Source organism: Kribbella sp. NPDC050241 (assembly GCF_044459685.1).
Taxonomy (GTDB): Bacteria; Actinomycetota; Actinomycetes; order Propionibacteriales; family Kribbellaceae; genus Kribbella.
In genome coordinates this window covers 171,355-227,829 of the sequence record NZ_JBITJE010000001.1, presented here as the reverse complement: position 1 = coordinate 227,829, position 56,475 = coordinate 171,355, and the positions used below count along the sequence as shown (strand labels likewise).

Here is a 56,475-nt window from a genome sequence, read left to right as displayed (position 1 = left end):
GCTGGGTCACCGAACTGCAGGAGCCGATCGAGTAGTCAGGCTCTGGCCGGCTCGGGTTCCAGAGCGACCGGGGGCGGCGCCCCTTCGGTGCCTGGAACGGTAGTGCCGTTGAGCGGGCAGCGGGTGGTTTCGGGGACCTTGACGAGGGCTATGGCGCCGATGATGCAGGCGGCCATCATGTAGTACGCCGGCACCAGGGCGTTGCCGGTCTTCGCGGTGAGCCAGTCGTTCACGGCGGGCGCCGTACCTCCGAACAAGGAGGTCGACACGTTGTAGGCGATCGCGAAACCCGCGTACCGGACATGGGTCGGGAACATCGCCGGGAAGGTTGCCGAGATCGTCGCGAGCTGCGGGACGTACAGCAGACCGAGCACCGCGAAGCCGACGATCGCGCCGAGCATGTTCGTCCCCATCAGGAGGAACATCGGCGCCCCGAAGATGAACAACCCGGCCAGCGAGACCCACCACAGCGGCTTGCGGCCGACCCGATCCGATAGTCGGCCGGCGAACGGCAGGAAGATCATCATTGTCAACATTCCGATGATCGGCACGATCAGCGACTCGTCCGCGGTGAGCTTGATCTCGCTCTCGAGGTACGTCGGCATATACGTCAGCAGCGTGTAGTTGACGACGTTCAGGGCGACGACCATGCCACCGAGCCGGAGGATCGGCCGCCAGTAGCCGGCCAGCAGATCCCTGAACTGGTGCGTTGTCTGCTCTTCCTTCTGGCCCTTCGCCTCGAGCTCGCGGAAGACGGGCGTGTCCTCGAGACGCGACCGCAGGTAGACACCGACCAGGCCGAGCGGCGCGGCCACCAGGAACGGCAGGCGCCAGCCCCACGCGTGCATCTTCTCGTCGCCGAGCACCAGCGAGAAGAACAGCATCAGCAGGGCACCGGCGGAGAATCCGGCCAGCGTTCCGAACTCGAGGAAGCTGCCCAGGAATCCACGCCTGCGACTCGGGGCGTACTCCGCCATGAAGGTCGCAGCACCGCCGTACTCACCACCAGTCGAGAAACCCTGGATCATCCGGAGCACGACCAGCAGCGTCGGCGCCCACAGTCCGATCGAGTTGTACGACGGGACCAGGCCGGCGAGCAGCGTCGCGCCGGACATCATCAGGATCGTGATCGCCAGCACGTGCTTGCGGCCGAGCCGGTCACCCAACGGCCCCCAGACCAGACCACCCAGCGGCCGGACCAGGAACGAGACCGCGAATGTCAGCAATGCGAGCAGCGTCGCGCTCTCGGTGTCGCCCGGGAAGATCGCTGCCGAAATGTAGGTCACGCCGTAGGCGTAGATGCCGTAGTCGAACCACTCGGTCGCGTTCCCGATCGCCGATGCGGCGATCGCCCGCTTCAGTACGCCGGGCGGCGGCTCGGAATCAACCGAAGTCCGCGAATCACCCGACCGCCCACCTCCACCGGACGCACCGCCACCACCTGACGCACCGCCACCACCTGACGGACCGCCACCTGACGGGCCGCCTCCACCCGATGCACCGCCTCCACCTGACGGACCACCTCCGCCTGGCGATCGGCCCCCGCCCGGACTGTTGACGGGCGGCCGGCTCTCGACGGGTGTGTTCCTGAGCGGCTGGGGCCCGACTGGCGGTTGGGTCTCGGCGTCCACGGTGTCCTCCTGTCTTCACACGGCCTCACCCGGGTGCCCACCTCACGCCTTCGGCACACACTGACGGCCAGGTCGTAGTTTTGTTGACAATCCGAACATTAACCATGTGCATTAGTGAACAGCAAGGAGTCACGCCGCTACGCACGGAGTTCTCACCGCGATCGACCGCGGCGGGGCGCGTGTCCGTGTAGCAGGTGTTCCAGATTAAAACCTGCTCGAAGCGTTGACACGACCCATGGGCAGTCCTACCTTCGTGCGATATACAGCATTTCGCATATCACAGGTCTCTCGAGTTTCACTCCCTGTCTGTTCTAAGGAGCACCTATGAATGCTGGACTCTCCCGACGTCCCCGTCCGCTGGCCAAGGTCACCAAGCTCACCAGGCTGACCAGGGTCACCAAGCTCACCAGGGTCGCGACGACCGTTGCCGCCGCCGTCAGTGTGATCGCCGTCGCGGCCTGTGGCAGCGGCCCCGGCAGCGACGCCGCGGCCGGCGATACCGCCGAGGCGGTGACCATCCAGGCAGCCACTGGCGAGGTCAAGCTGCCCAAGCCCGCTGTCCGCGTCGCCGTGATGCAGTGGCAGTTCCTCGAAGACCTGCTCGCCCTGGGCGTTCAGCCGGTGATGATCGCCGATGAGCAGCAACCAGGCAGCGGGAACCCGATGCCCCCGCAGTTCGAGGGCAAGCTCGGCAAGTACACCTCGCTCGGCAGCCGCATCTCGCCGAACCTCGAGATCCTCTCGGCTGAACCGATCGACCTGATCGTCGCCGACAAGTCCGAGCATCTGAAGGACTACGAGCAGTTCTCGCAGATCGCACCGACGCTGATCCTCGACACCTCCAGCTGGGCCGACTTCTACCCGAACCTGCAGAAGCTCGGCCAGGCCGTCGGCAAGGCGGACAAGGCCGCCGAGACGGAGAAGAGCCTCAAGGACTCCATCGCGGCAGGCAAGAGCAAGCTCACCGCTGAGGCGGGAAAGCGCGCGCTGATCGGCGTCCCGACGCCGGACAAGTTCTTCGCCTTCACGGCCAACTCCCTGCAGGCAGGGGTGCTGTCCGAACTCGGGCTGACCTGCGCCTACAAGGAAGTCGCGGGCAAGCTCAGCGACCAGACCCCACTCGAGTCACTGGCGCAGACCAAGGCGGACGCGATGTTCCTGACGGTCGATCCGGGCTCTCCGGTGGTCACCGACACCTGGAAGGGCAACTCGCTGTGGGACTCGATCCCGGCGGTCCAGACCAACCAGGTGCACACGGTCGACCGCGGCGTCTGGTCGGTGGGTCGCGGAGCGCTGTCAGTGCCGATGATGGTCCAGCAAACGGTCGACACCTTCGCCAAGGGCTGACCCGATGCAGACCACCACCACAACCCCGCCACGCGAAGCGGCCGATCGGATCCGGCCGCTCCGTGTCCCCCTCGCCGCCGGCGTACTCGTCCTGCTGATCGCCTGCGCACTCAGCCTGATGGTGGGCAGCAACGGCACAGCGTCCCCGGGCCAGGTCGTGCAGGCACTCACCGGCCACGCCGATCCGCAACTCACGGCCGCCGTGCAGAGCCTGCGGCTCCCACGGACCGTGCTGGCGTTGCTGATCGGCGCCGGCCTTGCGGTCGCCGGCGCGCTGATCCAGGGCGTCACCCGCAACCCGATCGTGGAGCCGTCGATCATCGGCGTGAATGCCGGCGCCGCACTCGCGGTAGCGCTGGTGACCTACACCCTCGGCGCCACCGCATTCCGCCTCGGCGGGATCAGCCTGATGCCGTTCGTCGCCTTCGCCGGGGCAGCGGCCGCGGCCGGGCTGGTGTTCGTGATCGTCGCCGGCGTCGACATGACACCGGGACGGGTGGCTCTCGCCGGCGTGACTGTGGCGCTCCTCGCGAACGCGCTGGTGATGAGTGTCGTCGTGCTCAACGACAACGCGGTGCAGTTCCTCCTGCGCTACCTGGTCGGTGGGGTCGACGGCGCGAGTTGGGCCGGCGTCCGAACCCTTTTGCCCTACAGCATCATCGGCCTCGGCTGCGCGTTCCTGCTGGCGAAGTCGGTGACCGTGCTCTCGCTCGGTGACGACATCGCCCGCGGTCTCGGCCTGCCGGTCGAGCGGGTTCGGCTGCAGGCACTGGCGCTCGTCGTCGTGCTGGCCGGTGCCGCCGTTGCGGTGGCCGGGCCGATCGCCATGGTCGGGCTGCTCGTTCCGCACATGGCGCGCTGGTCTGTCGGTACGTCGTACTTGCGGGTGTTCGGATTCAGCATCGTGTACGGCGGGGCGCTGCTGGTCACCGCGGATGTCGTCAGCCGAATCGTTGTCCCCAGCACCGAAGTCCCGGTCGGTGTACTGACCGCGGTGCTCGGCACGCCGTACTTCATCTATCTGGCCCGGCGCGGAAGGGGTGTCGTATGACGGTCCTGACCGAAGTGTTGCCGTCGGCAATGATCCTGCGGAGGGTCGGATACCGGCGCCGGCTGATCGTCGTCGGGCTGCTCGCCCTGGTAGTCGTCGCGTCGGTGATCAGCATCGGCATCGGCGCCGTACAGATCGACCTCAGCCGGATCCTCCGGGCGCTGACCGGGACCGGCACGATCGCCGATCACCGGATCGTCATCGGATTCCGGTTGCCGCGGATCCTGGTCGGCCTCTGCGTCGGCGCCGGCCTCGCGGTGTCCGGCGTCATCCTGCAGGCAGTCACCCGCAACCCACTGGCATCCCCCGCGGTGATCGGTGTGAACGGCGGAGCAGGACTCGCCGCACTGCTCGTACTGAGCTTCTCCAGCAGCGCCGCTGCCATCTGGCAGGTGCCGGCTGCCGCGTTCGCCGGTGCTGCAGTGGCCGGCGGTACGACGTACCTCCTGTCACGGCGGGACGGCATCGTCAACCCCGGCCGGCTGGCGCTGATCGGCGTCGCGTTCGGCGGACTGTCGCTGGCGTTGATCCAGTTGATCATCGTCACCACCTCCTTCACCGGTGACGTGCAAGCCGCGCTGCGCTGGCTGACCGGCAGCCTCTGGGGCCGGTCCTGGATCCACGTCGAACAGGTCGCTCCCTGGACCCTGGTGCTCATCCCACTGGCCTGGTTTCTGGCCGACCAACTCAACCTGCTCGGGCTCGGCGACGACGTACCCCGTGCCCTCGGCTCGCGGCTGGAGGCACTCAAGCTCGGGCTGCTGGCCATCGCCGTCGCACTGGCCGGATCCGCGGTTGCGGTCGGCGGCACGATCGCCTTCGTCGGCCTGCTCGCACCCCACCTGTGCCGCCGCCTCGTCGGACCCGGCCACCGCCTCCTGATCCCGGCCTCGGCTTGCATCGGCGCGCTGCTCGTGGTGGTCGCCGACGCTCTCGGCCGCGCGATCCTGCCGCCGGCGGAGATCCCGGTCGGACTGTTCACCGCGGTGCTCGGAGCACCGTACTTCCTGCTCCAGCTCCGGAAGGGACTGCACGCATGACTGATCATCCGCCCGCTCGGCTTCGCACCGAGAACCTGCGGCTCAGCTACGGCCCGTTGGTGGTGATCCCCGACCTGAGCATCGAGATCGAGGGAGGCGCGGTCACCAGCCTGGTCGGCCGCAACGGCTGCGGCAAGAGCACCCTGCTGCGCTGCATCGGCCGCCTGCTCGACGCGCGGTCGGGCCGGGTCCTGCTGGACGGCAAGGAGATCGCCGCGATCTCGTCCCGGGCCCTGGCACAACAGCTCGCGATCCTGCCTCAGGGCCCGACCGCGCCGGAGGGCATGACGGTGATGGATCTCGTCGAGCACGGCCGGTATCCCCATCGGCAGTTCCTCGGTATCAAGTCCGACGAGGACCGTCGCACGGTGGCGTGGGCACTCGAGCAGACCGGGATGTCCGACCTCGCGCACCGCCCGCTGGAACGACTCTCCGGTGGACAGCGACAGCGCGCCTGGATCGCGATGGCGCTCGCCCAGGACACCAGCATCATCCTGCTGGACGAGCCCACCACGTTCCTCGACGTCGCGTACCAGCTGGAGCTGATGGAACTGCTCCGGCGGCTGAACCGGGAGCACGGTACGACGATCCTGATGGTGCTGCACGACCTCAACCAGGCGGCGGCGTACTCGGATCGGATGGTCGCGGTCCGCGACGGCAGCGTCTACGCGAACGGCCGGCCGGACGAGGTACTGACCCGCACGATGGTGAGGGATGTGTTCGGTCTCGAGTCCGATGTGATCCCCGACCCGCGTACGGGCAGTCCACTGTGCATTCCGTACGCCATCGCGCCAAAGCCGGCGGTGGTGGCGTCATGAGGGTGAGTGTCGTCCAGCTCGGTTCCGGCTCGGACCGGGGCGCCAATCTGGACGCGATCGAGAAGGCGCTGCGGACCGCGGCCGAGAACGGCAGCTCACTGGCGGTGTTGCCCGAGGCAAGCATCTACCGCGGCCCGTTCGACTCCCGGTACGTCGAAGCCGAGGACGGACCGGCGATCGGGCGACTGGCCGGTCTCGCCCGTGACCTCGACCTCCGCTTGGTCCTCGGCGGGGTCTGGACAGCGTCGGACGACGCCCAGCGCGCCTACAACAGTTGCCTCGTGTTCGACCGTGACGGCCGGATCGTGGCGCGGTACCGGAAGGTCCATCTGTTCCGGCTGGACCGGCCGGGCGAACCAGCCGACGACGAGGCCGCGTTCACCGTCGCCGGTGACAACACCGTGGTCGTCGGGGCCGACGACGTCACGCTGGGGCTCAGCATCTGCTACGACCTGCGGTTCCCCGCGTTGTATCGAAGCCTGGCGAAGGCCGGTGCGACGGTGTTGACGGTGCCCGCGAACTTCTCCGCGTACACCGGCCCGGCGCACTGGGAGGCCTTGCTCCGGGCGCGTGCGATCGAGAACCTCTGTTACGTGCTGGCGCCCGCCCAGATCGGGGCCGACCTCACCGGGTTCACAGCGTACGGGCACAGCCTGGTGATCGACCCGTGGGGCACGGTGATCGCTCATGCGGACGACTCCCCCGCCGTACTCGTCGTCGACCTCGACCCGACCGTGATCCGGGCCCGGCGCGACGAGCTCAGATCACTCGAGCACGACCGACCGGACGTCTACGCCCAGCCGCCGAGGATCGAGGATCTCCATGGTTGACACGTTGTTGCACCAGGCAAGAATTGCGGCCGGGCCGTGGGCACTGGACGGCACCGCGGAACCGGTGTGGATCGCAGTCGACGGTGGCCGGATCACGGCGATCGGCCGGCCCGGCGAGCCCGCGCCGGCCGCGACCCAGGTCATCGAGTTGGACGGTGCGACGCTGCTCCCCGGCTTCGTCGACAGCCATACTCACCTGGGCTGGAGTGCGGAGGATCGCTGGACCGTGAACTGGTCGGACACGACCAGCCACGACGACGCACTGGAAAGCCTGCGGACGGTGGCTTCGCGAATCACCGCCGGCGACTGGGTGACAGGTGGCGACTGGCTCCCGGCGACACTGCCTGACCGTGACCTCCCAACACTCGACGAACTCGACCGCGCCACCGACGGTCGACCACTGTTCCTCCGGAGCCTCGACCACAGCACGGCATTGCTGAACAGCCTCGCGCTCGAGAGGTCGCGGATCAGTTCGGACACCCCCGATCCCGCCGGCGGCCGGATCGAGCGGTACGACGACGGCCGCCCGACCGGTGTACTCCGGGGTACCGCCGTGTGGAGCCGTCTGGCGGCGGGCGTCGTGCCACCGCCGAATCGAGCGAGACGGCTGGCCGAGATGCGCGATCTGCTCGCCGACCTGTCCAAGCGCGGCATCACCGAGGTGCACGACATCGCGACGTACCCGGTGGAGGATCGCCGGACAGCGATCCACCTCGAACGCTCCTTCACCGACGTCGGCCTGATCGACTCGCTGGCCGGCGAACTGTCAGTGCGCTACAGCTTCAGGCCGTCGATCTGGCGGGTCGACGACTTCACCGCCGTCGAACCGAACTCGCCGCTGATCTCGTTCGGCGGGTTCAAGATGTCGCTCGACAACGGCTGGTACTCACAGCCCGGCGGACCGCGGATCGACTCGTTCCGGTACCCCGGTGCCGATGAGGCCGGTCGGCTCGGGAAGCGTGCGGATGCCCTCGGCGCCGCGCTGTCGATCCACGCGATGGGCGACCTCGGCGTCGCCGAGGCGCTCGACATCCTGGCCGGACTACCGTCCCGCGCCGGTACGTCGTTGCCACCGCACCGGGTGATCCACGCTCGCCGGATCCAGCCTCAGGATCTCGCCCGCGTCGCCGCGCTGGGCGTAGCGATCGAGGCACAGCCCTGGGAGATCGTTGCCCAAGGCCCAATCCTGACCGCCCGCGGCGACGAGGAGTTCGGTCGCGGGATCAGTCCGTACCGGAGTCTGCTGAACGCCGGCGCCGTCGTGACCTTCGGCTCCGACCGGCGGCTCGGGCTGCGGGTGGACCAGCGCGACACCGATCCACTCGTCGCGGTTCAGCTCGCGGTGACCCGGACCGGCGCCGATGGCCGGACCTTCCAGCCGGAGCAGTGCATCACACTCACGGAGGCGATGGCCTGTGCCACCACAGCCGGGGCCGTAGCCGCCGGTGCGGCCGCGGGCCGCGGCCGGATCGCCGTCGGGTACGACGCCGACCTAGTGGCCCTGGGCAACGACCCGTGGACGCTGCCTGCCGACCGGATCGCCGAGGCGCGGCCGGTACTGACGATGAGCGCCGGCCGGATTGTCTTCGGCGGTGGTGCGTGATGACCGTCGTTCGGGTCCCCCGGACCGCGCACGCGTTCGTCTTCGATGCCGCGACGACCCCGGCCGTCCGGGTGAGTCCGGGGACGTCGCTCGTGGTCGAGACCTACGACTGCTTCTCCAACAAGGTCTCCTCCGCCGAGCAGGTGTTCGGCCGCGAGCAGGATCTGATGGACCTGATCGGGCACTACAACCCGGTGACCGGGCCGATCTTCGTCGACGGCGCCGAGCCCGGCGACCGGCTCGCCGTACGGATCGATCGGATCGAGCTCGGCACGCTGGCGCCGTACGCCGCGACGCTTGTCACAGGCGACTCCAAGGGTGTGTGCGGCGGGCACTGGAGTCCACTCGAGAACGGATTGCCGGACACGCGGATCTGCCGGATCGATGGAGACACGGTGGTCTTCCCGACCGGGGTCGGCGATCTGCTGCTGCCAGTCCGCCCGATGGTCGGCTCGATCGCGACCGCGCCCGCCGCCGGATCGGCGAGTTCGCTGGAGTTCGGCCCGGGCCACGGCGGCAATGTCGACTGTCCCAGCGTCACGGTGGGATCGACCGTACTACTGCCCGTCAACGTCCCCGGAGCACTCCTGTCCCTCGGTGACGTGCACGCCTCGATGGGTGACGCCGAGGTCACCGGCACGGCCCTCGAGACCAACGCCGATGTGCACATCACCGTCGACGTTCTCAAAGGCAAGGACGAGCCGGTCACGCCTCGGCTCGATACCGCCGCGACGATCGGATCGATCGGGTGCGAGTTCGGTGCGCCGCTGGAGACGAACCTGCGGCACGCCTTCACGGACCTGATCGAACGGCTGCACACCGGTCACCGGTTGACCAGGGTCGAGGCGTACGAATTGCTCGGCGCCGCCGCACGGGTCCAGGTGAACCAGTGCGTCGCCGGCGGCTGGACAGCGGCGCACGTGAGCATCGCGCGATCCGTCCTGCCGGCGGGCTGGCGGTGACAGATATGCTGCATACCGAGCGTCATCCACTGTGAGGGGCGGACCGAGATGCCGTTGCCAGGCGGCGACAAGATGCCGATGCGGGTCAACGCCCAGGACATCGCGTACGAGCGACTGAAAGACTGGATCGTCAACGGGCCGCTCGAGCCAGGCGAGAACATCCGCGACCTGGAGGTCGCCTCGATGCTCGGGGTCAGCCGGACTCCTGTTCGCGAGGCGCTGATCCGGTTGTCCCAGGAAGGCCTCGTGGACATCGCGCGGGGCCGCAGCACGCGGGTCGCCGATCTGCAGTTCGGCCGCGCCGTACACCTGTACGAGCTCGGCGGCGTACTGGATGCGTACGCCGCCGAGACCGCAGCCGGGAGCCTCGACGACGACGCGCTCGGCCGGATGCGTGCGATGCTCGACGAGATGGCCGGCGCCGACGTCGGCCGGGTGCAGCAACTCGACGAAGAGTTCCACGACGTGTACTACCTCGCCGCCGGCAACCCGGTGCTGATGAGCTTCCTCGAACTGGTCAAGGTCGAGCTGCGCAGGATCGAGCGGGCCGCGTTCCGCGACGAACAGATCCGCAAGGAAGCCTTCGAGGAGCACACCCGGATACTGGCCGCGCTCGAGGCGCGGGATCCGGCCGGCGCCCGCGACGCCGCACTGAAGAACTGGCGCAACTCCTGGGCCCGGATCAAGGCCTGGATCGAACCGCAGACCGGCACGGTCCACCCCGACCACGACCGCATCGCCTGAGCTGTCCTCAGATCAAGCCTTTTCGGCGAGGGCGGCCAGGCCTGCTGTGATGACGGTTATGCCGAACTCGAAGCGTTCGTCGCCGGTGGCGCCGGCGGTGAGGGCGCCGGCTAGGGCGAGGGTGAAGGGAAAGCGGTCAGCCGGGAGGGACTCGAAGTACGTGCGCAGGCCGCCGACGAAACCTTCGATGTCTTCTGGTGTCCAGGCCGAGGCGCCCTGGACGGACTCTTCGAAGGCGATCGCGGTCACATAGAGCGGGATCAGGTCGACCGCCCACGCGGCTGCCTGGTCGGGAAGATTCCCGGCCTTGAGGATGGCCAGGAAGCGTTCGGTGCTGAGCAGGGCCTGCTCTCCCAGCGGCACCTGGCCGATCGCCGCCCGGGCGACGCCGGGGTTCGCGCGCATCACGCGGAGCATCTCGCGCATCGCGTCCTTCAACTGCTCCTGCCAGCGCTCCGGATCCGCTGTCTCCGGGAGCCGCATGTCCGAGGCCGCGCGGTCGACGAGGAGTTGGTCGAGTTCCTTCTTGTTCGCGACGTGGGCGTAGAGCGACGCCGGACCGGTGCCGAGAACCTGGGCGACCTTGCGCATCGAGACGGCGTCGTACCCCTGGTCGACCAGTAGGCGCATGGCCGCGTCGACGATCCGGTCCCGGGTGAGCGGTTCCTTCGGGGTGCGGGTGGGCTTCGCGGGGCTGATCGGCTGCCAGGGCGACTGGGTCATGGGACCACTGTAGCGAACACCGTACTTGACAGGAACAGTGTTCGTGAGTAGAACAGTGTTCGTTAACGAACACCGTTCGCGCCACGTCCTCCAGGAGCCACCGATGAGCACCTCGACCACCACCCCACCGGAGCCACCGGCCACCCAGACCGCCGCCTCCACGGCCACCGGCGAGACCAACGCCACCCAAGCCACCACCAAGACCGCACCCGGCGCCACCGGTCCGACAACCACCTCCAACGGGACGAGCGGTACGCCGTACAAGTGGCGCTGGATCGTGCTCGCGACCGTGCTGATCGCGGAGATCATGGATCTTGTCGACGCGACGATTGTCAACATTGCGGCGCCGTCGATCCGGGCCGAGCTCGGTGGGTCCGAGTCCGCGATGCAGTGGATGCTCGCCGGCTACACGCTCGCCTTCGCGATCGGGCTGATCAGCTTCGGCCGGCTCGGCGATCTGGTCGGTCGCCGGCGGTTGTTCCTCATCGGCGCTGTCGGCTTCACGGTCGCGTCCGCGGTCTGCGGGTTCGCCACCTCACCGGAACTGCTGATCGGCAGCCGGGTCGCACAGGGACTGCTCGGCGCGGTGATGATCCCGCAGGGGTTCGCGATCCTGAAGGCGGTCTTCCCGGCGGAAGAGATCGGCAAAGCGTTCGCGATGTTCGGTCCGGTGATGGGATTGTCTGCAGTCGCCGGCCCGATCATCGCCGGCGTGCTGATCGACGCGAACTGGTTCGACGCCGGCTGGCGGATGATCTTCTTCATCAACGTCCCGATCGGCATCGCCGCCCTGGTCGGCGCGCTCCGGTTCATGCCCGAGGTGAAGACACCCGGCGCGTCCCGGCTCGACACCGCAGGCGTCGTACTGGTCAGCCTCGCGTCCGGGCTGCTGATCTACCCGCTGGTCCAGGGCCGCGAGCTCGGCTGGCCGGCCTGGTCGATCCTGATGATGGTCGGGTCCGTCGGAGTGTTCGCGTTGTTCGGTTGGCGTGAGCGCCGGTCCGGCAACCCGGTCATCGACCCGTCGCTGTTCCGCAGCCGCGGGTACGTCGCCGGCCTCGCCGTCATCACCACGTTCTTCCTGGCGATGTCCGGCTTCATGCTGGTCTTCAACCTCTTCACCCAGCTCGGTCTGCACTACAGCCCGCTGAAGGCCGGCCTTGCGATGGTGCCGTTCTCGCTCGGCATCGCCATCGGCGCACCGCTGTCCGGCGGCCTGCTCGCACCGAAGTTCGGGCGCAAGGCGCTGCAGCTCGGGGTCGCGGTGATGACTGTGGCGATGGGCGGCGTGTGGCTCACCCTGCACACGTACGGCGACGCCACCACGATCTGGAACCTGGTCCCGGCAACCCTCGCGACCGGGATCGGTGCCGGACTGGTGTTCGCCCCGCTGTTCGACATCATCCTGGCGTCGATCGACGACCGGGCGGCGGGTTCGGCGTCCGGCGTACTGACCGCGATGCAGCAGTTCGGCGGTGCGATCGGGGTCGCGGTGATCGGCACGATCTTCTTCCAGCTGCTGCCGGCGCATGCGTTCCTCGGCGCCACCAAGACCGCGGTACTGGTCGCGATCGGCATGTTCCTGGTCAGCCTCGCCGTCACCTGGCTGCTACCGAAGCGCGCCCGCGAGGGCACACCCGCGCACTGAAGGACCCCACGACCCGCAGTTCAGGCAGCGTGGCGCCGGAACTGGTCCGGACACGACGAAGCCCCCGGCACCAACAGGTGCCGGGGGCTTCGAGGAGGCTCAGTTGAACGAGTCGCCGCAGGCGCAGGAGCCGGTGGCGTTCGGGTTGTCGATCGTAAAGCCCTGCTTCTCGATCGTGTCGACGAAGTCGATCGAGGCGCCCTTCAGGTACGGCGCACTCATCCGGTCCGTGACCACGCTCACGCCGCCGAAGTCGGCCACCACGTCACCGTCGAGCTGACGCTCGTCGAAGAACAGCTGGTACCGCAGCCCGGAGCAGCCACCCGGCTGCACGGCGACCCGCAGCGCGAGGTCGTCGCGGCCTTCCTGCTCGAGCAGCGCCTTCACCTTGGCGGCGGCCCCGTCGGTGAGGAGAACACCCGTGGCGACGGTCTGCTCGGTCTGCGCTTCAGTCATTCCTGACTCCAGTCATCTCGTGAGCGCCCGGCTGCTGTGTGGGCAAGCAGCCGCGCGCGGAAAGTCCGCTGTCATTTCGGACCAACAAGCGCCGATCCGGAACCATTCCCATGGTCGCACACCAATTTCCAGGATCAACAACCCCGGTCGCAGGGTGATCAGCGGGCCCAGGTCCGGGCGACACGCTCCGCAACCGCCGCCAGGGAGCCGTGCGGGTCGGCGAAGGCGCGCTCCTCCCCCACCGCGTCGACCAGCGAGTACGCCGACTCGACACCCATCGTGCGCATCTCGCGGGAGCCGATCTGGACCTTGCCGGCCAGGACCACGCACGGGCGCATGGCGTCGTTCGCGACCTTCGCGACGCCGGCGATCACCTTGCCGTCGCGGGACTGGAAGTCGAACGCGCCCTCACCGCTCAGCACCAGGTCGACCCTCGACGCCTTCTCCTTCAGGCCGGTCAGGTCGGCGACCAGGTCGATGCCGGAGATGCGCTCGGCGCCGAGGAGTAACAGCGCGTAGCCGAGACCACCGGCGGCGCCGGCGCCCTTCTGGTCGGCGGTCTTCCGGCCCGCCAGCTCGGCGAACCTGGTCAGCCAGCCGTCGACCGCCGGCTTGTGTTCGTCGGTGATGCCCTTCTGGGAGCCGAAGATGTTGGTCGCGCCGCGCAGACCGAGCATCGGGTTCTCCACGTCACTCGCCGCGACGAACTCGATCCCGGCCATCCGCTCCCGGGCCGGCTCCAGGTCGACGGCGGTCAGCTCCGCGAGCCCGGTGGCACCGGCGTCCAGGCGGCCTCCGGTCGCGGTTGCACCGAGCGCCGCCAGCAGTCCGGCGCCCGCGTCGTTCGTCCCGGAACCGCCGAGTCCGAGGATGATCCGCTTCGCACCGGCCTCCACCGCGGCCGCGATCAGCTGACCCACGCCGTACGTCGTCGCGTCCTCGGGCCGGCGTTGCTTCGGCTCCACCAGGTGCAGGCCGCACGCCTGCGCAGTCTCGACGTACGCCGTTTCGCCCGCGAGCAGCACGGTCGCCGGGGTGTCGTCGCCCAGCGGGCCACGGACGGTGACGGACAGGAGCGTCCCGTCGACGACGGCGGACAGCACGTCGATGAACCCGGGACCGCCGTCGGCCATCGGCGCGACCAGCACCTCGGCCTGCGGATCCCGCCGCCGCCACCCTTCCTCGATCGCCGCGGCCGCCTCGACGGCCGTCAGCGTGCCCGCGAACTTGTCCGGCGCAATCAGCACTCGCATGCCGATATCCTCTCCCACGGGCTGCGTTGACGTGCGCGCGTGCCGTCAGTTGGATCGTCAACATGAAGACAATCCTCTTCGCGTTGCGCGTGAGTGACCTCGAACGTTCGCTCGCCTTCTACCGGACCGTTGGCTACACCGAGCTCACTACGGTCCCGTTCGAGGACGGGTCCAGCCTGGTCTGGCTGAAACTGCCCGACGAGCCGGCGGTGTCGCTCGAGCTGGTGCACCGCCCGGCCGACGGGCCGGTTGTCCTGGGCGGGTTCGCACACTTCGCGATCGAGGTCGAGTCGCTGAGCGCAACCGTCGACCGGCTGAGCGCTGCTGGTCTCGAGCCTGGCGCTGTCGAGTTGCCAGGAGGTCAGGACGGTCCGAAGACGTCGTGGGTGACAGACCCCGACGGCTACCGCATCGAGCTGGTCGAGTGGCCACCCGGCGGCCCACCCACCCCCGAGCAGCCGTGACCAGTCAGCGGCGGAACAGGCGGCGGAGGACCAGAGCCACAACTGCCCCGATCAGGTAGGGCCGGACGCGCCGAGCCAGTACCGGCAGCATGGTCGCAGCCAGGTTGAGCGCCGGCGGCTCAGAAGCCGCGCCGGAAGCGGACGATGTACCGAGGTCCGAGGTAGGTGCTGATGGGTCAGCGGGCTGATCCGCACCGGCAGCCCGCGCTGGGCCTGCGGGCTGGGCTGGGTCCGCGGGCTGGGCTGGGTCCGCGGGCTGGGCTCGGTCCGCGGGCTGGGCTCGGTCCGCGGGTTGGGCTGGGCCGGCGGGCTGGGCGTGGGCAGTGGGTTCGGTGGAGGGAGCGGACGCCGCCGGACTCGCGGAGGTGGTGGAAGAGGCGGACGCCGCCGGAGTCGCGGGGGTGGTGGGGGTTTGGAGGGTTGTGGTCAGGCAGGTGGTGAATTGGTCCAGGAGGCGGTCGGAGACTTCTTGGATGAGGCCTCGGCCGAATTGGGCGGGGCGGCCGGTGATGGTCAGGTCGGTGTCCACGGTGACCTGGGTCGACGTGGCGTCGGCCGCGCTCAGGCGGGCGACTACCCGGACGCTGGCCGTGCCGTTGCCCCGGCGGTCCTTGCCCTTGGCCTCGATCACGGCGTGATGGTCGGACTCGTCGCGCTCGACGAACGTGCCGTTGCCGGAGTACAGGAGTGACACCGGCCCCAGCTTCACCTTGCAGGAGCCGGTGAACTCGTCACCCTCGGCCGACGTCAGGGTGGCGCCGGGAAAACACGGCACCACCCTTCCGAGGTCGTTGAACGCGACCCACGCCTCGTCGACGGGAGCCGGTACGACGAACTTGTGCTCGAGCTTCATCCGGTCCCCGCCGCCGCGAGCACCGCACGCCGCGTCAGCACCGACGCGAGATGCCGCCGATAGTCGGCATCACCATTGAGGTCGGAGACCGGAGACGTCCCGTCGGCCGCCCGGGCCGCGGCCTCGCGCACGGCCTCCGGGGTCGCGGGCCGACCGACCAGCGCGGCCTCGACCGCGCTCGCCCGGATCGGGGTCGAGCCCATGTTGGTGAGCCCGACCCGCGCCTCCGCGATCGAGTCCCCGTCCAGCCGAACCGCGGCCGCCACGGCCACGATCGACCATTGCTGCGCGACCCGGTTGAACTTCTCGTAGTGCGCGCCCCAGCCGGTGTACTTCGGTACCCGCACCTCGACCAGCAGTTCGTCCTCGGCGAGCGTCGTACTGAACACGCCCTGGAAGAAGTCGGCAGCGGCCTCGGTACGTCGGCCGTCCGGGCCGGCGATCACGAACGACGCGTCGAGGGCGACCGCGACAGCGGGCAGGTCACCGGCCGGGTCGGCATGCGCCAGCGAACCGCCGAACGTACCGCGGTGCCGCACCTGCGGATCGGCGATCGTTGCCGTCGCCAACGACACCAGCCGGGCGTGCTCTCCGACCAGCGGATCGGCTTGCACCGTGCTGTGCGGGGTCATCGCACCGATGACCAGCGCGTCGCCGTCGTCGCGGACGCCCTGCAGTTCGGCGATCCGCCCGATGTCGACAATCGTCTCGGGCGCCGCGAGGCGTAGCCGCAGGACCGGCGTCAGGCTCTGGCCACCGGCCAGCACCTTCGCGTCGGGCTGCTCGCGCAGGAGCGCGACCGCTTCGTCGACCGTCGACGGCGTGAAGTACTCGAAAGCTGCCGGGATCATGACCGCGCCCCTTCCTGCAAGGCCTTCCAGACCCGGTACGGCGTACAGGGCATCGGCACGTCCGACACGCCGAGGTGACGGACGGCGTCGACAATCGCATTGACGACAGCAGGCGTCGAGGCGATCGTGCCTGCCTCGCCGACACCCTTCACGCCGAGCTGGTTCGTCGTCGAAGGAGTCTCGGTCCGGGCGGTGGTGAACGACGGCAGGTCGGCCGACGACGGGACCAGGTACTCGACGAGGGACCCGCTCACCAGGGTGCCGGTCTCGTCGTGCACGGCCTCCTCGAAGAGCGCCTGCGCGATGCCCTGCGCCAGACCGCCGTGGACCTGACCCTCGACGATCATCGGATTGACGACAACCCCGACATCGTCGACGCTCACGTACGACCGGATCGTGGTGGCACCGGTCTCGGTGTCGACCTCGACCGCACACAGATGCGTACCGTGCGGGAAGGAGAAGTCCTCCGGATCCAGCGTCGCGTCGGCATCCAGGCAACCTTCCGCGGAGCCGTCGAGCTTGTGCCCCTGGAAGACCGCGAACGCGAGCTCGGCCATCGTCATCCCCGACTCGGTTCCGCGGACGCCGTACCGGCCGCCCGCGAACTCGAGGTCGTCGACATTTGCCTCCAGCAACTGTGCCGCGATCGGCTTGGCCTTCTCGATCACCCGGTCGGCCGCGGCGAGCACCGCCATCCCACCGACCGCCAGCGACCGCGAGCCGTAGGTGTCCAGGCCGCGCGGCGCGACCTGCGTGTCACCGTGCAGTACTTCGATGTCCTCGAAGCCGACGCCGAGCCGGTCGGCCACGATCTGGCTCCACGCGGTCTCGTGTCCCTGCCCGTGCGGACTCGTCCCGGTGATGACCTCGACCTTTCCGGTCGGCAGCATCCGGATCGCCGCGTGCTCCCAGCCACCACCGACGTACCCCATCGAGCCGAGCCAGCGCGACGGCGCCAGCCCGCACATCTCGGTGTACGTCGAGACGCCGATGCCGAGCTGGACCGGGTCGCCGGACTCCCGGCGCTTGCCCTGCTCGGCGCGCAACTCGTCGTACCGGAAGAGCTCGCGGGCCTTCGCGGTCGCGGCCTCGTAGTTGCCGGAGTCGTACTTCAGCCCGGACACCGTCGCGAACGGGAACTCCTCGTGCTTGATCCAGTTCCGCTCCCGGATCGCCAGCGGGTCGGCCCCGACCTTCGCGGCCAACTCGTCCATCAGCCGCTCGACCGCGAACGTCGCCTCCGGCCGGCCCGCGCCGCGATAGGCGTCGGTCCAGGTCTTGTTCGTGAAGACGTTCGTGCACTTCAGGTGGTACGACGGGAACTTGTAGATGCCGTTGTACATGAAGGCCCCGAGCAACGGGATCGCCGACGTGACCAGGCCGAGGTAGGCACCCATGTCGGCCAGCAGTTCGACCTTGAGACCGGTCACGTCGCCGTCGTTGGTCGCGGCCAGCGTCAGCTTCTGCCACTGGTCCCGGCCGTGGTGGGCGGCCATCAGCGACTCGGACCGGGATTCGGTGTATTTACAGGGCTTCCCGGTCCGCCGGGCCGCGATGACGGTGAGCACTTCCTCGGGGGTGAACTGGAGCTTGCCGCCGAACCCGCCGCCGACGTCCGGCGCGATCACCCGGATCTTGCTCTCCGGGATGCCGAGCACGAGCGCGATGAAGATCTTGACGAAGTGCGGTACCTGGGTCGACGACCACACCGTCATCTGTTCGGGCGTCGGATCGACGACAATCGACCGCGGTTCAATGAACGCCGGGATCAGCCGCTGCTGGCGGATCTCCTTCTCGATCACGATTCCGCCGTCGCGGGCGGCCGCGATCGCGGCCTCGACATCGCCACCGGTGCCGGCCGAGGCCGAGTCGAACGACCACACCGCCGACACGTTGGTGCCCAGGTCCGGATGCGCGAGCGACGCGTCGGTCGCGGCCTGGCGCAGGTCGAGGACGGGCGGCAGTTCCTCATAGTCGACGTCGATCAGGTCGGCGGCGTCGTTCGCCTCGGCCGCGTTCCGGGCCACGACCATGGCAACGATCTCGCCGGCGAACGCGACGTGGTCGACCGCCATCGACGGGTGTACCGGTGCCTTCTGCTCCGGCACGATCGCCCAGGCGTTCGGCAACGCACCCTGCTCGTCGGCGATGTCGGCCCCGGTCAGTACGGCGACCACCCCGGTGGCGGCCCGGGCGGCCTCGGTGTCGATCGCGGTGATCCGCGCATGCGCGAACGGGCTGCGCACCATTGCCAGGTGCAACATGCCCGGAAGCACGATGTTGTCGGTCCAGCGCGTCCGGCCGGTGACGAGGCGGGCGTCCTCCTTGCGCCGGCGCGGGCTGCCGACCTCTGCGGCCGGGCGTGCCTCGGTGGTGGTCATTGCGCACCTCCCGCAGCGGCGGCGGCGCGGACGGCCTTGACGATGTTCTGGTAGCCGGTGCACCGGCAGAGGTTGCCTTCGAGCCCGAGCCGGACGTCGTCCTCGGACGGGTCCGGATTGTCGGCCAGCAGATCGATGGACTGCATGATCATTCCTGGCGTGCAGTAGCCGCACTGCAACGCGTGGTTCTCGTGGAAGGCCTGCTGCATCGGATGCAACTGCCCATTGGCCGCGAGACCCTCGATCGTCGTCACCTCGTGCCCGTCGGCCTGGACCGCGAACACCGAGCACGACTTCACACTCCGGCCGTCCAGGTGAACCGTGCAGGCTCCGCAGTTGCCGGTGTCACAGCCGACCACGGTCCCTGTCTTCCCCAGTTGCTCGCGCAGATAATGCACGAGCAACGTGCGCGGCTCCACTTCGTCCGTGAAGCTGCTTCCGTCGACCTTCACCGTGATCCGGGTCATCGCCCGCCTCCAGAAGTGAGCCAAGTCGTCCGTCCGATCCTGCTCTCCTGTGATGTCCACCACAAGAGATGTTCAATGGTGAATCGGTCCTGCCACCGTCGACAGCCGGTCGCCGGCACCGCCCCACCGCAGGGCGATGATCTCGGCTGCGATGCTGACCGCGGTCTCCTCCGGCGTCCGCCCACCGAGGTCGAGACCGATCGGGCTCGCCAGCCTGGCCAGTTCCTCCTCGGTCAGTCCCGCCTCGAGCAGCCGCTTCACGCGGTCGTCGTGAGTCCGCCGCGAGCCCATCGCCCCGATGTAGGCCAGCGGCGGCAACCGCAACGCCACCTCCAGCAGCGGTACGTCGAACTTCGGGTCGTGGGTCAGCACACAGATGACGGTCCGTCCGTCGATCCGCCCGGCCTCGGCCTCGGCCTTCAGGTAGCGATGCGGCCAGTCGACAATCACCTCGTCGGCCGACGGGAACCTCGACGCCGTCGCGAACACCGCCCGCGCATCGCACACCGTCACCCGATATCCCAGGAACGATCCGAGCTTCGCCACCGCCGCAGCGAAGTCGATCGCACCGAACACCAACAGTCGCGGCACCGGCGCGTGCGACGACACGAACACCCGCATCCCCTCGCCGCGCCGCTGCCCGTCCGGCCCGTACTCCAACGTCTCAGTCCGCCCGCTCGCCAACAGCCCGCGCGCGTCGTCGGCCACCGCGTCGTCGGCCCGCGATGACCCGAGCGTCCCCGCAATCGGCTGACCGACCGGGCGCACCACCATCCGGCGACCGACCCTTGCCGGATCGGGATGCGCGATCACGGTCGCCACCGCCACCGGCCGCCCGGCCTCGACGTCGGCCGCCACCTCTCCCAGCTCGGGGTACGACGAGCGATCGACTCGCTCGACGAAGATGTCGATGATCCCGCCACACGTGAGCCCGACGGCGAACGCCGACTCGTCGCTCACGCCGTACCTCTGCAGCATCGACTCGCCGGACTCGAGGATCTCCTCGCCCAACTGGTACACCGCGCCCTCGACACACCCTCCTGACACGCTGCCGACCGCCTCCCCCTCAGGCCCGACCAGCATCGCCGCACCCGGCGACCGCGGAGCCGACGAGAACGTCGCGACAACAGTGCCCACGGCAACCGACTCGCCCGCGCGCCACCACTCCATCAATCGCTCGAGCACATCACGCATCGGCAACCACCTCCAGGAGATCGGCAAAACTGGCCAGGCTGTGCCCCGCGACGAGTTCGTCCAGATACGGGAGCACCGCAACGATCCCGGTCTGCACCGGCAGGTATCCGGGCTTGCCGCGATGCGGATTCAGCCAGACCACCCGATGCGCCAGCGCAGCTAGCCGCTGCACCTGTGCACCGAGCAACGTGGTGTCGCCGCGTTCCCAACCGTCGCTGCACACCACCACGATCGACCGGCGCGCCATCCCTCGCTGGCCCCACCGGTCGAGAAACACCTTGAGCACTTCACCGAGCCGGGTGCCACCCGACCAGTCCGGTACGACGCTCCCCGCCGACCGCAGCGCGGACTCCGCATCGCCTCGGCGCAACGCCGGAGTCACCCGGGTCAACCGAGTCCCGATGGTGAACACCTCCACCGACCGTGGAGCTCGCTGGACCATCGTGTGCGCGAGCCGCAACAGGCTGTCGGCGTACGGGCGCATCGAACCGGAGACATCGACCAGTACGACGACCCGGCGCGGTCGGGTGCCGCGGCGACGGTAGCGGACGCGGGCGGGCTCGCCGACCTGCCGCAGTTGGGCCCGGAGCGTCCGCCGTGGATCGATGTCGCCGCGATGTGATGGACGTCGCCGGACAGTACGACGTACCGGGATCCGGGGCCGCAGGGACCCGAACAGTCGGTTCAGGTGGGCCCGATCACTCGAGGACAGTTCGGCGACGTCGCGGTGCCGGAGGACTTCCGTCGTACTCGCCGAGGCGTTCGACGACTGGTCGCCGTCCTGGCTTCCCGCACTGTCGTCCACCTCGAGGGCAGCCTGCACCGAGGACTGCGCCGTCGTACGCCGGGCCGCGCCGTTCGACCGTTCTCCGGAGAACCAGGCGGCGAACACCTCGTCGTACCGGGCGGTGTCGTCGGGTCCCGTGCACAGGGCGGCGCGGCCGGCCCAGTAGACATCCGCGGTAACGCCCGCGTCGAGCGTGGCGACCGCTTGGAGGAAGAGCTGCACCCGATCGGAAGTGACCGCCAGTCCCGCGTGCCGGAGCGCCGACGCGAAGCCGGCCAACGCGAGATCTGGTGCGGCCATCTGTCCTCAGCTCCCCAGTAACCGGTCCAGTGATTCGCGCACCCGGTCGGTGTCCTCGCGGTACTTGAGCACGGCTCCCAACGTCGCCGCCGCGGTCTCCACGTCGAGGATCTCGGTGCCGAGGGCATCGAGTGCGCGAGCCCAGTCGAGCGTCTCGGCCACCCCGGGCGGCTTGAGCAGATCCAGCTCACGCATCCGCTGCACCGAGCGCGCCACCTGCTCGGCCAGCCGGTGCGAGACCTCCGGCAGCCGGGTGCGGACGATCTCGACCTCGCGGGCCAGGCCCGGGTGGTCGATCCAGTGGTACAGGCAACGCCGCTTCAGCGCGTCGTGGACCTCGCGGGTGCGGTTCGAGGTGAGTACGACGATCGGCGGGGTCTCGGCGGTGATCGTGCCGAGTTCGGGGATGGTGACCTCGTACGTCGACAAGACCTCGAGCAGGAACGCCTCGAACTCGTCGTCCGCGCGGTCGATCTCGTCGACCAGCAGCACCGCCGGGCTCTCGCGGAGCGCGCGCAGCACCGGGCGGGCGAGCAGGAAGCGCTCGTCGAACAGCGACTTCTCGACCTCTTCGACGGCCGGGTCCGAGCTGGTCGCCTCGACCGTGCGCAGGTGCAGGATCTGGCGGGGGAAGTCCCAGTCGTAGAGCGCCTGGGTCGCATCGATGCCTTCGTAGCACTGCAGCCGGATCAGCTGCAGGTCGAGGGCTTCGGCGATCGCCGCGGCCAGGGAGGTCTTGCCGGTGCCGGGCTCGCCTTCGAGCAGCAACGGCCGGTGCAGGGCGAGCGCCAGGTACCCGACCGTGGCCAGGCCGTCGCCGGCCAGATATCCGGTTCCGCGCAGCCGCTCGGCGAGCTCTCCCGCGGAACCGAACAAGTTCATCTTTTCAGCATCCCGCAGCGGCGACGCCGTTGCCAAGGCTCAGCCGGGGTGATGTCCGTCCGGCAATTGGTGCACCGTGTCAACGTCGGCACCCTCTGCGACATCCGCACATTCAGCCTTTTCTGCTTGATGTTTCCGCAGATACTCCCGGGCTCCGCTGTCCCCCTGCGCAGTTGCGATGATCCCATCCCAGTGGTCCCGGCCCAGGAACACCGGGTGCCCCGGCTGGCCGTCGTACACCGCTCGGACCAACGCCGAGCGGTTCCCCGTGACCCGGCGTACCGCGGCTGCCGTGAGGCCTGGGACGTCGACCGGTACGACGACCACTCCGTCGACATCCTGCGGTGACGCCTTCAACCCCGCCCGGAGGGAGGCGCCCATCCCCTCGTCCCAGTTCGTTGCCTCGACCACCTGGACGGGCTCGTCGGCCAGGACCGCTCGGACCTGGTCGGCGGCGGCGCCGATGACGACCAGGACCGGAGCACAGCCGGAGTCGGCCAGGAGGCGGGCGGTCCGGACCACCCACGCCAGGCCGTCGGGGTCGCGGATCAGCGCCTTGGGTGTGCCCATCCTGCGGCCGGCACCGGCGGCGAGGACGAGGCCTGCGATCTTCACAACCGGAGAGTACCGATTTCACAGTCTGGGCAGTGATGTGCACCACGCGGCGAGGGGCACGCGGCATGGCACGATGTTTGACGTGACGACGATCGCGGACGGCCCGAAGTCCCTCCCGCTGCTGTTCCTGGGCCAGAGCACCGACCCCCACTCCGAGCGCGGGGTCGAGTGCCCCGGAGCGCTTCCTCCCGCCTCCGACCCGGACCTGGTCGAGCGCGCGCTGAAGGCCAAGGCGACCCTCGGCGACCAGGTGTTCGTGCTCGGGCACCACTACCAGCGCGACGAGGTGATCCAGTTCGCGGACGTCACCGGTGACTCGTTCAAGCTCGCCCGCGACGCCGCGGCCCGGCCGGACGCGCCGTACATCGTGTTCTGCGGTGTGCACTTCATGGCCGAGTCCGCCGACATCCTCACCAACGATCAGCAGACCGTGATCCTGCCGGACCTCGCGGCCGGCTGCTCGATGGCGGACATGGCCCGGATCCAGCAGGTCGAGGCGGCCTGGGAAGCGCTCGCGGACGCTGGTGTCGCGGACGTGACCGTGCCGGTCACCTACATGAACTCCAGCGCCGACATCAAGGCGTTCTGCGGCCGCAACGGTGGAGCGGTCTGTACGTCGAGCAACGCTGACACCGCGCTCGAGTGGGCGTTCGAGCAGGGCGAGAAGGTGCTGTTCCTGCCCGACCAGCACCTCGGGCGCAACACCGCCGTGCTGAAGATGGGCATCTCGCTGGACGAGTGCGTGGTGTACGACCCGCACAAGCCGGGTGGCGGGCTGACCCGTGAGCAACTGGCCGCGGCGAAGATGATCCTGTGGCGCGGGCACTGCTCGGTGCACGGCCGGTTCACCGCTGCATCGGTCGACGACGTACGGGCGCGCGTCCCCGGCGTGAACGTGATCGTGCACCCGGAGTGTCAACACGACGTCGTGTTGAAGGCCGACCTGGTCGGCTCGACGGAGTACATCATCCAGACCCTCGAGACGGCCGAGCCCGGTACGTCGTGGGCGGTCGGCACCGAGCTCAACCTGGTGCAGCGGTTGGCCAAGCAGCACACCGACAAGAACATCGTGTTCCTGGACAAGACGGTCTGCTACTGCGCGACGATGAACCGGATCGACCTGCCGCACTTCGTCTGGGCGCTGGAGAACCTGGTCGCCGGCCACGTGGTCAACCCGATCACGGTCGATGCCGACACCGAGAAGTACGCCAAGCTGGCCCTCGACCGCATGCTCGCTCTCCCGGGTAAGACCGCCCAGGACTAGGACGAAACGCGGGCCGGGGCGTACCACTCGGCGAGAAGGTCCGGGAGGCGGTCCGGACCCCAGCGGTCGACTGGAGTGATGCGGCCGTGGAGGGACGCAAGGCCCTTGGCGAGCTCGCCGACCACGTCGCCGCGCCAGGAGACCACGGCGCCATCTTCTGGGCCGACGATCACCGCGGGGCCGCCGCGGTCGACGCACACCACGGGGCACCCGGACGCCAACGCCTCGGTGACGGCCCAGCCGGCGGCCTCGCGGAGGGCCGGGGCGAGCAAGGCGTCGGCGCGGAACATTGCTGCCAGTACGTCCTCGCGCGGTAGCTGACCCATGAACTCGACCCGGTCGCGGACGCCCAGCTCCTCCGCCAGGTGCTCGGCGCGTCCCCAGTCCGGACCGTCGCCGATGATCCGCAGCTCCCAGTTCGCCGCCTCGGGACGCGCCAGCGCGCTGATCCCGAGCAACACGCCTTTCCACGGGATCAGCCGGCCGACGAACAGCGCGGTCTTCACCCCGGGCGCACCGAACGGTTCGTACGGGCCGGACGCGGTGAACCGCCGGATCGCGACGTTCGGCTGCACCACGATCTCGCGCGCGTACGGGCGGAAGGCCTCGGCCACATCCTTGTTCTGGGCAACCATCAGGTCGGCCTTCTGGGCCAGCTTCCGGCCGGTGAGGCGACGCCGGATGCCGGTGTAGGTACGCCGTACCAGCTCGGCCACCAATCCACGCGGCCCGAGCCAGTGCGCCATCGACAGCGGCGCGGTCGTCGATCCGCCGACCGGTCCCCAGATCACCCTCGCGGACGACTCCTCGACGACGCCGGCCTGCATCCAGTCGACCGCGAACGTCAGGTGGTGGATCACGTCGAACGAGTGCTCCGCATGCAACTGGCGCGCCGTACGCCGGGCCAGGCCCTGCCACAGCGGGTAGTACCAGTACACGTCGGCCGGGCGGCGACGCAGCCGCAAGACCCACTTCGGCATCTCAAGCGGTACGACGGTCAGCGCCGGAACCGGCCGGATCGCGAGCTCCTCGGCGATCTCGTGGGCGAACTTGCCCCGGGTGAGCAGCCAGACGTCGTGGTCCCGCGCCGCGGCCTTCGCCCAGGCCCAACCGGCACCCGGCTCCGACCCGCCCTTGGGCCGGCACGCGTACGCGCTGAGCAGGACCTTCGGCCGGGTCGGCATCAGCCCATCCCCTCCAGCAACCTGCGCAGATCCGTGCTCGAGGTGGACGCGGTGTACGGGAAGTAGTGCACCGACGCACCGACCTCACCGAGCAACCGCTCCAGCCGGGTCCCCTTCTCGGTGCCCTTCCAGTCGTCGCCCTTGAACAGGACGTCGTACCGGAGTTGCTTCCACATCTCGAACTTGTCGCTGGACCAGTCGCTGACCACCTCGTCGACCAGGCCGATCGCCCGGACGACCTCCATCCGCTCGTCGTGCGGCACCACCGGTGGTCGGCCCTTGATCCGCGCGACCACGTCGTCCTCGACCACACCGGCGATCAGGTGATCGCAGTGCTCTCGGGCCTGGCGCAGAATGTTCAGGTGGCCGATGTGGAACATGTCGTACACACCGGGTGCGTAGCCGACGATCCCCATCAGCCCACCCCCGGCTGCAGGGTCGCCATCTCCCGGTACCACTTGGCGATCGCAGCCGCCAGGAACACCAGGTTGGCCGCGAGCAGGGCGCCGTACAGCACGATGAACAGCGACGGGGTGCCGAAGGCCAGGAACACCAGGCAGAGGACGCCGTAGTCGGTCGGTGCGATGAGCAACGACTTGACCACCGAGTCGCCGCGCTGGTTGGGCTGCTGCGTCACACCGTGGCGCCGGCGCAGCTGGTCGATCAGGATCAGGCCGAAGAACAGCACCGACGACATGCAGACGTAGCCGAGCGGGATCAGCAGCAGCAACTCGTTGCTGAAGGCATCGAAGCGGAAGAACGAGATGAGTACCGCGCTGTGCAGCAGGACGATCTTGACCGCGTCGATCATGTGATCCAGCCACTCGCCCAGCGGCGATCCGCCACCGCGCAGCCGGGCCAGCTGGCCGTCCGCGGAGTCGAGGCCGTAGCCGAGCACCAGCAGCGCGGTCACGATCAGCGCGAGCCCGAGCGACGGCCGGACCGTCGCAACCAGCACGATGCCGATCAACGAGCAGAAGCCGGACGCGAGGCTCACCTGGTTCGGCGTACGCCGGCCGAGGAACGCCGCGGCCGCGAAGACCCGGCCGATCCGCCGGTTGACGAAGCGCGAGTACGCCGGTGTCCCGGCTGACGGCTTCTGAGCCCGGGACAGCTGACCGACGACCTCACCCAGGGCGGTCATGCGACGGAACTGCGCGACTGCCGCTGATCGATGGCGGCGCGCAGGATCGGGCTGCGGGATCCGCGACCGGCCGGCAGGACGCTGACCAGCTCGCCCGGTATCCCGGCGAGTTCGTCCACGCCGAGCACGCCGTCGGTACCACTCGCAGCGAACACGGTCTGTACCCCTACTACGCCGGTCAGCCAGTCGGACCGTACGCCGTCCACCACAACCACCTCGTCGACGCAGCGCAGGTGCTCGATGATCTGGATGCGCTCCGGCAACGGCACGAACGGCCGCGTACCCCACGCGTCCATCGCCCACTCGTCGGTCAGTACGCCCACGACCAGCCGGTCACAGGTCTGCCCAGCCCGTCCGAGCACGTCGAGATGCCCGACGTGGAACAGGTCGAAGACTCCGGCCAGAAATCCGATCCGCGACAAACTCTGATCCCCCAGTGGCTCCGGGCAGGAGCCGTCTCTCGATGAGCCTCGACGGCCCGGTACGACGCGTCCCCCCGCGTCAGCGGCACTATACCGGTCAGTCACGGTCAGCCCGGCGTCCCCGACGCGTCCGCCCGCCCTCGGCGTGCCGCGCGATCGCATCGGTGTAGATCCTCTCCGTGGCCTCGAGGTCGCGCTCCGGGGTGAAGCGGTTGAGATAGACCTGTCGGGCTCGTTCGCCGAAGGCTATCGAAGTCCGGGGATCGGTCACCAACCCCAGGGCTTTGCGCAGCCCTTCCGGGTCGCCGGGCTCGGTCAGGGCGCCGGTCTCGCCGTCGTCCACCAACTCCGCCAGCGCTCCCAGCCGGGATGCGACCACCGGCACCCCGTGCGCGAACGCCTCCACCACCACGAGACCGAAGCTCTCATACGAACGCGCCGGTACGACGGCGGCGCGCGCGGACCGCAGTACTTCCATGCTGTCGGCCCACGAAAGTTGACCAAGTACCTGAATTGACAGGTCGTGCCGAGCGCGCTGCTCCGCCTCGGCGCGGAGCGTGCCGTCGCCGACGACGATCAGCTTCCCGAGCGAGGAATCCCACGCCTGCAGGAGATCCGCGAAACCCTTGTCGTCCTCCAGGCGGCCGAGGAACACGACCGCATCGCCGGCACCGCTGCGAACCTGCCCGGAGTGCGGGACGGCATGCGGCTTCACCGCGAACAGCTCGGGATCGAAGCCACCGGCGACGTACCGGTCGCGGACGAACTCCGACGGCGCGACGAGAGTGGTCACGTACCGCTGCCAGGTGTGCAGGGTGTTGTGGACGCCGATGCTCGTGGCCAGGGGCAACGTCTGCACCCGCGACTCGCGATAGCAGCTGTGCACCACACCGGCCCACGGAAGCTTGCCGACACAGGACTCGCACGGCTTGCCGTCACGCTGCAGGACTGCGTTGGCGCACATCAGCCGGAAGTTGTGCAGCGTCGCCACCACCGGAAGGCCCAGCCGGTACGCCGCTCGCAGCACCGAGGGACTGAACAGCGGGAACGTGTTGTGCACGTGCACGACATCGGGCCGATTTTCCTGCAATAGAAGTGTTAAATCGCGTTCGGCCGAAAATGACCAGACGGAGCGGAACGGTAACAGAGTGCGATCTTTTCGGCTCATCGCGGCGATATCGTCGCTGTTCCGGGCGTACAGGTCGACCTCATGTCCTGAGTTACGCAACAAATCAACCGTTTGCGCGACCACGGTGTTCTCGCCACTGGGTTGACCGGTCCGGTAACGGTTGTGCAACATGGCGACCCGCATGGCACTACCTTAAGTCTCGCGGTGGCTACACCTGGTTTCAGGGACCGCAACCCCGGAGGGTGCATTGAGGAAGTTGTGGTTCGCAGCGCTTATCGCTGCTGCGCTGTCAGTCGTTACGATCGCGCTCCCGGTGATCGCCAACGAGAACAAGGCGACAACCACCGCCAAGTCTCGTCAGGCGCGCGACACAGCCGCTTCCGGTGTGCTCCCCTCACACCGCGCACCCAAGCCGACGGCCACGCACCCGGCGACGTCGCCGCCGAAGGCCACCACCAAGCCGCCGTCGAAGAAGCCCACCACGCAGCCCAGCAAGCCGCCGTCCACCGAGCCGACCTCCCCCACCGGCCCGACGGTCCCCACGGCGGACGAGGGCGACGCCGGTCCGGCCTTCGCCGGTCCCTGCAGCGGCGTGGTGATCAAGCCTGGTGACGACGCCCAGTCGATCGTCAGCGCCAAGCCCGCCGGGACGACGTTCTGCTTCGCGGCCGGTCTGCACCGGATCTCCGACACGATCCGGCCGAAGGCGAACATGACGCTGGCCAGCGCGGCTCGCGCCGTACTGACCGGATCCGTCCCGCTGACCGGCTGGACCAAGTCCGGCTCGGCGTGGGTGGTGCGTGGCGCACTGCCGGCGGCGTACGGAGCGAGTGGGCAGTGTGAGGACAACGTCTCGAACATCTGCCACCTGCGGGAGCAGTTGTTCCTCGACGGCGCGCATCTGACCCGGGTCGGCAACACCTCCAAGGTCGCGCCGGGCACGTTCTACGCCGACTACGGCGCGAACGCGATCTACCTCGGCGACGACCCCGCCGGCCACTCGGTCGAGATGTCGAAGACATCGACCGCGATCGAGTCCGGGTCGACCGGTGTCGAGGTCCGTGGGCTCACCATCGAGCACTTCGCCAGCGCGCCGCAGGCCGGCGCCCTGGTCTCCGGGCCGGCCTGGAAGGTGGCGGCGAACGATGTGCGCTGGAACCACGCCGTCGGCGTGATGCTGGTCAAGGCGAACAACACCAAGGTCGAGAAGAACCTGATCCGCGACAACGGCCAGCTCGGCCTCGGGCAGTACAGCTCGGCCGACGCGACGGTGACGCGGAACGTGATCAGCTCGAACAACACCGACGGGTTCTGGATCGCCGACTGGGAGTCCGGCGGGATCAAGTCGACCCGCTCATCCGGCACCGTCAGCGGCAACCTGATCAAGGCCAACCGAGGCGTGGGGATGTGGGCCGACGTCGCCGACGACGGCCGGGTGATCAGCTCCAACCAGATCATCGGCAACTCCGCCGACGGGATCCGCTACGAGATCAGCCGGAAGGGGACGATCGAGAACAACACAATCACCAACAACGGCTTCGGCACCGGGCGCGGTTCGGGTACGTCGCTGTGGGACGGCGGCGGGATCAACATCAACACGTCGTCCGGCGTCACCGTCCGCGGCAACGTGGTCAAGGGCAACGTCAACGGCATCGCGATCCAGTCGCGGACCCGCGGCACCGGCCCGTGGGGCACGTACCTGCTGCGCGACATCAGCGTCACCGGCAACACGATCGAGATGACCGGCGGTACCCAGAGCACTGGCATCGTGAAGAACTCGGGCGCCGAGGTGCCCGACGGCGAGGTCGTGTTCAGCGGCAACAAGTACGTCCTCGACGTCCTGGGCGCCAAGCGCTTCTCGATGTTCGGCGCCAAACTCACCGCCGACGGCTGGCAGAAAGCCGGCCTGGACCTAGTAGGCAGCTTCCTCGCCAACTGACCACCGCTGGCACGGCATGCGCGAAGCGCTCAGGCGCGAGGACGTGCGGGTCGAGGAGAACGAACCCGGTCGGTGACCTCTGGCGGAGCGCTCCCGAGGTCCGGGTCCGGGCCCGGGTCGGGGTCGGGGTCCGGGCCCGGGTCCGGGTCGGGGTCCGGGTTCGGCTGAGGTGGCGGCGTGCAGCTGGACAGGAGGTGTCGGGCCGACAGGTAGTGCAGCTGAGCGTCGGTGCGTTCTGTGTACGGTGTCTCGCGAGTGCACTACCTGTCGGTCTGTACACCGCTGGTCGATGAGCCGCGCCGTCATCCTTGCCATGACGCTGCCGCCGGCCCGGACAACATCCGGGGACTGGGGACAGGGTCCGGGGAACTGTGGACAGGATCCGGGGACCTTGGACATGGCACGACTGGTCCGCGGTCCCCACTACTTGTCCACGGTCCCCAACTTCCTGTCCACGGTCCCCACTTCTTACCCGCGGTCCACCGGCGCGATCGATTGCCTGTTGCAACGGAGTTGGGGCTGGGTGCAACAGAAATTGCGCGGAAAGTATTGCCTTGGCTACCTGAGGTAGTAGTAGTCTGCAGACGAAGCCGCGCCATGGGGGGTGCGCTCAGGATCCACCTGTGCCCCCGGAGGCTCCGCAATGAAGACAGCTACCGCAGTTGTGGCGATCGTTGCAGTCGGCACCTTCGCCGCCACGACAGCCTTGCCCGCGCACAGTGCGCCCACCGACGACGTCTTAGTGCGGGGCGAGTTCAGCCTGTTACCCGCGGCACCCTCGGACAGCCTGTTGCCCGCGGCATCCCCGAACGGTCTGCTACCCGCGGCATCCCCGAACGGTCTATTGCCCGCGGCATCCTCGGACGGTCTGCTACCCGCGGCATCCTCGGACGGTCTGTTGCCTGCGGCACCGTCTGACGATCCGCTGCACGCGATCATGCCCGGAGTGCAACCGACGCCTCCCCCCGCGGATCTGCCCACGACGCCGCCCTCCGCGGACGCGGCGTTCCCATCGGGACCATCGCAAGCACCCCAATGCGCCGGGGTCACGATCAAGCCCGGGCAGGACGCCGCGAAGATCGTCGACGACGCACCGAACGGTACGACGTTCTGTTTCACGGCCGGCCTGCACCGGATCACACAGACCATCCGCCCGAAGGCCGACCAGGTGCTGGCCAGCGATCAGGGCGCCGTACTGACCGGGTCGGTGCCGCTGACAAGGTGGACCGCGTCGAACGGCGGCTGGGTGACAACGGGAGTCCTGCCTCCGGCGTACTCGCAGACCGGGCAGTGCGAGGACGACGTCGCGAACATCTGCTACCTGCGTGAGCAGGTCTTCCTGAACAGCAAACACCTGACCCGGGTGGCCTCACGGGATAAGGTTGCCCCCGGCACCTTCTACGCCGACTACACGGCGAACGCCGTCTACCTGGGTGACGACCCGCGCGGGCGGTCGGTCGAGATGTCGAAGACCGAGACCGCGATCCAGTCGACCGCGGGCGGCGTGACCGTGCGCGGGCTGACGATCGAGCACTTCGCGACACCCGCACAAGGTGGCGCGGTCGTGCTCGGGCTGGGCTGGAAGGTTCTCGCCAACGACATCCGCTGGAATCACGCGGTCGGGGCAATGCTCGTGAACGCCGACGGCGCCGTCCTGGAGAAGAACTTCATCCACTCCAACGGCCAACTCGGCATCGGGCAGTACAGCACCCTCAAGGGCACCATCTCGGCCAACGAGGTGAGCTACAACAACACCGACGGCTTCTGGATCGCCGACTGGGAGTCGGGCGGGATCAAGACCACCTGGTCCAGCGGCGGCTGGGTCACCGGCAACCTGATCAAGCTGAACCGGGGCGTCGGGCTGTGGAGCGACGCGTACGACGACGGCCGGACCTTCAACGCCAATCAGATTGTCGACAATGCGGCGGATGGGATCCGGTTCGAGATCGGCCGCAACGGCGTGATCGAGAACAACGAGATCAGCCGCAACGGCCTCGGCACCGGCCGTGGCTCGGGTACGTCGCTGTGGGACGGCGGCGGGATCAACGTCAACACGTCGTCGAACGTCCAGGTCCGCGACAACGTGGTCGCCGACAATGTGAACGGCATCTCGATCCAGTCCCGCACCCGCGGCTCCGGCCCGTGGGGGCTGAACGTACTCCGCGGCATCGTTGTCTCCGGCAACCAGGTGACGATGCGCGGCGGGACGACCGCTACCGGCATGGTGCAGAACGCCGGCGCGGCCATCCCGCTCGGCGAGGTGACGCTGGACAAGAACACCTACATCCTCGACAGCCTGACCACCGACCGGTTCCAGAAGACCGGCCAGTGGTACAGCGCCCAGGAATGGCGCATGACCGGTCAGGACACGACAAGCACCTTCACAACCCGGGCATCAGCGAACTGACATGCCCGACCCGGCTGTCAGGGAGCTGACGTGCTCGATCAGTAGTTCGCGGAAGGCTGTCGAGTCGCGTAGATCGGGGGTGAAGACCGAGTCGACATCGAGCAACGCGTCGACCACGGCGGCCGGACCTGAGGCTCCTGCAAGGGCAGCCTTCAGCCGGTCAGCCTGCGGATCGTCGACAATCGGCGTCTTCAACACGTAGACCATCCACGCCGCGACGGCCAGCGAGATCACCCGAGGCTCGGCGCCCGCAGCCAGGCGGTCGCGGACCGTCCCCAGCATCCGGACCGGTAGCTTCACCGACCCGTCCATCGCGACCTGCGTGGTCCGATGCTTCAACGCCGGATTGGCGAACCGCTCGAGGACGGACGCGCCGTACTCGGTCAGGTCGAGGCCGTCGGGTGCCGTCAGCGTCGGTACGACGTCCTCCGTCATGAGCTGTCGTGCCAGCGCGGACAACTCCTCGTCCCGCACCGCCTCAGCGATGGTCTCGTAACCGCGCAGAGCACCGAGGTAGGCAAGCATCGAGTGGGTGGCGTTCAGCATCCGCAGCTTGGCCTGCTCCCATGGCGCAACGTCGGCGGTAAGGACAGCGCCACCGCGCTCCCACGCCGGCCGGTCCCCCGCGAAGTCGTCCTCGATCACCCACTGCAGGAACGGCTCAGCGACCACGACTGCCTCGTCCCGTACGCCGAGCAGCCGGGCCGCCTCGTCACGGTCCGCGTCGGTGGTCGCCGGCACGATCCGGTCGACCATGCTGGCCGGGAACCGGGTCGTCTCGAACACCTCGGGAACCTTGCCCAGGGCCTCGAAGTAGTCCGTCACCAGCTTCCGCAGGAACGGCCCGTTGGCCACCAGGTTGTCGCAGGACACGATCGTCAACGGCTCGTCCCGGCGCGCCAGCCCGGCCGCGAGCTGCCCGACCACCGTGCGCGGTGGGCGGCCGGTCAGGTCCGCCTGGATCTCGGGATCGTCCAGGTCGAGGCCGTGACCGGCCGCGCGGTACCCCTTCTCGGTCACCGTCAGCGTGACCACGGACACCGCGGGATCCGCGATCCGTGCCACCACAGCGTCCGGATCCTCCGGGGCGGTCAGGACCTCACGGATGCTGCCGATCACCTGCACCGACGGATCGCCGAGTCCGCGCTCCAGAACGGAGTACAGACCGTCCTGCGGCGCGAGCTGGTCGCGGACCCTGCCCGAGCGCTGGCTCACCCCGGTGATCCCCCACCGCGTCTCGCCGCCGGCGACGGCGGCGCGCTCGGTGACCACGGCCTGGTGGGCGCGATGGAACGCCCCCAGCCCGAGATGGACGATGCCGACCGACAACGCCCGCGGATCGACCGCGGGGGCGACGGGGAGATGGGTGAGACTCAGCCTGCTCAAGCGTGCACCTCAGCTTTCATTCGGGTTCTTCCTTCACACGGGCGACCAACTGCGTGGGGTTGACGAAACGCAGCGCGACCACGAGCAACACCAGCATCATCGCCGTGTACATGACCGCCATCGCGTCGACCGACTGCTGGGCACGTATCCCGGCCGCCGACATCGAGTAGTACAGCGCGACCACCAGTGTCTGCGAGTCCGGACCGGCGGTGAGGAAGGTCAGCTCGAACATCCCCACGGTACGGACCAGCACCAAGATCGCCGAGGCCAGCAGGCCCGGCACGAGCAGCGGCGCCAGGATCCGCAGGAACACCGCGCGGGTGTTCGCCCCGAGCATCCGGGCCGCGCTCTCGATCTTCGGATCCACCTGCTCGATGAACGGCGTCATGGTCAGGATCACGAACGGCACCGACGGCACCAGGTTCGCCAGCACCACGCCGGACAGATGACCCGCGAAACCGAACTTGTACAGCACGGTCGCAAGCGGGATGCCGTAGGTGATCGGTGGCATCAGGATCGGCAGCAGGAAGGTCAGGTACACCAGCCGCTTGCCCGGGAAGTTCTGCCGGGCCAGCACGTACGCCGCCGGCGCGCCGACCAGGACCGACAGTACGACGACCAGTCCCGAGGCGATCAGGGTGACGGAGATGACCTGCAACAACCCGAACTCGTGCCACGCGTCGCCGTACCACTGGGTGGTGAAGCCGTCCGGGACCCAGGTGTCGAACCAGCGGCGGCCGAACGAGCTGACCAGCACCGACCCGACCACACCGGCCAGGTTGACGAAGAAGAACACCACCACGGCCCAGATGAGCCAGGCGGTCGGCGTCGCCTTGAGGGCTCGCGTGCTCATCCCTTGCCTCCTGTCGATCCGGTGTAGAGCCGCGACCGCCACAGCAGCACGATCGCCACCACGACCAGCTCGACCACGCCCATGATCATCGCGATCGCCGAGGCGTAGGCGTAGTCGTACTGCTCGTACGCCGCCTGGTACGCGGCCAGGGAGATCACTCGGGTCGATCCGGCCGGGTTGCCGACCAGGACCGCCGACGGGAAGACCGAGAACGCGAGCACGAACGTGAGCAGGAACGTCGTCGCCAGCCCGGGAGCCAGCAGCGGCAGCGTGATCCGGCGGAACCGCTGCGCCCGGGACGCGCCGAGCGTCGCGGCGGCCCGTTCGAGGGTGGGATCGATACCGCTCAGGTACGACAGCACCAGCAGGAACGCGAACGGGAACCCGGTGATGACGAGCGAGAAGAACACGCCCCAGTAGTTGTTGGTCAGCCGGATCGGGTCGTCGATCAGATGGACGGCCATCAGGATCCGGTTGAACCAGCCGGTCGGGCCGAGATAGTTCAGCAGGCCCTGCGCCGTCAGCACTGTGCCGAGCGTGATCGGTACGACGAGCACCGTCGTGAGCAGCCGTTTGCCGCGGAACCGGCCGCGCATCCGGAACGCGATCGGCACCGCGGCGAGCACGTTCAGCAGTGCCGCGGGCAGCGCGATCTTCAGCGTCGTGACGATCGTGTCGCGCTGATAGGCGTCACTGAAGAACTTCTGGTAGTTGGCCAGAGCCCCGCCGCCCTTCAGCGGCTGGAACGACAGACTCAGCCCGTACAGGAACGGGTAGATGAAGAGCAGCAGCACGAAGACAGTGGCCGGCAGCAACAACCAGAGCCGCCGGTCGACGCCGCGCTCGGCCAGCCGGTGCTGCCAGCTCGCGGTCTCGCTCATACCGCGAGCCCCGCTGTCACCAGCTCGGCCGCGGGACGGTCTGAGGCGTACACCAGCAGGCGGCTCGGGTCGATGGCCACCGACACCGACTCACCGGCCTGGACCTTGCGTTCGGTCCGGGCGTGGAGACGTGTGCCGTCGTCCAGCACGACCTCCACTGCGAGCTCGCGGCCTTGGTACTCGACCACCTCGACGAGACCCTGCAGGCCCTCGTTGCCGAGCTTCACGTCCTCGGGACGCACCGCCACGACCACGTCCTCGCCGGCGGCGACCGTACCTTGCGCCACGCCGTCGATCGTCGTACCGCCGAGCGGGACCGTCACGACCTCGCCGGCCACGCTCCGCGCCGCGAGAGGCAACAGGTTGCGGTAGCCCATGAAGTCGGCGACGTGCCAGGTGGTCGGCGTCGTGTGGACCTCCTCAGGCGTGCCGATCTGTTGCACCCGGCCCTCCCGCATCACGACCAGGCGGTCGGCCATGCTGAGCGCCTCCTCCTGGTCGTGCGTCACGTACACCGTGGTCAGGCCGAGCGACTGGTGCAGGCGGCGGATCTCGGTCCGCATCTCCAGGCGGAGCTTCGCGTCCAGATTGCTGAGCGGCTCGTCCATCAGCACCAGCGACGGCTCGAGCACAGTCGCCCGGGCAATCGCGACGCGTTGCTGCTGACCACCGGACAGCTGCCCGGGCAGCTTGCCCGCGTGCTCCTCGAGCCGGACCATCTCGATCGCCGCGGTGGTCCGGCGCCGTACCTCGTCCTTCGGCAGCCGGCGCATCCGCAGACCGAACGCGATGTTGTCGCGCACGGTCAGGTGAGGAAAGAGCGCGTAGTTCTGGAAGACCATGCCGAAGCCGCGCTTCTCCGGCGGCAGCGTGTCGATCCGCTGGTCGTCCTGCCAGATGCTGCCGGTAGTCAACGGCAGCAACCCGGCCAGACAGTTCAGGGCGGTCGACTTGCCGCAACCGGACGGGCCGAGCAGGGCGATGAACTCGCCCCGCTCGATCGTCAGGTCCAGCCCGGCCAGCGCGTCGGCCGTCCCGAACCGGCGGCCGACACCCTCCAGCCGGAGCCGGCCGAAACCACTCACGACTTCTTCACCTTGCTGCCGCCGACCTCCCGGTCCCACTTGTCGAACGCCGCGACCAGAGCCTTCGCGTCCAACGGCACCTCGTTCGGATTGTCGGCAATCAACTTGTCGTACTCCGGCCGGCCGAACTGGGTGATCGCGTCCTGGCTCTCCTGCGGTGCCTTCGACAGGTCGACACCCTTGATCGCCGGACCCGGGTAGAAGTAGCCCTTGTCGTACGCCTTCGCCTGCTGCTCCGGCGTCAGCATGAACTGCAGCAGCTGCAGGATCGCGGCCTGCTTGTCGGTCGAGACCCCCTTCGGTACGACGGCGTAGTGCGCGTCGGTGACCCAGTGGAAGCCCTTCAGCGGGGTGATCGCCGCCTCCTTCGGCACGGTGCCGAGGACGCGCGGGTTGATGTCCCAGCCCGTCGTACTGGCGATGATGCTGGCCGAACCGTTGGCCAGCGCCTTCATCGTGTCCGCCGTACCGGACGGGTAGAAGTCGACGTACTGGTTGAGTTCCTTGAGGTAGGCCCAGGTCTTGTCCCAGCCGTTGACCGGGTCCTTCGGGTCCTTGTCACCGAGGATGTACGGCAGGCCCATCAGGAAGGTCCGGCCGGGTCCGGAGTTGGCCGGGCGCGCGTACATGACCTTGCCCTTGTTGGCCTTCGCGAAGGCCAGCAGTTCCTCGGCGCTGCGCGGCGGCGACGCCACCTTGGCCGGCAGGTACTCCAGCAGCGGGCCGGACGGGTAGTAGGTGACGGTGACGCCGACGTTGCCGGCCAGCGCCTGCATCTTCGCGGCCGGCTCGAGGTAGTCCTTCATGCCGGGCAGCCGATCGGCGTACTTCGGCAGCAGGTCCATCCACAGGCCCTGCTCCGCGCCGGCCGCGAGGCCGTCGGTACCGGTCAGCACCAGGTCGATGTCGACCCGGCCGGCGTCCTGCTGGGCCTTGATCTTGCCGGACAGCTCGGGCGCCGGACCCTTGGAGTAGGTGACCTTGGAGATCACGTCGGAGTGCTGCTTGACGAAGTCGTCGATCATCGGCTGGGTCAGCTGCAGGTTCCCGGCCACGTCGAGGATGTTCAGCGTCACCGCCTTCGAGGGCTTGTCCGGCGCATCGCCGGAGCTGTCGCCGGACGACTGGTTGGGGCTTGTCGGGGCTCCGCACGCGGCCAGTACGGCGAGCAGGCCGACGACGGCTGTGCGGCGGACGCGACGGCCGGTTCTGCGCTGCAGGGGCATCGGGTCTATCTCCTCTGGATCAAGGGCGGGCCCGGCGTGGTGCCGGGATTGATCGGCTCGGGGCGGCAGATCAGGGGCTTGCGGCGGGCCCCGTGGAGTCACGGACGATGAGCTCGCCGTGCAGGGTGCCGCGGGTGTCGACGGTGCTGTCCGGGTTGTCGAGCAGGGCCAGCAGGAGCTCGACCGCGATCCGGCCGGCCTCCTGCTTGGGCAGCCGGACCGTGGTCAGCGCCGGTCGGGCCATCCGGGACATCGCGATGTCGTCGACGCCGACCACGCTCAAGTCGCCCGGAACCGAGATCCCCCGTGCGTGCAACCGGGCCAGCAGCCCGATCGCGACCAGGTCGTTGTAGGTGATGACAGCGGTGGCGCCGGAGGCGACGACCTGGTCCGCCGCCGCCATGCCACCTTCGTACGTCGGGCCGAAGTGACCGACCCGGCTCAGCTCGACACCGTGGTCGGCGACGGCGTTCTCCAGGCCGATGCCGCGGTGCTGGGTCGACCACGACGTGACCGGTCCACCGACCCAGGCGAGCCGGCGGTGGCCGAGGGCAACGAGGTGGGCGACGGCCTGCCGCATCCCTTCCTCGTTGTCGTAGGTGATGCCGGGGATACCCTCGGCGGTGCGGTTGACCAGGACGACGTTCGTGTCCTGGGCGATCGCGGACAGGTCGGCGTCGCCGGACCGTGGTGAACACAGGATCAGCCCGTCGACCTGCTTGGACAGCGCACGAACCAGGCCGACCTCCGCGGTCACGTCCTCGTCGGTGTCCGCGACGAACACAGCCGTGTCGGACCGGCGGGCGCGCGCCTGCACGCCCTTGGTGACGCTGGCGAAGAACGGGTTCGCCAGGTCGGGCACGACCAGGCCGATGTTGCCGGTGCGGCCGGTGATCAGACCACGGGCGGCACGGTTGGGCTGGTAGCCGAGCTGCTCGACCGCGGCTGCGACTCGGACCCGGGTCGCGGCGTTGACCATCTCCGGCATCGACAGCGCCCGGGACACGGTGGACGGCGACACGCCTGCCAGCCGCGCCACGTCACGGATCGTCGCAGGCATGGTCACCTCCTCAGGTCGGCCTCGACGTCGCAGTCTGCAATCGGTTTCACACTTGTGTCAAGAGTTCATTCACGGTCGATCGACGGTCAGTGGGATTCGCCTTGTGGACAAGGGGTTGTGTGGGCCCGTGCGCACTGCAATCCTTTGCAGTACTCGTTTCAGCCCATTCATCCCGGAGGACCCATGCCGAAGGCCCTGCAGCCTCATCCGGACCGCGCCCTGCCCGCCGGCGAGGCACGCGACGTCGCCCGGCGGATCCACGCGTCGACGAAGGACCTGCCGTTGCTGTGCCTGCACGGGCACGTCGACATCGGGCTGTTCGCGACCGACGCGCCGTTCGGCAACCCGGCCGAGCTGCTGGTCGTCCCGGACCACTACGTGACCCGGATGCTGATCTCCCAGGGCATCTCCCCCGACCGCCTCGGTCTTCCCCGCCGCGACGGCACCGCGCCGGCCGACCCGCGCGATGTCTGGCGGGAGTTCTGCGCGAACTGGCACCTCTTCCTCGGTACGCCGAGCAGGTACTGGCTGGAGCACGAGTTCACCGAGGTCCTCGGCGTGACCACTCACCCCTCGGCCGAGACCGCGGACGAGCTGTACGACCAGATCTCCGCCCGGATCGCCGAGCCCGAGTTCCGGCCGCGGGCCCTGCTCGACCGGTTCGGGATCGAGCTGATCTCGACGACCGACGCCGCCACCGACGACCTCGCCCAGCACGCGAAGCTCGCCGCGGACCTGCCCGGCCGAGTCGTCCCGACCTTCCGCCCCGACGCCCTCGTGCACCTCGACCGGCCCGGCTGGAGTGTTCTCGCTGCCCGGCTCGGAGAGTTGGCCGACGTCGACACCGCGACGTACGACGGGTTCCTGGCGGCGATCCGGCAGCGGCGGCAGGCGTTCGTCGAGGCGGGCGCGCGGGCGACCGACCACGGGCACTACAGCGCGGCGGCGCTCCCGTTGACCGACGCGGAGGCTGCGCGGATCTACACGAGTGCTTTGAAGGGTGATGTGTCAGCGGAGGACGCGAGTGCGTTCGCCGGGCACATGCTGTACCAGTCGGCGGTGATGTCGGCCGAGGACGGGCTGGTGATGCAGCTGCACCCGGGCGTCCTGCGCGACCACGATCCGGCGATCCACGCGGCGTACGGGCCGGACCAGGGGCACGACATTCCGGTGGCGACCGAGTTCACCCGGTCGCTGCGGCCGCTGCTCGAGCGGTTCGGGCACACGGCTGGTTTCCGGCTGGTGCTGTTCACTGTCGACGAGACCGTGTACTCGCGGGAGCTTGCGCCGCTGGCCGGCGTGTATCCGGCGGTGCGGCTCGGGGCGCCGTGGTGGTTCCTGGACAGCCCGGACGGGATGCGGCGGTTCCGCGAGCTGGTGACGGAGACGGCCGGTTTCTACAACATGTCCGGGTTCGTCGACGACACCCGGGCCTTCCTGTCGATCCCCGCCCGGCACGATCTCGCCCGGCGGATCGACGCCGGCTATCTGGCCAACCTCGTCGTACAGCACCGCCTCGACGAGGACGACGCCTTCCAGGTCGCCAAGGACCTCGCCTACAACCTTGCCCGAGACACCTACCTCGCCTGACCACCCGTCGCGACCCACGCCGGCCGCCGCCTCGGATGGGGGCACCTCGGATCGGGCGTTGAACACCTCCCGGTGGCCTTGGACAAGGAATTTCGGCTCTTCTGTCTGATGTGTGGGTGGTCGAGTGCGCTTGGAGTGGAGCGCGGACAGCAACCGGGGACCGCGGACAAGGTATGACCTGTCCGCGGTCCCCAGATGCTGTCCGCGGTCCCCACGCCGGGCGCGGTACGACGGACGCGGTCCGACGGGGGTTGACCAGTGCCCAAAGTCGCGCCGAACGCGCACACCCATCCACCCGCCATCCGCCATCCGCCATCCGCAAGCGGTCCTGACGCAGTCCGGGGAGCATCACCCACCTGAAACGGCAAGCCAGACTCCCCAATACGCCGCGCCGACACAGCACCCCACCTGACAAAGTGCGGACCTGCGTCACTCACCAATCGGTGATCGGGGGCGGACCGCTCGTGCGGTCGAGCGTGGACCGGCTGAGCCGTGCGAACTTGGTGAGTGCCACAGGTCCGCGCCGCCCCGGTGTGCCTGTAGTCTCCTCCAGATCTGTTCGCCGGGGGTGGGTGAAGGGTTGTTGATGAGGCGTCGTGGTGTTGTGGCGGGTGGCGCCGTACTGGTGCTGCTGCTGGCCGGGTGCTCTGCTGGTGATGGGGACTCAGCCAAGCCGTCCGCGGCGCCCCCTGCGGTGACGGTGCCTACTGCCCCGCCGGCCGCGGCTGCCGTTGCGCTCGGGCCGACGGGACCTGGTACGGCGAAGGCCTGCACGGGTACTGCGATCGCGGTGGGAGCGGACCCGCAGAAGGTGATCGACGCGGCGCCGGAAGGTACGACGTTCTGCTTCACAAAGGGTGTGCATCGGATCAGCCGGGCGATCCGTCCGCGGGCCGGTGACACGCTGGCCGGTGGGAAGGGCGTCGTACTGACCGGGTCGGTGGCGCTGAGTGGCTGGCAGCGGGACGGCGATCGGTGGGTGGTGCGCGGGGTACTGCCGGCGGCGTACCCGCTGAAAGGGCAGTGCGAGGACAACAAGGCGAAGCCGTGCCAGCGGGGCGAGCAGGTGTTCGTCGATGGGAAGCATCTGACGCGGGTGATGAGTCTCGAGGAGCTGGAGCCGGGGACGTTCTTCGGGGACTACGCCGCGAACGCCGTGTACGTCAGTGACGATCCGGACGGCCGTGCGGTCGAGATGTCGCGGACGCCGACCGCGATCGAGAAGTCGGCCGAGGAGGTCACCGTGACCGGGTTGACGATCGAGCACTTCGCCAGCCTGCCGCAGGGAGGCGCGCTCCAGATCGGACCCGGGTGGAAGGTGGTCTCGAACGAGGTCCGCTGGAATCACGCGGTCGGGATCATGGTGATCGAGGGCGACCGGGCCGAGCTGAGCCGGAACACGGTCGCGGACAACGGGCAGCTCGGGATCGGGCAGTACAAGTCCGAGGGCGTCCGGATCACCGCGAACCTGGTGACCCGGAACAACACCGACGGGTTCTGGATCGCCGACTGGGAGTCCGGGGGGATCAAGTCGACCCGGTCGTCGGGCGAGGTGTCGGGCAACGACATCGTCGGCAATCGGGGCATCGGGATGTGGAGCGACATCGCGGAGTACGACCGGACGATCACCGGGAACCGGATCCGCGGCAACGCGGCGGACGGGATCCGGTACGAGATCAGCTACCAGGCCGTGATCGAGCAGAACGTTGTCGAGGGCAACGGGTATGGGACCGGGCGCGGGTCCGGTGGGAGCCTGTGGGACGGCGGCGGGATCAACGTGAACACGTCCGCCGGGGTGCAGGTCCGCGGCAACCTGGTCAAGGACAACCGCAACGGGATCTCGATCCAGTCCCGCACGCGGGGTGACGGGCCGCGGGGTACGTACGTCCTCCGCGACGTCACGATCGAAGGCAACCTCGTCGTCATGCAGGACGCGACCTCCAGCACCGGCGTCGTCGAGAACAAGGGCTCCCCCACCCGCCCCGGCGCCGTCACCTTCCGCCACAACAGCTACCAGATCGGCGGCAAGTCCGCCGACCGCTTCGCCTACCAGGGCAAAACCCTCACCTGGCCCCAATGGCAAGAAGCCGGCTTCGACCAAGACTCAGTCAGCAGCTAGCCACGGCACCCTAGGCAACTGGTGGGCTGCCGAAAAGCGAGTGGGTGTTAGCGGGCTAGAGCTCTGGCCTGGTTTCGGGATCTTTGGCGGATTCGGTCGGCGTCGCAGATGGCGGCGGCCACCAAGAGGTGGACGGTCATGGAGCTGAGGTCGGAGAGGCCGCTTTCGTTGAGGGAGGCGGCGGTGACGTAGCCGAGGAGGAGGGCTCCGCAGGCGCGGATGTACGGCGTGGGTGCCCGGAGGACCGAGACCCACGCGAGGATCAACGCGATCGCGACGATCGTGACCGCGAGCAGACCGGTCTCCCAGTACAGGCCGAGCCAACTGTTGTCGATCGCCATCACATCGATGTCGCCCTCACCGCGCCGCAGCAGTACCCGCTTGTTGCCGAGGCCGTGACCGATGATCGCGGTCTGGATCGACACCTTCTCGTCCAGCACCGCCTGCCAACTCGTCGTACGTCCGCTGAGCGAGCTGATCTGCCGTGTCCCCTGCCCACGCAACACCCACGTGTGCAGCGATCCGATGGTCAGGAACGCGATCCCGATCAGCCCCGGCACCACCAGACTCGCGATCCGCCCGGCCCACGTCTTCCGGGTGATGATCAACGCGATCACCAGCCCGAACGCGATCGCGGCCGCCGACGTACGGGTCCGGCTCGCCGCCACCAGTACGACGCCCAGCCCCATCAGCCCGACCGACGGGATCATCGACAGCTTCCGGCACAGCAGACCGAGCAGCGCCAGTCCGAACAGGATCGCGCCGACCTCACCGACCCGCGGCGGCAGCATCGGGATGATGACACCCTGCAGGCGATACCCAGTGCCGAGCGAACTGAGCGGCCGCCACGCCTGACTGGGTGCGTACGCCAGACTCGCCACGACCGTGGCCGCCAGCAACACATGCGCCCACAGATGCGCCCGCACCAACCGCTCCGGCACCTGCACCAGCGGCCGCCAGAGCAGGAACACCAGGATCAGCCCGATCAGGAACCGCGCCAACCGGGTCAGCGGCCCGAGCGGCTCCGCCAGCAGGAACGCCGTGGCGACCGCGAACATCACGTACAGCACGTAGAGACTGCTCGCCGGATTCACCCGGGTCCGGAATCCAGGCTTGGTCGCAGCCATCGCGATCAGGAAGATCGCCCCGAGCAGCAGCCCCTTCATCACACTGTTGGTCGACCCGGTGGTCCCCTGCGGCGCCGCGACTCGCGACGACCACGGCTGCACACCCAGCACGAACAAGCACCACAACACCAGCCAGAACCACGCCGGCTTCTGGATCTCGCCGTCGACCGTGCCCGGCACCGGCGGCGCCAGACGAGTCCCACCGGAACGGTAGGCGGTCGCGGATCGCATCATGACAACACGATCAGCGCAGCGGTGCGGCGGTGTCGAGCGGCTTGTAGTTCAACGGAATGCCCAGCGTCTCGTCGTGCGGCGAGGCACCGATCAGTACGACGCCAAGCACCGGAGCACCGGCGAACTGCAACGCACCGGTCAGCCGGGCAACGTCCATCTCCTTGTCATGCCCGACCTGCACCACCAGCACCGACGCGTCCACAGCGGCGGCCAGCGGCGTGATCCCGTGCCGGCCGACAGACGCCGGTCCGTGGATGACGACGGAGTACCCAGGCGGCAGGTCCGCCACGATGCCCGGCACCAGCGACGGTCCAACGGCCGCAGCCGTCTCCTCGTGGTTCAGGCCGGGCGGAAGCACGTACAGATCGGCGACCGTGCCCGGGCGGAACAGCTTCCGCGCCCGGATCGCCCGCGTCGCCGCAGGCTCCATCACCAAGTCGGTCAGCCCCTCGTGCCCGGTCACGTGCGGCAGAACCGGCGTACCTTCGATGTCTGCCAGGACCAGCAAGGTCTCCCTGCCGTCGCGAGCGTTCGCTTCGGCCATCGCCAGCGCGATACCGGCCGAGTTCGGCGTCGGCGATGCGGAGACCACAAGCATCGCGCCCGGACCGCCACCGGCGAAGGCGCGCGGGTTCAACTCGCGGCGGGCAAGCGCACCGCTCGCCTCTGCACCCAACGCAGTGATCTCGTACTGCGGCAACTCGGGAGCCGTCCGATGCCAGAACCGGCGCCGGTTGCCTTCCGACGCGGCGATGACCGGCGAGCTCGCCGCACGGGCCGCCTGGTCACGAGTCACGATGTACGGCGTCAGGTGCGACCGGAGCAGCGCCAGACCGAAGCCGAGCACCAGACCGAGGATGCCGCCGACCAGGATGTCGCGGGCAACCATCGGTGAGGAGGTCGCGGTGTCCGCGGTGGCCGGGGTGACCAGTTCACTACCAGAGCCGACCGTGGTCAGCGCCTTGACCATGGCGGCCGCGTCGTCGGCCGCCTGCCGAGCCTCGGTCGCCAGCCCGACCCGCTGGTCGCGCAGCGCGGCGGCGGTCTGCGAGTCGCCCCGCTGGACCGCCTCGTCGATCTGGCTGACCAGGCTCTTCGACTGCTGGGTCGCGGTCTTGGACCGATCCTGGGCCTGCCCGGCGAGCGTGGTCAGCAGCGCCTTGGCCTCATCGTTGCGCTGCTTCAGGTAGATGCTGGAGATCGCGTTGGCCCGCTCGACCGCCTTCGCCGCGGTCGGGCCGTCGGTGGTGACCAGGTACGCGTTGTCGGTGACCGCCTTGACCCGGGTCACCGCGGCCAGTTCCTGGATCGCGTCGTCGGTGGTGTCCATGCCGAGCGACTTCGCCACGCTGTGCAGCAGCGTCGGGCTGGCCATCACGCGAGCCTGCGTCTCGGCGGGCAGATCCATCCCGAGCGGACCGGTCTTGTCCGTCGTGGGCAGCTTCCCGACCAGCGCCGGCGGGACCGCCGGCCCAAGCACCAACTGGCTCGAGGCGGTCCACCGCGTCGTCTGGGACAGCGCGAAGACAGAAGCTCCGAGCAGGCCGAGGACGATGCAGCCCATGATGAGCCACTTCTGCCGTAGCAGTGACTGAGCGGTCTCCCGCCAGACCACGGTGCCCGGTTCCATCCCTACCCCACTTCCATCGCCCACAGGCTCGGTGCCAGCGCCCCAGGATATAGGCACCTGGGATCGGGCGTACCGAAGAGTCCGGTCCATGCCCTACTGTGACCTCCGGGGGATTCCCGGGGGCTGCCGGGAATTTGATTTGGCGCCGTTTCGCGCCTTCCGTCCGAGGGGGACACCGCAGGATGAACAAGAGATGGTTGCGCACGCGTCTGGGGCTCGTGGGCGCTCTCGTCGCCGGGGCACTGGTGGTCGTTTTCGCGCCGCCCGCCCAGAGCATCGAGGCCTCGCTGTCAGCAGTGGCGAGCCCGACCTGGCAGACCAACGGAAGTGTGCAGGGCATCACGGTCGCAGCGGGCAACGCGTACGCCGGCGGCCGATTCACGAGCGTGCGGCCGCCGGGCGCCGCTGCCGGGACCGGAGAGGTCGCGCAGGCGTACCTCGCCGCTTTCGACGAGAACACCGGTGCTCTGGTCACCGCGTTCAACCCGGTCCTCAACGGCCAGGTCTACGCGGTCGCGGCCTCCGCCGACGGATCGCGGATCTTCGTCGGTGGTGACTTCACCACCGTCAACGGCGTCACCCGCAACCGGATCGCGGCCTTCGACACCGCCACCGGTGCGCTGGTGACGACCTGGAAGCCGTCGGTCTCCTTCCGGGTCAAGGCGATCGCCGTGCACGGCAACACCGTCTACTTCGGTGGATCCTTCGGCCTGGTGAACAACCTGACCCGGAACCGGCTCGCGGCCGTCAGCGCCGACGCCGGCACCCTGCTCCCGTTCGCCCCGTCGGTGAACGGCGACGTGTACGCCGTCGATGCCGCGGACGACGGCTCCAAGGTGTACGCCGGTGGCCAGTTCAGCGCGGTCAACGGCACCAACCAGAACACCGTGACCAGCCTCGACCCGGCGACCGGCGCCGTACTGCCGTTCCCGGGTGCGTCCGCTGTCCCGCCGCCGAACGGCTCCTGCACCACCCGGGTCAAGGCGATCGACGCCAGCGGCGACACCGTGTACTTCGGCAACGGCGGTGACGGCGGCGGCTGCTTCGACGGCACCTGGGCGGTCGACGTCTCGACCAACGCGCTGAAGTGGAAGAACTCGTGCCTGGGCGCGACCGAGGCGGTCAAGGTCGTCAACGGCTGGCTCTACAAGGGTTCGCACGCGCATGACTGCGCCAACCAGGGCGCCGGCGGCTTCCCGCAGGGCTTCGACTACCGGTACCTGCTGGTGGAGAAGATCTCCGACGGCACGCTCGGCCCGTGGTACCCGAATACCGATGCCGGACCGCCCACCGAGGTCGGACCGCTCGCGTTCGCGACCGGTGGCGACGACCTCTGGGTCGGTGGCGACTTCTTCAGCACGAACGGCGTCGGCCAGCAGGGCCTGACCCGCTTCACCAACGCGACGCCGGGTGCGGCTCCGGCCAAGCCGGCCAAGCTGCTGCCGTACAGCGTCCAGCCGGGTGTGGTGCAGATCCACTTCCCGACCGTGGTCGACAACGACGACAGCACGCTGACCTACCGGCTGCTGAAGGGCTTCAGCAACACCACGATCGCGACCTGGACAGTCAAGTCGACCCCGTGGGACCGGCCGTGGCTGCACTACACCGACACCAACGTGGTGCCGGGCGAGACGCCCAACTACCGGGTCGAGGTGACCGACGGAAGTACGACGTTGCGCGGCAACTACTCCGACCCGGTCACGGTCGCCAGTACGCCGTCCACGGCGTACGACAAGATCATCAACGCCGACGGTCCGCAGGGCTACTGGCGGCTGGGTGAGCCGGCCGGTGCGACGACGTCCGTCGACTCGTCCGGGCAGAGCAACAACGGCATCTTCGGTGGCGCGGTGCTCGGCCAGCCCGGTGCGATCGCGGGGAACACCGCGATGACGGCGACGCTGACCAGCGGCCGGATGACGTCCGAAAAGGGCTACAGCATGCCGCAGCAGTTCACCGTCGAGGCCTGGGTCAAGCAGAGCGGCACCAACCGCGGCGGCCGCATCATCGGCTTCGGCAACTCCAAGGCCGGCACCAGTGCGACCGGTGGCGACCGGCAGCTGTACATGCGCACAAACGGCTCGATCGTGTTCGGGGTGAACGACGGCGCCCAGAAGACGCTGACCAGCACCTCGGGCAAGAACGACGGCCAGTGGCACCACGTCGCCGGCACCTTCGACAACGGCGCCATGAAGCTGTACGTCGACGGTGCGCTGGCGGGCAGCGCGAGTGTCGGAACCGCGTCGCTGTACTACGGCTGGTGGCGGCTCGGGTACGACAACAACACCAACTGGCCGGGCGGTGGAGCGAGCCAGGTCGGGATGAGCATCGACGAGGGCGCGGTGTACCCGTACGCACTCACTCCGGTCCAGGTGCAGTCGCACTTCGCGGCCCGCTGAGTAAGGCCGCTGAGTAAGGCTTCGGACAAGTTTTTCGGGTTTGCGACACAAAGTCATAACGCGGGTGGGAGCTCGCCTTCCGGTCGAGCTCCCACCCCGCTAATGTCCGCTGCTGGTGTGTGTTTTGAGGCCACGCACCGTTGTGAGGCACCCGCCCGTCCGAAGGACATAAATGAAGAAGTTAGTTCTGGCCATCGTCACCGGCGCGGCGGTGGTGGCCGCCGCACTGATTCCGTCCGGTCCGCCAGTGGTGGCGGCAGCCCCAGGTTTCGGTTCCGCCGTCTCGGCGATCAAGCAGACCTCGTGGCAGACCAACAACAGCGTGAACACGTTGGCCATAGCAGGGAACACCGTCTTCGCCGGCGGTCTGTTCACCCGGATCCGCCCACCCGGCAAGGCCGCCGGTCAGGGCGAAGTAGTCCGCACGTACGTCGCCGCCTTCGACCGGACCACCGGCGCACCGACCACGTTCGCGCCGACCCTCAACGGCCCGGTGTACAGCATCGCCACCAGCCCGGATGGCAAGTGGGTGGTGATCGGCGGTGACTTCACTGTCGCGAACGGCCTGAAGCGCAGCAAGATCGCGATGTACAGCACCGTCACCGGCCGGATCGTTCAGGCCTGGAACCCGGTCGTCGCGGCGCGCGTCAAGGCGCTCGCGATCTCCGGCAGCACGGTCTACATCGGCGGCGCCTTCGGCCGCGTCGACGGCCAGACCCGCAACCGGCTCGCCGCGGTCCGGCTGCTCTACGGCGACCTCACAGCGTGGAACCCGAACGCGAACAAGGACGTGTACGCGATCGATGTGTCCGACAACGGCACCCGGGTCTTCGTCGGTGGACCGTTCAGCACCATCAACGGCAAGGACCACTACTCGCTGGCGATGGTCAACACCACCACCGGGGCGGCGTACTCGATGCCGGCCGCGGCGGCGATCCCGAAGCCGACGGCCACCTGCACGACCAGGGTCAAGGACATCGACACCCTCGGCGACAAGGTGTTCGTCTCCAACGGCGGTGACGGCAGCGGCTGCTACGACGGCGTCCTGGCCGCCAACGCGACCAGCGGCGAACTGCTCTGGCAGAACAAGTGCCTGGGCGCGACCGAGGCGATCAAGGCCATCGGCAACTGGGTCTACAAGGGCTCGCACGCGCACAACTGCAGCTCGTCGGGCGCCTTCGGCGACGGCACCGGTACGCACTACCTGCTGGTCGAGAGCGGCATCGACGGCAAGCTCGGCCCGTGGTTCCCGAACACCGACGCCAACCCGAACAGCACCACGAAGGTCGGACCACTGGCGATGGCCGGCACCAACACCGACCTGTGGGTCGGCGGCGACTTCCTGCACGTGAACAACGCGGTGCAGCAGGGCCTGGCCCGGTTCACCAACACCCCGGGCGGCGCCTACCCGGCCAAGCCGAAGGCACCGACCCTGACCAGTACGACGGCCAACCAGGTCCGGGTGGCGTTCAACGACGTCTACGACGTGGACAACCTGACGCTGACGTACAACGTGTTCCGGGGCTCGACGAACGTCGGTTCGTACAAGTACGTCTCCTACTACTGGGAGAAGCGCAAGCTGTACTCGATGGTCGACACGGGTGTGAAGAGTGGCCAGACGGTCACCTATCACATCGAGGTGCACGACGGCCGCAACATCGTGAAGGGCCCGTCGGTCTCGATCAAGGTGAAGTAGGTCGTCAGGGGGTCTGCTCGAAAGGGCAGACCCCTGCGGCTGTGGATCGGCAAAGGCCTGCCGGTCGTAGCCTGAGAGTCCGGGGAACTGCGGTACGGGGAAATCTGGGGTACTCGGGAACTGGTGAACTGGGGGGAATCATGGGGAGAAGACTGCTTGCTGTGCTCGGGGCGGCGGGTCTGGCGTTCGGCCTGATCCCGGTTCCACCAGCTGTCAGCACCGGCGCGTCGCTGACCGCCGTCGCCGGATCGTCCTGGCAGACCGACGCGAGTGTGCTCGGCCTGGCCGTTGCCAAGGGCAAGGCGTACGTCGGCGGCCGGTTCACGAAGGTCCGTCCGCCGGGTGCGGCTGCCGGGACGAACCAGACGACGCGGACCTATCTGGCCGCCTTCAATCAGACGACCGGTGCGCTCGACACGAGCTTCAACCACACCCTGAACGGTTTCGTCTGGGCGATCGTCGCGTCGGCCGACGGATCCCGGGTGTACGTCGGCGGTGACTTCACCCGCGTCGACGGCCAGGTGCGAAACCGGATCGCGGCGTTCGACACGGCAACCGGCGCGCTGGTGCCGACCATCAAGCCGAGCGTCTCGTACCGGGTCAAGGCGCTCGCGATCGGCGGGACCAGCCTGTACTTCGGGGGATCGTTCGGACTGGTCAACAACATCGCCAGGAACCGCGCGGCCGCGATCAGCACGGTCAACGGCGGCCTGCTGCCGTGGAACCCGAATGCGGACGCCGACGTGTACGCGATCGACGCGGCCGACGACAACTCGAAGGTCTATCTGGGCGGCACGTTCGCCAAGGTCGGCGGAGTGAATCGCTGGGCCGTCGCGAGTGTGAACAACTCGACCGGCGCACTGCTCCCGTTCGCCGCGGCGTCCGCCGTACCGCTACCGACCAGTGGGTGCACGTCCCGGGTGAAGGACATCGAGACGTCCGGGAATCGGGTGTACTTCGCCAACGCCGGTGACGGCGGTGGTTGCTTCGACGGGACCTGGGCCGCGGACATTGCCACCGGCAACTTGGTGTGGAAGAACACCTGTCTGGGCGCGACCGAGGCACTGACCATGGTGAACGGATGGCTGTTCAAGGGCTCGCACGCGCACAGTTGCCCGGGTGCCTTCAGCGACGGCACCGGCACGCATTTCCTGCTGCTGCAGAACCCGGCCAACGGGTCGCTCGGACCCTGGTTCCCGAACACGAACGCCGGTCCGCCGACGCTGGTCGGCCCGCTCGTGTCCGCGACCGGTGGGAGCGACTTGTGGGTCGGTGGCGACTTCACCAAGGTCAACGGGGTGGGTCAGCAGGGTCTCACCCGCTTCACGAACCTCGGCAATGGCGCCGCTCCCCTAGGCCCGGTCCTGCCGACGCTCTCCAGTACGACGGTTGGTCAGGTCAAGGCCACCGTCCAGACCTCGCTGGACAACGACGACATCACCCTGACCTATCGGCTGCTCCGCGGCGCCACCAACACGATCGTCGCCACCACCACCGCCAACTCCACCTTCTGGAGCCGGCCGACCATCACCCTGACCGATCCGAATGCCCCCTCCGGTACGACGCAGATGTACCGCATCGAGGCCTACGACGGCCACAACGCCGTACGAGGCGGCTACTCAACAATCACGGTGCGCTGACGGCGCGGCGGTGGGCGGCGATGGCTCGGTGGGCTTCGTTCCACCACAGGAGAAGGGTGCAGAACGAAGCAGTGGCCAGGCCCCAGGCGGCGCCTTTGGCATCGGCCAGGACGGCACCGCCGACGCCGAAGGTGATGAGGATGACGGAGGAGATGAGCCGGACGCGGAGGCCTCGGGTGGCGGCGGCGAGGGCGCGGAGGATGGCGAAGGCACCGGCATTGGAGGCCCCGAAAGCCTGCAGCAGGATGACGGGGATCAGTACGGCGTGAGCCTGCGTCCAGACTCCGGGTCCGAGTAGCTCACGGCCGACGACGGCCGGCAGCAGAAGGAAGACGGCTCCCCAGGCAAGGGCGCCCGCGCCGACGCCCAGCGAGATCGCGAGACCGACCAGCCACAGCCTGCGGTACGAATGGCGCAGGGCCCTGGCGGCTTCGGGGACGGAGATCATCCGGATGCCCTGGTTGATGACGTTCACGGGACCCAGCAGCACCTGCGCACCGCGGATGCCGGCCGTGGCGGCAAGACCGGCCGCGGCGGTGATGCCGAGCATGTAGACCTGGATCGTGCCGGAGACCGCGAGCATCTCCCCCATGTACTTCGGGGTGAGGTCCCAGTTCCGCCGTACCCATTCGCGGATCAACTGCCGACGCGGCGAGAACCCGGCCTGGAACCGCCCGGCGACAGCCGCGATCACCGCACCCAGTCCCCACGCGAACGTCACGGTGGACGCGGATGCCGTGTCGGTGAGATACAGCCCGCCGAAGATCACCAGCATCGCCAGCAACCAGATCAGGTCGTTGACGAGCGCCTTCTGCCCTTCCCCCACGACGAAGAACGCCCATCGCCACGCGTCCTGCAGTAGCAACCCCGGCATCGTCACCGCGAAGGCGATCAGCACCCCCTTCGACGGCACGCCGGGGAACGCCGCGATCCCCAGCGCCACGAGCATCCCGAGGAACCCGGCCAGTAACGCGGTCGCCGTACTGGCGCGCACTGCTCGTTCCCAGTCAGGAGTCCGGTCTCCGGAATGCCGGACTGCCAGCGGCTCGGTCGCGACCGCACGGGACACGTTCAACGCGATCGTGTAGCCGCCGAAGGCCAGCGCGTAGACACCGAAGTCAGCGACAGTGCTGGAGCGGGCGACGACGACACCGACCGCGAGATTGCTCAGACTCGACAGCGCCTGGTCGGCCAAACCCCAACTGGCGCGACCGGCCGGCCCGGCCAGCCGACGTAGCTTCGGCCGCCGGAACTTCACTGAAGCACTCTAGACCGGACGCGGAGGACGCCGGAGGATGCCGACGCCGAAACGCGGGATGCCCAGCAGATAGCGCTTCCAGAGCCGCCGCGGCTCCTTGTACAGCCGGTAGCTCCACTCCAGCCCGGACCGCTGCATCCACAGCGGCGCCCGGTCCATGCGGCCGGTGTGGAAGTCGAAGGCGGCGCCGACCCCGATCAGGATCGACGCGTTCAGGCGGTCCCGGTGCTCGGCCATCCAGCGCTCCTGCTTGGGCGCGCCGAGACCGACCCAGACGATGTCCGGCTTCGCCGCGTTGATCCGCGCGACGGCGGCGGCGTCCTCCGCCTCGGTGAGCGGCCGGTACGGCGGGCAGTCGGTACCGACCACCTTCAACGCGGGGTGGCGCTCCTGGAACGTGTCCCGCAGATCCTCGGCCACGCCCTCGGCGCCGCCGTAGAAGTACTGTGTCCAGCCCCGATCGGCAGCCTCTGCCATCACGCGCTCGAGCAGGTCCGGGCCGGCGACGCGCGCCATCCGGTCGAAACCGGCTCGCTTGCCCGCCCACACCAGCGGCATCCCGTCCGCGACCGTCAGCCCGGCGTTGTTGTAGACCTCGGTCAACCGCTCGTCGGCGCGAGCGTGCAGCAGCGCGTTCACGTCCGACACGCAGACCAGTTGCCGCTCACCGTGGTCGATCCAGCGCGCGAACGTCTCGACCGTCTCGTCCAGATCGGTCACGCTCACGTGGATCCCGAGTACGTCGACGCGGTCGTGCGCCGACGTGGCGAGCCGGGGGTCAGTGGTCTCCGCAGTCATTCCTCAGTCCTCGCGGGTCAGCGCGGCCAGGTCCGCGTCGACCATGATCCGGACCAGCTCGGGCACATGCACCTGGGCTTTCCACCCGAGCTCGGTCGTGGCTTTGGACGCGTCCCCGATCAGCGAGTCCACTTCGGTCGGGCGTTCGTACCGCGCGTCGTAGTCGACGTACTGCTCCCAGTCCAGCCCGACGTGGTCGAACGCCAGCGAGACGAAGTCGCGGACCGAGTACGACGTCCCGGTCGCGATCACGTAGTCGGCCGGGGTGTCGTGCTGCAGCATCCGCCACATGCCCTCGACGTATTCCGGCGCATAGCCCCAGTCGCGGGAGGCCTCCAGGTTGCCCAGGTACACCCGCTGCTCCAGGCCGAGCTTGATCCGGGCCACCGCGCGGGAGATCTTCCGCGTCACGAAGGTCTCGCCACGCCGCGGGCTCTCGTGGTTGAACAGGATCCCGTTCACCGCGAACATGTCGTACGCCTCGCGGTAGTTCCGGGTCATCCAGTAGCTGTAGAGCTTGGCCGCGCCGTACGGCGACCGTGGGTAGAACGGGGTCTCCTCGTTCTGCGGCGGCGGCGTCGCACCGAACATCTCCGACGACGACGCCTGGTAGAACCGGCAGTCCAGCCCGATCATCCGGATCGCCTCGAGCAGCCGCGTCGTCCCCATCCCGGTGGTGTCACCGGTGTACTCCGGCTCGTCGAAGCTGACCCGGACATGGCTCTGCGCGGCCAGGTGGTAGACCTCGGCCGGCTGGATCGACGCCAGCAAAGTGACGAGCCGCGACCCGTCGGTCAGATCGCCGTAGTGCAGGAACAGCCGCTTGTCCTTCGCGTGCGGATCCTCGTACAGGTGGTCGATCCGGCGCGTGTTGAACGTCGACGCCCGGCGGATCAGGCCGTGGACCTCGTAGCCCTTGGCCAGCAGCAGCTCCGCCAGGTACGACCCGTCCTGCCCGGTGATCCCGGTGACGAACGCCTTCTTCATGAGGTCTGCCCCTGATACCAGGCGTAGGTGGCCGCGACGCCTTCCTCGAGCCCGATCGACGGCTTCCAGCCGAGTGCCCGCAACCGGCTCACGTCGAGCAGCTTGCGCGGCGTACCGTCCGGCTTGGACAGATCGTTGCTGATGGCACCGGTGTAGCCGACCACCCGGGCCACCAGTTCGGCCAGCTCGCGGATCGTCACGTCCTCGCCGACGCCGACGTTGATCGGCTCCGGCTCGTCGTAGTGCTCCAGCAGGTGCAGGCACGCGTCGGCCAGGTCGTCGACGTGCAGGAACTCCCGCCGCGGCGTCCCGCTCCCCCACAGCACGACCTCAGCGGCATCGGTACGACGGGCGTCGTCGAACCGCCGGATCAACGCGGGCAGCACATGCGAGCTGGTCAGGTCGAAGTTGTCGTTCGGACCGTAGAGGTTGGTCGGCATGGCCGAGATCCAGCGCAGCCCGTACTGGCGGCGGACCGCCTGGACCTGCATGATGCCGGCGATCTTGGCGATCGCGTACGCGTCGTTGGTCGGCTCCAGTTCACCGGTCAGCAGGCTCGACTCGCGGATCGGCTGGTCGGCGTACTTCGGGTAGATGCAGGACGAGCCGAGGAACAGCAGCCGGGGCGTGCGGACCTCGAGGGCCGCGTCCATCAGGTTCACCTGGATGCGCAGGTTGTCGCTGAGGAACTCGGTCGGGTGGTCGCGGTTCGCGAGGATGCCGCCGACGCGGGCCGCCGCGTCGATCACCACGGCCGGCCGGTGGTGGGCCAGGAACGCGAACGTCGCGGCCCGGTCCCGCAGGTCCAGGTCCGCCGACGACGCACCGATCAGTTGGGTGAAGCCGGCCGCTTCCAACCGCCGCCAGATCGCGGATCCGACCAGGCCGCGGTGGCCCGCGACGTACACCGGTGCTTTCAGGTCCATCAGTACGCTCCTGCGCCGTAGATCACCGCGCGCACGGTCTTCCAGAGAATCAGCAGGTCCAGCGTCATCGACCAGTTGTCGACGTACCGCAGGTCGAGCCGGACCGACTCGTCCCAGGACAGGTCGCTGCGGCCGCTGACCTGCCACAGTCCCGTGATGCCGGGCTTGACCAGCATCCGACGGGAGTCGTCGGCAGCGTACAGCGCGACCTCCTCCGACAGCGGAGGGCGGGGGCCGACCAGGGACATGTCGCCGCGCAGCACGTTGAACAGCTGCGGGAGCTCGTCGAGCGAGAAGCGGCGGATCCACCGGCCGAACGGGGTCATCCGCGGGTCGTCGCGCATCTTGAAGATCACGCCGTTGCCGTCGCTCAGGGCGAACAGGTCACCGAGCCGCTGCTCGGCATCGGCGTACATGCTGCGGAACTTCAGCATGGTGAACTCGGCGCCGCCCCGGCCGACCCGCTGCTGACGGAACAGCACGGGTCCGGTGCTGGACAGCCGGACGGCGATCGCGAGACCGATCAGCACCGGCGCGAGCAGGACGATCATCCCGAGCGCCAGGATCCGGTCGAAGACCGCCTTCATCAGGTGCGGTCCGCCGCTGACCGACGGCCGCTCCAGGTGCAGCAGCGACAGACCGGCGACCGGCCGGACGGAGATGCGCGGACCGGCGACCTCGATGATGCCGGGCGAGACGATCAGCTCGATGCCGCGCTGCTCCAGGGCCCACGAGAGCCGGCGCAGCGACTGCCCGACGAGCTCGGGCTCGGTGGCGATCGCGACAACCTCGACCGCGTGCCGGTCAGCGGCGGCCAGGATGTCCGGCTCGTCCAGCTCCTCCGGCGGCATCGGCCCGGTCCCGTGCTGGTCGCCGCGTGGGCGGCAGGTGGCCACGACGCGGAAGCCGTCCGTCGGACGGCTCTCCAAGTGCTCACAAAGTGTTGCGGCCGGGCCATTTCGCCCGACCACGAGAACCCGATGCATGCAGCGGCCTCTGACCCGGTGCCGGTGCAGGTCCTTGCGCAGGGCGTACCGCAGTACCAAGGCGGAACCGACCATCACCGGAATCGCGAGTACGACGAAGCCGCGCGCGATCTCGGTCTTGGTCACGTACGCCGCCATCGCGACGGCTGCGGTGAGGCCGACTCCGGACCGCAGTAGCGACCGGAACTCGTCCGGTCCGGCACCGAAG

The 56,475-nt window shown here is 68.7% G+C and carries 50 protein-coding genes (2 of these 50 cut by a window edge); 19 read left to right on the top strand and 31 right to left on the bottom strand.

The window, feature by feature from the left end; all coding sequences use genetic code 11:
• Positions 1–35 carry the final stretch of a MerR family transcriptional regulator gene (locus ACIBG5_RS01025; RefSeq protein ID WP_396389381.1) on the top strand. It extends 778 nt beyond the left edge of the window, so the window shows 35 of its 813 coding nt (coding positions 779–813); its start codon lies off the left edge, out of view; the stop codon is at positions 33–35.
• Here the strand turns inward: ACIBG5_RS01025 and ACIBG5_RS01020 are convergent, their stop codons facing one another.
• Positions 36–1,361 carry an MFS transporter gene (locus tag ACIBG5_RS01020; RefSeq protein WP_396390751.1) on the bottom strand — a complete coding sequence of 442 codons (1,326 nt, stop codon included), beginning with the start codon at positions 1,359–1,361 and terminating at the stop codon, positions 36–38. It lies immediately after the preceding gene.
• Positions 1,358–1,510 carry a hypothetical protein gene (locus tag ACIBG5_RS01015; RefSeq protein WP_396390778.1) on the bottom strand — a complete coding sequence of 51 codons (153 nt, stop codon included), beginning with the start codon at positions 1,508–1,510 and terminating at the stop codon, positions 1,358–1,360. The genes ACIBG5_RS01020 and ACIBG5_RS01015 overlap by 4 nt, the downstream gene beginning before the upstream one ends.
• 445 nt (positions 1,511–1,955) lie before the next feature.
• Between ACIBG5_RS01015 and ACIBG5_RS01010 the strand changes: the two genes are divergently transcribed.
• From ACIBG5_RS01010 to ACIBG5_RS00975, 8 genes are read left to right on the top strand one after another with little or no spacing between them, the layout of a single operon-like run.
• Entirely contained in the window at positions 1,956–2,978 is a 1,023-nt protein-coding gene (locus tag ACIBG5_RS01010) for an ABC transporter substrate-binding protein (RefSeq protein ID WP_396389380.1), read from the top strand.
• A gap of 4 nt (positions 2,979–2,982) precedes the next feature.
• The gene (locus ACIBG5_RS01005) at positions 2,983–4,029 is read left to right on the top strand and encodes a FecCD family ABC transporter permease (protein ID WP_396389378.1); all 1,047 of its coding nucleotides are present in this window, start codon (positions 2,983–2,985) and stop codon (positions 4,027–4,029) included.
• Positions 4,026–5,069, top strand: coding sequence for a FecCD family ABC transporter permease (locus ACIBG5_RS01000; protein WP_396389377.1), 1,044 nt, complete (start codon positions 4,026–4,028; stop codon positions 5,067–5,069). Before ACIBG5_RS01005 ends, ACIBG5_RS01000 begins: the two co-directional genes overlap by 4 nt.
• Positions 5,066–5,887 (top strand): ABC transporter ATP-binding protein, encoded by an 822-nt coding sequence (locus ACIBG5_RS00995; RefSeq protein ID WP_396389375.1) that lies wholly within the window; start codon positions 5,066–5,068, stop codon positions 5,885–5,887. Before ACIBG5_RS01000 ends, ACIBG5_RS00995 begins: the two co-directional genes overlap by 4 nt.
• Positions 5,884–6,717: a carbon-nitrogen hydrolase family protein gene (locus ACIBG5_RS00990; protein ID WP_396389374.1), complete on the top strand. Its 834-nt coding sequence runs from the start codon at positions 5,884–5,886 to the stop codon at positions 6,715–6,717. Before ACIBG5_RS00995 ends, ACIBG5_RS00990 begins: the two co-directional genes overlap by 4 nt.
• Entirely contained in the window at positions 6,710–8,320 is a 1,611-nt protein-coding gene (locus tag ACIBG5_RS00985) for an amidohydrolase (RefSeq protein WP_396389373.1), read from the top strand. Before ACIBG5_RS00990 ends, ACIBG5_RS00985 begins: the two co-directional genes overlap by 8 nt.
• Positions 8,320–9,282, top strand: a complete 963-nt coding sequence (locus tag ACIBG5_RS00980; protein WP_396389372.1) for an acetamidase/formamidase family protein — start codon at positions 8,320–8,322, stop codon at positions 9,280–9,282. Before ACIBG5_RS00985 ends, ACIBG5_RS00980 begins: the two co-directional genes overlap by 1 nt.
• Before the next feature lie 48 nt (positions 9,283–9,330).
• Positions 9,331–10,026: a GntR family transcriptional regulator gene (locus ACIBG5_RS00975; RefSeq protein WP_396389370.1), complete on the top strand. Its 696-nt coding sequence runs from the start codon at positions 9,331–9,333 to the stop codon at positions 10,024–10,026.
• A gap of 12 nt (positions 10,027–10,038) precedes the next feature.
• Here ACIBG5_RS00975 and ACIBG5_RS00970 read toward each other — a convergent pair whose 3' ends face one another.
• On the bottom strand, positions 10,039–10,749 hold the full coding sequence (locus ACIBG5_RS00970) for a TetR/AcrR family transcriptional regulator (protein ID WP_396389369.1): 711 nt from the start codon (positions 10,747–10,749) through the stop codon (positions 10,039–10,041).
• Positions 10,750–10,852: 103 nt separating this feature from the next.
• On the opposite strand from ACIBG5_RS00970, the gene ACIBG5_RS00965 reads away from it, so the two are divergent.
• A complete protein-coding gene (locus ACIBG5_RS00965; protein WP_396389368.1) occupies positions 10,853–12,397 on the top strand; it encodes a DHA2 family efflux MFS transporter permease subunit in 1,545 nt (514 codons plus the stop codon).
• A 99-nt stretch (positions 12,398–12,496) separates the two neighbouring features.
• Here the strand turns inward: ACIBG5_RS00965 and ACIBG5_RS00960 are convergent, their stop codons facing one another.
• Entirely contained in the window at positions 12,497–12,853 is a 357-nt protein-coding gene (locus ACIBG5_RS00960; protein ID WP_131350966.1) for an iron-sulfur cluster assembly accessory protein, read from the bottom strand.
• 158 nt (positions 12,854–13,011) lie between these two features.
• Positions 13,012–14,106, bottom strand: a complete 1,095-nt coding sequence (locus tag ACIBG5_RS00955) for a glycerate kinase (RefSeq protein WP_396389367.1) — start codon at positions 14,104–14,106, stop codon at positions 13,012–13,014.
• A 62-nt stretch (positions 14,107–14,168) separates the two neighbouring features.
• Between ACIBG5_RS00955 and ACIBG5_RS00950 the strand changes: the two genes are divergently transcribed.
• Positions 14,169–14,570 (top strand): VOC family protein, encoded by a 402-nt coding sequence (locus ACIBG5_RS00950; RefSeq protein WP_396389366.1) that lies wholly within the window; start codon positions 14,169–14,171, stop codon positions 14,568–14,570.
• A gap of 4 nt (positions 14,571–14,574) precedes the next feature.
• Here ACIBG5_RS00950 and ACIBG5_RS00945 read toward each other — a convergent pair whose 3' ends face one another.
• From ACIBG5_RS00945 to ACIBG5_RS00910, 8 genes are all read right to left on the bottom strand, one after another.
• On the bottom strand, positions 14,575–15,423 hold the full coding sequence (locus ACIBG5_RS00945; protein WP_396389365.1) for an SRPBCC domain-containing protein: 849 nt from the start codon (positions 15,421–15,423) through the stop codon (positions 14,575–14,577).
• Positions 15,420–16,274, bottom strand: coding sequence for an FAD binding domain-containing protein (locus ACIBG5_RS00940; RefSeq protein ID WP_396389364.1), 855 nt, complete (start codon positions 16,272–16,274; stop codon positions 15,420–15,422). Before ACIBG5_RS00940 ends, ACIBG5_RS00945 begins: the two co-directional genes overlap by 4 nt.
• Positions 16,271–18,655 carry a xanthine dehydrogenase family protein molybdopterin-binding subunit gene (locus tag ACIBG5_RS00935; RefSeq protein ID WP_396389363.1) on the bottom strand — a complete coding sequence of 795 codons (2,385 nt, stop codon included), beginning with the start codon at positions 18,653–18,655 and terminating at the stop codon, positions 16,271–16,273. The genes ACIBG5_RS00940 and ACIBG5_RS00935 overlap by 4 nt, the downstream gene beginning before the upstream one ends.
• Positions 18,652–19,122 (bottom strand): (2Fe-2S)-binding protein, encoded by a 471-nt coding sequence (locus ACIBG5_RS00930; protein ID WP_360440022.1) that lies wholly within the window; start codon positions 19,120–19,122, stop codon positions 18,652–18,654. Before ACIBG5_RS00930 ends, ACIBG5_RS00935 begins: the two co-directional genes overlap by 4 nt.
• Before the next feature lie 72 nt (positions 19,123–19,194).
• Entirely contained in the window at positions 19,195–20,316 is a 1,122-nt protein-coding gene (locus tag ACIBG5_RS00925; protein WP_396389362.1) for an XdhC family protein, read from the bottom strand.
• Positions 20,309–21,403 (bottom strand): VWA domain-containing protein, encoded by a 1,095-nt coding sequence (locus tag ACIBG5_RS00920; RefSeq protein WP_396389361.1) that lies wholly within the window; start codon positions 21,401–21,403, stop codon positions 20,309–20,311. Before ACIBG5_RS00920 ends, ACIBG5_RS00925 begins: the two co-directional genes overlap by 8 nt.
• Before the next feature lie 6 nt (positions 21,404–21,409).
• Positions 21,410–22,285, bottom strand: a complete 876-nt coding sequence (locus tag ACIBG5_RS00915) for an AAA family ATPase (protein WP_396389360.1) — start codon at positions 22,283–22,285, stop codon at positions 21,410–21,412.
• 39 nt (positions 22,286–22,324) lie between these two features.
• Positions 22,325–22,900: an NTP transferase domain-containing protein gene (locus ACIBG5_RS00910; RefSeq protein WP_396389359.1), complete on the bottom strand. Its 576-nt coding sequence runs from the start codon at positions 22,898–22,900 to the stop codon at positions 22,325–22,327.
• An 82-nt stretch (positions 22,901–22,982) separates the two neighbouring features.
• Between ACIBG5_RS00910 and nadA the strand changes: the two genes are divergently transcribed.
• Positions 22,983–24,164 (top strand): quinolinate synthase NadA, encoded by a 1,182-nt coding sequence (gene nadA, locus ACIBG5_RS00905; protein WP_396389358.1) that lies wholly within the window; start codon positions 22,983–22,985, stop codon positions 24,162–24,164.
• On the opposite strand, the gene ACIBG5_RS00900 is transcribed toward nadA, so the two are convergent.
• The 5 genes from ACIBG5_RS00900 to ACIBG5_RS00880 all read right to left on the bottom strand — a co-directional run bounded on the left by ACIBG5_RS00900 (position 24,161) and on the right by ACIBG5_RS00880 (position 28,214).
• Positions 24,161–25,348: a glycosyltransferase family 4 protein gene (locus tag ACIBG5_RS00900; RefSeq protein ID WP_396389357.1), complete on the bottom strand. Its 1,188-nt coding sequence runs from the start codon at positions 25,346–25,348 to the stop codon at positions 24,161–24,163. The two genes, nadA and ACIBG5_RS00900, sit on opposite strands and share 4 nt — an antisense overlap.
• Positions 25,348–25,764 (bottom strand): adenylyltransferase/cytidyltransferase family protein, encoded by a 417-nt coding sequence (locus ACIBG5_RS00895; protein ID WP_396389356.1) that lies wholly within the window; start codon positions 25,762–25,764, stop codon positions 25,348–25,350. Before ACIBG5_RS00895 ends, ACIBG5_RS00900 begins: the two co-directional genes overlap by 1 nt.
• On the bottom strand, positions 25,764–26,492 hold the full coding sequence (locus ACIBG5_RS00890) for a CDP-alcohol phosphatidyltransferase family protein (RefSeq protein WP_396389355.1): 729 nt from the start codon (positions 26,490–26,492) through the stop codon (positions 25,764–25,766). The genes ACIBG5_RS00895 and ACIBG5_RS00890 overlap by 1 nt, the downstream gene beginning before the upstream one ends.
• On the bottom strand, positions 26,489–26,914 hold the full coding sequence (locus ACIBG5_RS00885; protein WP_396389354.1) for an adenylyltransferase/cytidyltransferase family protein: 426 nt from the start codon (positions 26,912–26,914) through the stop codon (positions 26,489–26,491). Before ACIBG5_RS00885 ends, ACIBG5_RS00890 begins: the two co-directional genes overlap by 4 nt.
• Positions 26,915–27,011: 97 nt before the next feature.
• Positions 27,012–28,214 (bottom strand): glycosyltransferase family 4 protein, encoded by a 1,203-nt coding sequence (locus ACIBG5_RS00880; protein WP_396390750.1) that lies wholly within the window; start codon positions 28,212–28,214, stop codon positions 27,012–27,014.
• Between the two features lie 142 nt (positions 28,215–28,356).
• Here ACIBG5_RS00880 and ACIBG5_RS00875 point away from each other — a divergent pair, with 142 nt between their 5' ends.
• Positions 28,357–29,982 carry a right-handed parallel beta-helix repeat-containing protein gene (locus ACIBG5_RS00875; protein WP_396389353.1) on the top strand — a complete coding sequence of 542 codons (1,626 nt, stop codon included), beginning with the start codon at positions 28,357–28,359 and terminating at the stop codon, positions 29,980–29,982.
• Between the two features lie 643 nt (positions 29,983–30,625).
• The gene (locus ACIBG5_RS00870; protein ID WP_396389352.1) at positions 30,626–32,389 is read left to right on the top strand and encodes a right-handed parallel beta-helix repeat-containing protein; all 1,764 of its coding nucleotides are present in this window, start codon (positions 30,626–30,628) and stop codon (positions 32,387–32,389) included.
• Here the strand turns inward: ACIBG5_RS00870 and ACIBG5_RS00865 are convergent.
• The 6 genes from ACIBG5_RS00865 to ACIBG5_RS00840 all read right to left on the bottom strand — a co-directional run bounded on the left by ACIBG5_RS00865 (position 32,378) and on the right by ACIBG5_RS00840 (position 38,880).
• Positions 32,378–33,775: a mannitol dehydrogenase family protein gene (locus ACIBG5_RS00865; RefSeq protein ID WP_396389351.1), complete on the bottom strand. Its 1,398-nt coding sequence runs from the start codon at positions 33,773–33,775 to the stop codon at positions 32,378–32,380. The two genes, ACIBG5_RS00870 and ACIBG5_RS00865, sit on opposite strands and share 12 nt — an antisense overlap.
• A 16-nt stretch (positions 33,776–33,791) precedes the next feature.
• A complete protein-coding gene (locus tag ACIBG5_RS00860) occupies positions 33,792–34,628 on the bottom strand; it encodes an ABC transporter permease (protein WP_131350915.1) in 837 nt (278 codons plus the stop codon).
• On the bottom strand, positions 34,625–35,509 hold the full coding sequence (locus tag ACIBG5_RS00855) for an ABC transporter permease (RefSeq protein WP_396389350.1): 885 nt from the start codon (positions 35,507–35,509) through the stop codon (positions 34,625–34,627). The genes ACIBG5_RS00860 and ACIBG5_RS00855 overlap by 4 nt, the downstream gene beginning before the upstream one ends.
• Positions 35,506–36,594, bottom strand: a complete 1,089-nt coding sequence (locus ACIBG5_RS00850) for an ABC transporter ATP-binding protein (protein WP_396389349.1) — start codon at positions 36,592–36,594, stop codon at positions 35,506–35,508. The genes ACIBG5_RS00855 and ACIBG5_RS00850 overlap by 4 nt, the downstream gene beginning before the upstream one ends.
• Positions 36,591–37,820 (bottom strand): ABC transporter substrate-binding protein, encoded by a 1,230-nt coding sequence (locus ACIBG5_RS00845; RefSeq protein WP_396389348.1) that lies wholly within the window; start codon positions 37,818–37,820, stop codon positions 36,591–36,593. The genes ACIBG5_RS00850 and ACIBG5_RS00845 overlap by 4 nt, the downstream gene beginning before the upstream one ends.
• A 70-nt stretch (positions 37,821–37,890) precedes the next feature.
• Positions 37,891–38,880, bottom strand: coding sequence for a LacI family DNA-binding transcriptional regulator (locus tag ACIBG5_RS00840; protein ID WP_396389347.1), 990 nt, complete (start codon positions 38,878–38,880; stop codon positions 37,891–37,893).
• Positions 38,881–39,063: 183 nt separating this feature from the next.
• Here ACIBG5_RS00840 and uxaC point away from each other — a divergent pair, with 183 nt between their 5' ends.
• Together uxaC and ACIBG5_RS00830 are read left to right on the top strand one after the other, a co-directional pair.
• Positions 39,064–40,470, top strand: a complete 1,407-nt coding sequence (gene uxaC, locus ACIBG5_RS00835; RefSeq protein ID WP_396389346.1) for a glucuronate isomerase — start codon at positions 39,064–39,066, stop codon at positions 40,468–40,470.
• A gap of 586 nt (positions 40,471–41,056) precedes the next feature.
• The gene (locus ACIBG5_RS00830; RefSeq protein ID WP_396389345.1) at positions 41,057–42,589 is read left to right on the top strand and encodes a right-handed parallel beta-helix repeat-containing protein; all 1,533 of its coding nucleotides are present in this window, start codon (positions 41,057–41,059) and stop codon (positions 42,587–42,589) included.
• A gap of 47 nt (positions 42,590–42,636) precedes the next feature.
• Here the strand turns inward: ACIBG5_RS00830 and ACIBG5_RS00825 are convergent, their stop codons facing one another.
• Positions 42,637–43,950, bottom strand: coding sequence for an O-antigen ligase family protein (locus tag ACIBG5_RS00825; RefSeq protein ID WP_396389344.1), 1,314 nt, complete (start codon positions 43,948–43,950; stop codon positions 42,637–42,639).
• Positions 43,951–43,960: 10 nt separating this feature from the next.
• A complete protein-coding gene (locus tag ACIBG5_RS00820; RefSeq protein ID WP_396389343.1) occupies positions 43,961–45,580 on the bottom strand; it encodes a Wzz/FepE/Etk N-terminal domain-containing protein in 1,620 nt (539 codons plus the stop codon).
• Between the two features lie 182 nt (positions 45,581–45,762).
• Between ACIBG5_RS00820 and ACIBG5_RS00815 the strand changes: the two genes are divergently transcribed.
• From ACIBG5_RS00815 to ACIBG5_RS00805, 3 genes are all read left to right on the top strand, one after another.
• Positions 45,763–47,976, top strand: coding sequence for a LamG-like jellyroll fold domain-containing protein (locus tag ACIBG5_RS00815; protein ID WP_396389342.1), 2,214 nt, complete (start codon positions 45,763–45,765; stop codon positions 47,974–47,976).
• 172 nt (positions 47,977–48,148) lie between these two features.
• Positions 48,149–49,672, top strand: coding sequence for a fibronectin type III domain-containing protein (locus ACIBG5_RS00810; protein ID WP_396389341.1), 1,524 nt, complete (start codon positions 48,149–48,151; stop codon positions 49,670–49,672).
• A 140-nt stretch (positions 49,673–49,812) separates the two neighbouring features.
• Positions 49,813–51,312, top strand: a complete 1,500-nt coding sequence (locus tag ACIBG5_RS00805; RefSeq protein ID WP_396389339.1) for a fibronectin type III domain-containing protein — start codon at positions 49,813–49,815, stop codon at positions 51,310–51,312.
• Here the strand turns inward: ACIBG5_RS00805 and ACIBG5_RS00800 are convergent.
• The 5 genes in view from ACIBG5_RS00800 to ACIBG5_RS00780 are tightly spaced (at most 9 nt apart) and all read right to left on the bottom strand, a layout consistent with a single transcriptional unit that may run on beyond the window.
• The gene (locus ACIBG5_RS00800; protein WP_396389338.1) at positions 51,299–52,570 is read right to left on the bottom strand and encodes a hypothetical protein; all 1,272 of its coding nucleotides are present in this window, start codon (positions 52,568–52,570) and stop codon (positions 51,299–51,301) included. The two genes, ACIBG5_RS00805 and ACIBG5_RS00800, sit on opposite strands and share 14 nt — an antisense overlap.
• Positions 52,571–52,579: 9 nt before the next feature.
• Positions 52,580–53,368, bottom strand: a complete 789-nt coding sequence (locus tag ACIBG5_RS00795; protein ID WP_396389337.1) for a WecB/TagA/CpsF family glycosyltransferase — start codon at positions 53,366–53,368, stop codon at positions 52,580–52,582.
• Between the two features lie 3 nt (positions 53,369–53,371).
• Positions 53,372–54,355, bottom strand: coding sequence for a GDP-mannose 4,6-dehydratase (gmd, locus tag ACIBG5_RS00790; RefSeq protein ID WP_396389336.1), 984 nt, complete (start codon positions 54,353–54,355; stop codon positions 53,372–53,374).
• Entirely contained in the window at positions 54,352–55,281 is a 930-nt protein-coding gene (locus ACIBG5_RS00785) for a GDP-L-fucose synthase family protein (protein ID WP_393383478.1), read from the bottom strand. Before ACIBG5_RS00785 ends, gmd begins: the two co-directional genes overlap by 4 nt.
• On the bottom strand, positions 55,281–56,475 hold the 3' portion of the coding sequence (locus tag ACIBG5_RS00780; protein ID WP_396389335.1) for a sugar transferase. Its footprint extends 296 nt past the window's final position; 1,195 of the gene's 1,491 nt are visible here — the last part of the coding sequence; its start codon lies beyond the right edge, outside the window; it ends in the stop codon at positions 55,281–55,283. Before ACIBG5_RS00780 ends, ACIBG5_RS00785 begins: the two co-directional genes overlap by 1 nt.

What these genes read in the sequence shown, in the direction of transcription:
- ACIBG5_RS00950 (WP_396389366.1), top strand. Translation starts at nt 14,169, where the DNA reads ATGAAGACAATCCTCTTCGCGTTGCGCGTGAGTGACCTCGAACGTTCG.
- ACIBG5_RS00860 (WP_131350915.1), bottom strand. Translation starts at nt 34,628, where the DNA reads ATGAGCACGCGAGCCCTCAAGGCGACGCCGACCGCCTGGCTCATCTGG.
- ACIBG5_RS00870 (WP_396389352.1), top strand. Translation starts at nt 30,626, where the DNA reads ATGAAGACAGCTACCGCAGTTGTGGCGATCGTTGCAGTCGGCACCTTC.
- ACIBG5_RS00920 (WP_396389361.1), bottom strand. Translation starts at nt 21,403, where the DNA reads ATGGCCGCACCAGATCTCGCGTTGGCCGGCTTCGCGTCGGCGCTCCGG.
- ACIBG5_RS00970 (WP_396389369.1), bottom strand. Translation starts at nt 10,749, where the DNA reads ATGACCCAGTCGCCCTGGCAGCCGATCAGCCCCGCGAAGCCCACCCGC.
- ACIBG5_RS00900 (WP_396389357.1), bottom strand. Translation starts at nt 25,348, where the DNA reads ATGCCGACCCGGCCGAAGGTCCTGCTCAGCGCGTACGCGTGCCGGCCC.
- ACIBG5_RS00915 (WP_396389360.1), bottom strand. Translation starts at nt 22,285, where the DNA reads ATGAACTTGTTCGGTTCCGCGGGAGAGCTCGCCGAGCGGCTGCGCGGA.
- uxaC (WP_396389346.1), top strand. Translation starts at nt 39,064, where the DNA reads ATGCCGAAGGCCCTGCAGCCTCATCCGGACCGCGCCCTGCCCGCCGGC.
- ACIBG5_RS00805 (WP_396389339.1), top strand. Translation starts at nt 49,813, where the DNA reads ATGGGGAGAAGACTGCTTGCTGTGCTCGGGGCGGCGGGTCTGGCGTTC.
- ACIBG5_RS01000 (WP_396389377.1), top strand. Translation starts at nt 4,026, where the DNA reads ATGACGGTCCTGACCGAAGTGTTGCCGTCGGCAATGATCCTGCGGAGG.
- ACIBG5_RS00975 (WP_396389370.1), top strand. Translation starts at nt 9,331, where the DNA reads ATGCCGTTGCCAGGCGGCGACAAGATGCCGATGCGGGTCAACGCCCAG.
- ACIBG5_RS00840 (WP_396389347.1), bottom strand. Translation starts at nt 38,880, where the DNA reads ATGCCTGCGACGATCCGTGACGTGGCGCGGCTGGCAGGCGTGTCGCCG.
- ACIBG5_RS00980 (WP_396389372.1), top strand. Translation starts at nt 8,320, where the DNA reads ATGACCGTCGTTCGGGTCCCCCGGACCGCGCACGCGTTCGTCTTCGAT.
- ACIBG5_RS00985 (WP_396389373.1), top strand. Translation starts at nt 6,710, where the DNA reads ATGGTTGACACGTTGTTGCACCAGGCAAGAATTGCGGCCGGGCCGTGG.
- ACIBG5_RS00895 (WP_396389356.1), bottom strand. Translation starts at nt 25,764, where the DNA reads ATGGGGATCGTCGGCTACGCACCCGGTGTGTACGACATGTTCCACATC.
- ACIBG5_RS01010 (WP_396389380.1), top strand. Translation starts at nt 1,956, where the DNA reads ATGAATGCTGGACTCTCCCGACGTCCCCGTCCGCTGGCCAAGGTCACC.
- ACIBG5_RS00880 (WP_396390750.1), bottom strand. Translation starts at nt 28,214, where the DNA reads ATGTTGCACAACCGTTACCGGACCGGTCAACCCAGTGGCGAGAACACC.
- ACIBG5_RS00795 (WP_396389337.1), bottom strand. Translation starts at nt 53,368, where the DNA reads ATGACTGCGGAGACCACTGACCCCCGGCTCGCCACGTCGGCGCACGAC.
- ACIBG5_RS00935 (WP_396389363.1), bottom strand. Translation starts at nt 18,655, where the DNA reads ATGACCACCACCGAGGCACGCCCGGCCGCAGAGGTCGGCAGCCCGCGC.
- ACIBG5_RS00925 (WP_396389362.1), bottom strand. Translation starts at nt 20,316, where the DNA reads ATGCGTGATGTGCTCGAGCGATTGATGGAGTGGTGGCGCGCGGGCGAG.
- ACIBG5_RS00815 (WP_396389342.1), top strand. Translation starts at nt 45,763, where the DNA reads ATGAACAAGAGATGGTTGCGCACGCGTCTGGGGCTCGTGGGCGCTCTC.
- ACIBG5_RS00845 (WP_396389348.1), bottom strand. Translation starts at nt 37,820, where the DNA reads ATGCCCCTGCAGCGCAGAACCGGCCGTCGCGTCCGCCGCACAGCCGTC.
- ACIBG5_RS00825 (WP_396389344.1), bottom strand. Translation starts at nt 43,950, where the DNA reads ATGATGCGATCCGCGACCGCCTACCGTTCCGGTGGGACTCGTCTGGCG.
- ACIBG5_RS00955 (WP_396389367.1), bottom strand. Translation starts at nt 14,106, where the DNA reads ATGCGAGTGCTGATTGCGCCGGACAAGTTCGCGGGCACGCTGACGGCC.
- ACIBG5_RS01005 (WP_396389378.1), top strand. Translation starts at nt 2,983, where the DNA reads ATGCAGACCACCACCACAACCCCGCCACGCGAAGCGGCCGATCGGATC.
- ACIBG5_RS00930 (WP_360440022.1), bottom strand. Translation starts at nt 19,122, where the DNA reads ATGACCCGGATCACGGTGAAGGTCGACGGAAGCAGCTTCACGGACGAA.
- ACIBG5_RS00995 (WP_396389375.1), top strand. Translation starts at nt 5,066, where the DNA reads ATGACTGATCATCCGCCCGCTCGGCTTCGCACCGAGAACCTGCGGCTC.
- ACIBG5_RS00855 (WP_396389350.1), bottom strand. Translation starts at nt 35,509, where the DNA reads ATGAGCGAGACCGCGAGCTGGCAGCACCGGCTGGCCGAGCGCGGCGTC.
- gmd (WP_396389336.1), bottom strand. Translation starts at nt 54,355, where the DNA reads ATGAAGAAGGCGTTCGTCACCGGGATCACCGGGCAGGACGGGTCGTAC.
- ACIBG5_RS00810 (WP_396389341.1), top strand. Translation starts at nt 48,149, where the DNA reads ATGAAGAAGTTAGTTCTGGCCATCGTCACCGGCGCGGCGGTGGTGGCC.
- ACIBG5_RS00830 (WP_396389345.1), top strand. Translation starts at nt 41,057, where the DNA reads ATGAGGCGTCGTGGTGTTGTGGCGGGTGGCGCCGTACTGGTGCTGCTG.
- ACIBG5_RS00960 (WP_131350966.1), bottom strand. Translation starts at nt 12,853, where the DNA reads ATGACTGAAGCGCAGACCGAGCAGACCGTCGCCACGGGTGTTCTCCTC.
- ACIBG5_RS00820 (WP_396389343.1), bottom strand. Translation starts at nt 45,580, where the DNA reads ATGGAACCGGGCACCGTGGTCTGGCGGGAGACCGCTCAGTCACTGCTA.
- ACIBG5_RS00785 (WP_393383478.1), bottom strand. Translation starts at nt 55,281, where the DNA reads ATGGACCTGAAAGCACCGGTGTACGTCGCGGGCCACCGCGGCCTGGTC.
- ACIBG5_RS00990 (WP_396389374.1), top strand. Translation starts at nt 5,884, where the DNA reads ATGAGGGTGAGTGTCGTCCAGCTCGGTTCCGGCTCGGACCGGGGCGCC.
- ACIBG5_RS00890 (WP_396389355.1), bottom strand. Translation starts at nt 26,492, where the DNA reads ATGACCGCCCTGGGTGAGGTCGTCGGTCAGCTGTCCCGGGCTCAGAAG.
- ACIBG5_RS00945 (WP_396389365.1), bottom strand. Translation starts at nt 15,423, where the DNA reads ATGAAGCTCGAGCACAAGTTCGTCGTACCGGCTCCCGTCGACGAGGCG.
- ACIBG5_RS00940 (WP_396389364.1), bottom strand. Translation starts at nt 16,274, where the DNA reads ATGATCCCGGCAGCTTTCGAGTACTTCACGCCGTCGACGGTCGACGAA.
- ACIBG5_RS00965 (WP_396389368.1), top strand. Translation starts at nt 10,853, where the DNA reads ATGAGCACCTCGACCACCACCCCACCGGAGCCACCGGCCACCCAGACC.